General features: G+C 35.6%; 53 protein-coding genes (2 of these 53 only partly in view). 10 read left to right on the top strand and 43 right to left on the bottom strand.

Translation table 11 applies throughout. The features are described 5' to 3' along the window. From EXIGUO8A_RS16890 to EXIGUO8A_RS16845, 10 genes are all read right to left on the bottom strand, one after another. Window positions 1–795 carry the 5' portion of a 2OG-Fe(II) oxygenase family protein gene (locus tag EXIGUO8A_RS16890; RefSeq protein WP_159304067.1) on the bottom strand. Its footprint begins 165 nt before the window's first position, so the window shows 795 of its 960 coding nt (coding positions 1–795); its start codon is at window positions 793–795; its stop codon lies off the left edge, out of view. 209 nt (window positions 796–1004) lie between these two features. Further along, window positions 1005–1988, bottom strand: coding sequence for a zinc-dependent alcohol dehydrogenase family protein (locus EXIGUO8A_RS16885; RefSeq protein WP_159304066.1), 984 nt, complete (start codon window positions 1986–1988; stop codon window positions 1005–1007). A gap of 213 nt (window positions 1989–2201) precedes the next feature. Further along, window positions 2202–3047: an enoyl-CoA hydratase/isomerase family protein gene (locus EXIGUO8A_RS16880; protein ID WP_159304065.1), complete on the bottom strand. Its 846-nt coding sequence runs from the start codon at window positions 3045–3047 to the stop codon at window positions 2202–2204. A 211-nt stretch (window positions 3048–3258) separates the two neighbouring features. Beyond that, window positions 3259–4125 carry an AraC family transcriptional regulator gene (locus EXIGUO8A_RS16875; protein ID WP_159304064.1) on the bottom strand — a complete coding sequence of 289 codons (867 nt, stop codon included), beginning with the start codon at window positions 4123–4125 and terminating at the stop codon, window positions 3259–3261. Window positions 4126–4136: 11 nt separating this feature from the next. After that, window positions 4137–5783, bottom strand: coding sequence for an FAD-dependent oxidoreductase (locus EXIGUO8A_RS16870; protein ID WP_159304063.1), 1647 nt, complete (start codon window positions 5781–5783; stop codon window positions 4137–4139). A 131-nt stretch (window positions 5784–5914) separates the two neighbouring features. Next, the gene (locus EXIGUO8A_RS16865) at window positions 5915–6748 is read right to left on the bottom strand and encodes a DUF4437 domain-containing protein (protein ID WP_159304062.1); all 834 of its coding nucleotides are present in this window, start codon (window positions 6746–6748) and stop codon (window positions 5915–5917) included. Window positions 6749–6795: 47 nt separating this feature from the next. After that, window positions 6796–7803, bottom strand: a complete 1008-nt coding sequence (locus tag EXIGUO8A_RS16860; protein ID WP_159304061.1) for a zinc-binding alcohol dehydrogenase family protein — start codon at window positions 7801–7803, stop codon at window positions 6796–6798. An 8-nt stretch (window positions 7804–7811) separates the two neighbouring features. Further along, a complete protein-coding gene (locus tag EXIGUO8A_RS16855) occupies window positions 7812–8486 on the bottom strand; it encodes an NAD(P)H-dependent oxidoreductase (RefSeq protein ID WP_159304060.1) in 675 nt (224 codons plus the stop codon). Between the two features lie 209 nt (window positions 8487–8695). Further along, on the bottom strand, window positions 8696–8995 hold the full coding sequence (locus EXIGUO8A_RS16850) for a putative quinol monooxygenase (protein WP_036154492.1): 300 nt from the start codon (window positions 8993–8995) through the stop codon (window positions 8696–8698). Window positions 8996–9056: 61 nt separating this feature from the next. Then, window positions 9057–9686, bottom strand: coding sequence for an alpha-ketoglutarate-dependent dioxygenase AlkB family protein (locus tag EXIGUO8A_RS16845; protein WP_159304059.1), 630 nt, complete (start codon window positions 9684–9686; stop codon window positions 9057–9059). A gap of 163 nt (window positions 9687–9849) precedes the next feature. On the opposite strand from EXIGUO8A_RS16845, the gene EXIGUO8A_RS16840 reads away from it, so the two are divergent. Further along, the gene (locus EXIGUO8A_RS16840) at window positions 9850–10746 is read left to right on the top strand and encodes an AraC family transcriptional regulator (protein ID WP_159304058.1); all 897 of its coding nucleotides are present in this window, start codon (window positions 9850–9852) and stop codon (window positions 10744–10746) included. On the opposite strand, the gene EXIGUO8A_RS16835 is transcribed toward EXIGUO8A_RS16840, so the two are convergent. Next, complete coding sequence (locus EXIGUO8A_RS16835) at window positions 10743–11498, bottom strand: aspartate/glutamate racemase family protein (RefSeq protein ID WP_236564509.1); 756 nt, start codon at window positions 11496–11498, stop codon at window positions 10743–10745. The genes EXIGUO8A_RS16840 and EXIGUO8A_RS16835 overlap by 4 nt on opposite strands. A gap of 239 nt (window positions 11499–11737) precedes the next feature. Between EXIGUO8A_RS16835 and EXIGUO8A_RS16830 the strand changes: the two genes are divergently transcribed. The 4 genes from EXIGUO8A_RS16830 (at window position 11738) to EXIGUO8A_RS16815 (ending at window position 15846) form a co-directional block, all read left to right on the top strand. After that, entirely contained in the window at window positions 11738–12478 is a 741-nt protein-coding gene (locus EXIGUO8A_RS16830; protein ID WP_116769083.1) for an SDR family oxidoreductase, read from the top strand. Window positions 12479–12500: 22 nt separating this feature from the next. After that, entirely contained in the window at window positions 12501–13895 is a 1395-nt protein-coding gene (locus EXIGUO8A_RS16825; protein ID WP_159304057.1) for an NAD-dependent succinate-semialdehyde dehydrogenase, read from the top strand. Window positions 13896–14128: 233 nt separating this feature from the next. After that, a complete protein-coding gene (locus tag EXIGUO8A_RS16820; protein ID WP_159304056.1) occupies window positions 14129–15127 on the top strand; it encodes an NADP-dependent oxidoreductase in 999 nt (332 codons plus the stop codon). 41 nt (window positions 15128–15168) lie between these two features. Beyond that, window positions 15169–15846: a type 1 glutamine amidotransferase domain-containing protein gene (locus tag EXIGUO8A_RS16815; RefSeq protein WP_159304055.1), complete on the top strand. Its 678-nt coding sequence runs from the start codon at window positions 15169–15171 to the stop codon at window positions 15844–15846. 72 nt (window positions 15847–15918) lie between these two features. On the opposite strand, the gene EXIGUO8A_RS16810 is transcribed toward EXIGUO8A_RS16815, so the two are convergent. The 8 genes from EXIGUO8A_RS16810 to EXIGUO8A_RS16775 form a co-directional block, all read right to left on the bottom strand. Continuing rightward, window positions 15919–16461 (bottom strand): dihydrofolate reductase family protein, encoded by a 543-nt coding sequence (locus EXIGUO8A_RS16810; protein ID WP_159304054.1) that lies wholly within the window; start codon window positions 16459–16461, stop codon window positions 15919–15921. 95 nt (window positions 16462–16556) lie between these two features. Next, window positions 16557–17231 carry an SCO family protein gene (locus EXIGUO8A_RS16805; RefSeq protein ID WP_159304053.1) on the bottom strand — a complete coding sequence of 225 codons (675 nt, stop codon included), beginning with the start codon at window positions 17229–17231 and terminating at the stop codon, window positions 16557–16559. Next, window positions 17228–17848 carry a toxin-antitoxin system YwqK family antitoxin gene (locus EXIGUO8A_RS16800; RefSeq protein WP_159304052.1) on the bottom strand — a complete coding sequence of 207 codons (621 nt, stop codon included), beginning with the start codon at window positions 17846–17848 and terminating at the stop codon, window positions 17228–17230. Before EXIGUO8A_RS16800 ends, EXIGUO8A_RS16805 begins: the two co-directional genes overlap by 4 nt. 2 nt (window positions 17849–17850) lie before the next feature. Further along, the gene (locus EXIGUO8A_RS16795; RefSeq protein ID WP_159304051.1) at window positions 17851–18639 is read right to left on the bottom strand and encodes a YHYH protein; all 789 of its coding nucleotides are present in this window, start codon (window positions 18637–18639) and stop codon (window positions 17851–17853) included. Between the two features lie 239 nt (window positions 18640–18878). Next, a complete protein-coding gene (locus EXIGUO8A_RS16790) occupies window positions 18879–19499 on the bottom strand; it encodes a hypothetical protein (protein ID WP_159304050.1) in 621 nt (206 codons plus the stop codon). Between the two features lie 8 nt (window positions 19500–19507). Further along, the gene (locus tag EXIGUO8A_RS16785; RefSeq protein ID WP_159304049.1) at window positions 19508–20548 is read right to left on the bottom strand and encodes a YHYH protein; all 1041 of its coding nucleotides are present in this window, start codon (window positions 20546–20548) and stop codon (window positions 19508–19510) included. A gap of 36 nt (window positions 20549–20584) precedes the next feature. Then, entirely contained in the window at window positions 20585–21337 is a 753-nt protein-coding gene (locus tag EXIGUO8A_RS16780) for a hypothetical protein (RefSeq protein WP_159304048.1), read from the bottom strand. Window positions 21338–21541: 204 nt separating this feature from the next. Next, window positions 21542–21823, bottom strand: a complete 282-nt coding sequence (locus tag EXIGUO8A_RS16775; RefSeq protein WP_159304047.1) for a CREC-EF hand family protein — start codon at window positions 21821–21823, stop codon at window positions 21542–21544. Window positions 21824–22013: 190 nt separating this feature from the next. Here EXIGUO8A_RS16775 and EXIGUO8A_RS16770 point away from each other — a divergent pair, with 190 nt between their 5' ends. From EXIGUO8A_RS16770 to EXIGUO8A_RS16760, 3 genes are all read left to right on the top strand, one after another. Beyond that, the gene (locus tag EXIGUO8A_RS16770; RefSeq protein WP_159304046.1) at window positions 22014–23084 is read left to right on the top strand and encodes a sensor histidine kinase; all 1071 of its coding nucleotides are present in this window, start codon (window positions 22014–22016) and stop codon (window positions 23082–23084) included. Then, the gene (locus tag EXIGUO8A_RS16765) at window positions 23077–23751 is read left to right on the top strand and encodes a LytR/AlgR family response regulator transcription factor (protein ID WP_116769070.1); all 675 of its coding nucleotides are present in this window, start codon (window positions 23077–23079) and stop codon (window positions 23749–23751) included. Before EXIGUO8A_RS16770 ends, EXIGUO8A_RS16765 begins: the two co-directional genes overlap by 8 nt. A gap of 164 nt (window positions 23752–23915) precedes the next feature. Further along, complete coding sequence (locus EXIGUO8A_RS16760) at window positions 23916–24473, top strand: DUF4494 domain-containing protein (protein ID WP_159304045.1); 558 nt, start codon at window positions 23916–23918, stop codon at window positions 24471–24473. Between the two features lie 71 nt (window positions 24474–24544). On the opposite strand, the gene EXIGUO8A_RS16755 is transcribed toward EXIGUO8A_RS16760, so the two are convergent. The 21 genes from EXIGUO8A_RS16755 to EXIGUO8A_RS16655 all read right to left on the bottom strand — a co-directional run bounded on the left by EXIGUO8A_RS16755 (window position 24545) and on the right by EXIGUO8A_RS16655 (window position 54111). Continuing rightward, window positions 24545–25183, bottom strand: a complete 639-nt coding sequence (locus tag EXIGUO8A_RS16755) for a fasciclin domain-containing protein (protein WP_159304044.1) — start codon at window positions 25181–25183, stop codon at window positions 24545–24547. Window positions 25184–25408: 225 nt separating this feature from the next. Next, window positions 25409–27538, bottom strand: coding sequence for a catalase (locus EXIGUO8A_RS16750; protein WP_159304043.1), 2130 nt, complete (start codon window positions 27536–27538; stop codon window positions 25409–25411). Window positions 27539–27728: 190 nt separating this feature from the next. Further along, window positions 27729–28232, bottom strand: coding sequence for a GreA/GreB family elongation factor (locus EXIGUO8A_RS16745; protein WP_159304042.1), 504 nt, complete (start codon window positions 28230–28232; stop codon window positions 27729–27731). A gap of 116 nt (window positions 28233–28348) precedes the next feature. After that, window positions 28349–29092, bottom strand: a complete 744-nt coding sequence (locus EXIGUO8A_RS16740) for a LytR/AlgR family response regulator transcription factor (protein WP_159304041.1) — start codon at window positions 29090–29092, stop codon at window positions 28349–28351. Window position 29093: 1 nt separating this feature from the next. Continuing rightward, a complete protein-coding gene (locus tag EXIGUO8A_RS16735) occupies window positions 29094–30128 on the bottom strand; it encodes a sensor histidine kinase (protein WP_159304040.1) in 1035 nt (344 codons plus the stop codon). Between the two features lie 6 nt (window positions 30129–30134). Next, on the bottom strand, window positions 30135–31355 hold the full coding sequence (locus tag EXIGUO8A_RS16730; RefSeq protein ID WP_159304039.1) for an ABC transporter permease: 1221 nt from the start codon (window positions 31353–31355) through the stop codon (window positions 30135–30137). Between the two features lie 2 nt (window positions 31356–31357). Beyond that, entirely contained in the window at window positions 31358–32101 is a 744-nt protein-coding gene (locus tag EXIGUO8A_RS16725; protein WP_159304038.1) for an ABC transporter ATP-binding protein, read from the bottom strand. 5 nt (window positions 32102–32106) lie between these two features. After that, window positions 32107–33324, bottom strand: a complete 1218-nt coding sequence (locus EXIGUO8A_RS16720; RefSeq protein WP_159304037.1) for an efflux RND transporter periplasmic adaptor subunit — start codon at window positions 33322–33324, stop codon at window positions 32107–32109. A 5-nt stretch (window positions 33325–33329) separates the two neighbouring features. Then, window positions 33330–34661, bottom strand: a complete 1332-nt coding sequence (locus EXIGUO8A_RS16715) for a TolC family protein (protein ID WP_159304036.1) — start codon at window positions 34659–34661, stop codon at window positions 33330–33332. 158 nt (window positions 34662–34819) lie between these two features. Beyond that, a complete protein-coding gene (locus EXIGUO8A_RS16710; RefSeq protein ID WP_159304035.1) occupies window positions 34820–37816 on the bottom strand; it encodes a WD40/YVTN/BNR-like repeat-containing protein in 2997 nt (998 codons plus the stop codon). Between the two features lie 171 nt (window positions 37817–37987). Further along, complete coding sequence (locus EXIGUO8A_RS16705) at window positions 37988–38839, bottom strand: MORN repeat-containing protein (RefSeq protein WP_159304034.1); 852 nt, start codon at window positions 38837–38839, stop codon at window positions 37988–37990. A gap of 23 nt (window positions 38840–38862) precedes the next feature. Next, window positions 38863–39696 (bottom strand): DUF2490 domain-containing protein, encoded by an 834-nt coding sequence (locus EXIGUO8A_RS16700; RefSeq protein WP_236564508.1) that lies wholly within the window; start codon window positions 39694–39696, stop codon window positions 38863–38865. A 3-nt stretch (window positions 39697–39699) separates the two neighbouring features. Continuing rightward, window positions 39700–41586: a hypothetical protein gene (locus tag EXIGUO8A_RS16695; protein WP_159304033.1), complete on the bottom strand. Its 1887-nt coding sequence runs from the start codon at window positions 41584–41586 to the stop codon at window positions 39700–39702. Window positions 41587–41776: 190 nt separating this feature from the next. After that, complete coding sequence (locus EXIGUO8A_RS16690; protein WP_159304032.1) at window positions 41777–43327, bottom strand: SDR family NAD(P)-dependent oxidoreductase; 1551 nt, start codon at window positions 43325–43327, stop codon at window positions 41777–41779. A gap of 37 nt (window positions 43328–43364) precedes the next feature. Further along, the gene (locus EXIGUO8A_RS16685) at window positions 43365–44666 is read right to left on the bottom strand and encodes a DEAD/DEAH box helicase (protein ID WP_159304031.1); all 1302 of its coding nucleotides are present in this window, start codon (window positions 44664–44666) and stop codon (window positions 43365–43367) included. A 33-nt stretch (window positions 44667–44699) separates the two neighbouring features. Next, window positions 44700–45146: a KTSC domain-containing protein gene (locus EXIGUO8A_RS16680; RefSeq protein ID WP_116769051.1), complete on the bottom strand. Its 447-nt coding sequence runs from the start codon at window positions 45144–45146 to the stop codon at window positions 44700–44702. Window positions 45147–45240: 94 nt separating this feature from the next. Beyond that, entirely contained in the window at window positions 45241–50130 is a 4890-nt protein-coding gene (locus tag EXIGUO8A_RS16675) for a DNA repair ATPase (RefSeq protein ID WP_159304030.1), read from the bottom strand. Window positions 50131–50198: 68 nt separating this feature from the next. Next, window positions 50199–52265: a flotillin family protein gene (locus EXIGUO8A_RS16670; protein WP_116769049.1), complete on the bottom strand. Its 2067-nt coding sequence runs from the start codon at window positions 52263–52265 to the stop codon at window positions 50199–50201. A 14-nt stretch (window positions 52266–52279) separates the two neighbouring features. Beyond that, complete coding sequence (locus EXIGUO8A_RS16665; protein ID WP_116769048.1) at window positions 52280–52984, bottom strand: OB-fold-containig protein; 705 nt, start codon at window positions 52982–52984, stop codon at window positions 52280–52282. Window positions 52985–52988: 4 nt separating this feature from the next. Then, window positions 52989–53702, bottom strand: a complete 714-nt coding sequence (locus EXIGUO8A_RS16660; protein ID WP_116770110.1) for a PspA/IM30 family protein — start codon at window positions 53700–53702, stop codon at window positions 52989–52991. 13 nt (window positions 53703–53715) lie between these two features. Next, entirely contained in the window at window positions 53716–54111 is a 396-nt protein-coding gene (locus EXIGUO8A_RS16655; RefSeq protein ID WP_116769047.1) for a type III secretion system chaperone family protein, read from the bottom strand. 244 nt (window positions 54112–54355) lie between these two features. On the opposite strand from EXIGUO8A_RS16655, the gene EXIGUO8A_RS16650 reads away from it, so the two are divergent. Beyond that, window positions 54356–55111, top strand: coding sequence for a helix-turn-helix domain-containing protein (locus tag EXIGUO8A_RS16650; protein ID WP_159304029.1), 756 nt, complete (start codon window positions 54356–54358; stop codon window positions 55109–55111). A gap of 57 nt (window positions 55112–55168) precedes the next feature. Here EXIGUO8A_RS16650 and EXIGUO8A_RS16645 read toward each other — a convergent pair whose 3' ends face one another. Further along, window positions 55169–55360 carry a cold-shock protein gene (locus EXIGUO8A_RS16645; protein ID WP_027067037.1) on the bottom strand — a complete coding sequence of 64 codons (192 nt, stop codon included), beginning with the start codon at window positions 55358–55360 and terminating at the stop codon, window positions 55169–55171. A 295-nt stretch (window positions 55361–55655) separates the two neighbouring features. Between EXIGUO8A_RS16645 and EXIGUO8A_RS16640 the strand changes: the two genes are divergently transcribed. Next, window positions 55656–56498 carry a hypothetical protein gene (locus EXIGUO8A_RS16640; RefSeq protein WP_159304028.1) on the top strand — a complete coding sequence of 281 codons (843 nt, stop codon included), beginning with the start codon at window positions 55656–55658 and terminating at the stop codon, window positions 56496–56498. Here EXIGUO8A_RS16640 and EXIGUO8A_RS16635 read toward each other — a convergent pair. Then, complete coding sequence (locus EXIGUO8A_RS16635; RefSeq protein ID WP_159304027.1) at window positions 56485–57342, bottom strand: aminotransferase class IV; 858 nt, start codon at window positions 57340–57342, stop codon at window positions 56485–56487. The genes EXIGUO8A_RS16640 and EXIGUO8A_RS16635 overlap by 14 nt on opposite strands. Window positions 57343–57472: 130 nt before the next feature. Further along, a protein-coding gene (locus tag EXIGUO8A_RS16630; protein WP_159304026.1) for a PQQ-dependent sugar dehydrogenase crosses the window boundary here: on the bottom strand, window positions 57473–57671 show its final stretch. Its footprint extends 989 nt past the window's final position; the window shows 199 of its 1188 coding nt (coding positions 990–1188); the start codon falls outside the window, past its right edge — the gene reads right to left on this strand; its stop codon occupies window positions 57473–57475.

Raw genomic sequence — 57671 nt, 5'->3', positions numbered from 1 at the left:
ATTACTACGTTGTCCACTGGTAATTGGGTGTGTAGCATGCGGCACATTACCACGGTGTAGTATTGCCTTACCTGGTTCAAAAGTTGTTTGTACCGTTTTTCCGGAAGATTTATCATAGAAATCAACTTCTGATCCAGTAAATTCTTCATCAGGTAAGTTAATATTAATATTTAAGGTAGCTGCCGAGGCATCGGTATGTGCATGCAAATCTTTATCCTTATCTGGATTGTACTGAATAGAGAAACCAAAGGTTTGGTTATCGTAGCCATAAGTGCCAAGTAGCAAACGCGCAATTGGACGCATGTAACGATCCATCATTTCATTATAAAATGCCTGAAAATTAGGAGCTGCAAGATGACCTTCAGATCGTGGATCTAACATCATACCATAACGATTCAACTGAATACCGTAAGGTGCGCGTTTCGGAATCTTTGAGTTGACCACATCTTCTAAATAACTGCGGAATTCTGCTAAACGTTCAAGATCAAAAAATTGTGCAACATAAACACCAGGAATAATTTCTTCCCACAAATCGGCAACAGCAGATTCTTTTTCAGGATTTTCCCAAGCGTCTTTAATTGCTTTACGTAAACGTGGGTCAAGTAATGATTCATCAGGAACCAGCAAATCGTCTTTATTTTCAGTTTCCCATTCTGCCCAAGCGTCTTCTAACAATGTACGGTTGTCATTCCAAAATTGAGCAACAGATGGATCGCGTCTTAATGAAGCTTCTCGTGTAGGAACTTCCAGTGCAAGGGCTTGTTCAAGTGCATTTGTATTTGTTATTGTTTTCATGATTTTTATTTTTTAAAAGTTGTATAACTGCTTTTGTTCTTTTTATTTAATACAAAGTTAAGGACCAACACCGGTTGGCGTTTGGTAACAAAAATGGAAGTTTAGGTAAAAAACAAGGTTGACTTTCTAAAAATGAAAAATGCCTCTAAAAAAGAGGCATTCATCACTATTAGTCAGACATAAGGATACATTGCAAATCCCTATTATTTTTAGTTTTCTACTACTATTTTACCAATAGCTTTACCACTTTGTAAATGTGCGTAAGCATCACCAACTTGTTCTAAAGAAAAGCTGTTTTCATCTACAATTGGAGTTAAGTGTCCTTCGTTAGAAATTTCAGCTAAACGCTCTAAGATATTTCCATGTTCCTCTCTTTTAAAATTGTGCAACATTGGTATTAGCATAAATACTACGTGTAATGATGCACCTTTAAAGTGCAACGGAGTTAAATCTAACTCACATAAAGAAACTGTCGTAGAAATATGTCCGTTTAAAGCAACAGCCTCAATAGAATTGTTCAAGTTTGCACCACCAACGGTATCAAAAACAACATCAAAACCACCATCGGTATATTTTGCTGTGTAATCTGCTACCTTTTCAGTTTTAAAGTCAATAAAGGTTGCACCAAATTTTTCTACAATCGCTTTTTGGTTGTCGCCTGTTCCTGTTGCAAAAACTTCGGCTCCAAAATATTTAGCCAGTTGAACCGCTAAGTGACCAACACCACCGGAACCTCCGTGTACCAATACTTTTTGACCCGCTTTTGCACCTGCTCTTGTTAAACCTTCGTATGCCGTGATAGCTACTAGTGGTAATGCTGCAGTTTCGTGCATTGTCAACCCTTTTGGTTTGTGGGCCACAAGGTTGCTATCTGCCACAATATATTCTGCCAATGTACCTGGTAAATCGCCGAGACCGCCCGCACAACCATAGACTTCATCGCCCACATTAAAACCTTCAACACCATCGCCAACTGCTTCTACAATTCCTGAAAAATCCATTCCCAATAATGCTGGAGTTGCAGGTGACAAAGGCAAATCATTACCCATATTTTTAATCATAGTGTCTATAGTATTTACACTAGATGCCGCTATTTTTACTAAAACGTGATTTGCGGTAACTTCTGGTTTCGCTATTTCTGAAAATTCAAAATTTGCATTTTCTCCGTAACTGTTTAATAACATTGCTTTCATAATCTTTCTTCTTTTTATTGTTTTAATCTATTTATCTGTGAATATATCTCTAGCCTAAGGACAGAGTCTATATTTTTTCGCTATTCGCAACACGCTCTACGCAACACGCTCTACGCAACACGCTCTACGCAACACGCTCTACGCAACACGCTCTACGCAAAACTGCGATATGCGATAGGCGTAAAGCGTGTAGCGCAAGGCGCTACAGCGTCCTTAATTTACTTCTTGAATATCCATCACCATTTGCTCCCAATTCTTTTGGTTGTTATGGTCAAACTGGGCACCGTTCTCATCGGCATACCGGAAGCGTCTAACAGCTGGTGTTCTACTTGTAGCCTGAAACAATTGGTACGCTTCTTCTTTTAAAGCTTCTTTTATTGGCAAATCTATTGATGCATACACCGCACGTTTGCTAGCCGCAATAGAATCTGCAGGAAATTTTGAGATACGTTCTGCCAAAGCATCCACATAAGGTCCTATTTCATCAGCGTCTAAAGCTTTGTTTATGGTTCCAAATTTTTCAGCTTCATCAGCATCCCAATCTCTTGCTCCTAATATTATTTCTAATGCTTTCCCCAATCCTGTTTGCCTTGCCATACGGGAAGCACCGCCACCACAAGGCAAAATACCCATACCTACTTCCATCTGCATAAACTTGGCTTTTCCTCTCGCGGCAAAACGCATATCTAATGCCAATGCCATTTCATGTCCGCCTCCTCGTGCAAAACCTTCAATTTTCGCTATAGTTGCTTGTGGCACCTTGCTTAATCTTTCAAGTACAGCTTGTAAGTCCAATAACTGTACTTCGTTTCTTGGTACCGCTTCTGTAGACATATCTTTAAGTAAGTTGGTATCATAATGGCACACCCAATAATCTGGATTTGAAGATTCAAAAACGACTACTTTTACACTTCTATCGCGTTCTAATCGCAAGCAAAGGCTACTTAAATCTGCCAGCATTTCTTGCCCTTGTACGTTTACAGGTCCAAAGTTGATATCAACTGTTAAAATTCCTCCTGTTTGTGTTGCCGTAAATGTTTGAAAATTCTTGTAGTCCATAATATTTAGTTTTTGGTTTTTATTTGTCCTGTATTAGTTACAGTACAAAGGTATCTTGGACTTACACTTTCAAATGGGTAAAAAACAAAGGGCTTCTGGTAAAAAAAGAGGTAAATAGTATTTTTTTAGGTGGATAAAATATAGAATACAGTAAAACCATCGATTTTGGAGACCGATAACAGTGTTGATTAAAAAATATTCTATTGAAAAATTATGCAGAAATACTAGCCTTATACGAACCAATAGTCATCCCTTTATAACTTTGGAAAGTTTTGTTAAGGTGACTAGAATCTGTAAACCCTAATTCCATTGCAATTTCTGAAAACTGCAAATCGGTATATTTTAAACGGGTTTCTACCAGTTTTAATTTGTAGTTAAGAATGTACTTTTTTAAAGAAACATCGGTATGCTTTTTAAAGTACTCACTAATATAATTGTCCGCCATATGAAACTCTTCTGCCAAGTATTTGGTGGTAAGTAATTCTGAATTGTAAATATTTGCGTGAATAAAGTTGATGATTTGCTGAATTTTAGACGATTCAACAATTTTAGTACTCATATCGGCATTTAAAAACTGGATGTTACGCGCAATTAAATGAAGAATTACAGAAAGTGAATTTTGAATGATAAAGAGATCATGCGATTTCTTTTTATCGTTTTCAGCAGCCACCATTTTTATCAGTGATATCAGGTGTATTTTGTCCGATTCCGTTTCAAAACGCATTTCACGTAATTGATGACTTTCGCTATTTAAAATACCTTCAATTTTACGAAACCAATCGTTTATCGGAAGATTTGCATTCTGCGGAGCATCTCCCCTAAAAAAGCTCTTTAAAAACTTAATGGCTACAGTTGTAGTTGCCGATTCCGGATTTACGATGTAAATATCGTCCGGCACAAAAACGAAAATACTGTTAGCCGAATAGTTTACCGTTTTCCCATTAATTTTAATGGTGCCCGTACCTTTTTCAAAGTAAACAATTTCAAAAAACCGAATGGTTGTGTATTTACAAAATTCAAAAAACGTTTGCTCTTTGTATTCTTGAATTACAATATTTTCAATTATGGTACGTGGCATGGTCTTTAAAATTAAGATATAGTATTCACTTCGTTTTCCAGAGCCAAAAACTTATGGATATCACTCACCACAATAGACCCCTCGCCTACTGCCGAAGCTACACGTTTTACCGAACCTGAACGCACATCGCCCACAGCAAAAAGTCCGGGTAAACTGGTCTCGAATGTATAAGGCTTTCTATTGTTGAATACCGTTTCGCTTTTAAGGGCATTATCGCAAATAGTGAGACCCGTGTGTACAAAACCTTTTTCGTCGGTATCGATAATATTGTCGAGCCATTCGGTACAAGGTTTGGCACCAACAAAAGTGAACAGGTAATTGATGTTATTCTCCATTAACGTATCATTCTTTTTGATTTCAACCTTTTCTAAATACGTATCTCCAAGAACTTTAACCACGTTACTACTGGTCAATACTTCAATATTTTCGCAAGCGATGATGCGTTGCACCAAATAATCGCTCATTTTGGCACCAATATCCTCATTTCTGATAATTACATAAACTTTGTGCGCATAATTAGCTAAAAATAATGCTGCTTGACCCGCAGAATTACCACCGCCAACAATACCAATTTCACTATTCTTGCACATATTGGCATGCATAGATGTGGCGCTATAGTAAATGCCAGAGCCTTCAAATTTTTCAATTCCCTCTAAAGGGAGTCTTCTATATGCAGCGCCAGTTGCAGCAATTACCGTTTTGGCTTTTAAAGTAGAAGTGTTGTTAGAGTTGATTTCATAGTAACCTTCTTTACGTTCAATGCCTTCCACTCTATGCGGAACGGAAATAGTACAGCCAAACTTTTGAGCTTGAATGTAGCCGTTGTTGGCAAGGTCACGTCCAGAAATTCCGGTTGGAAATCCAAGGTAATTTTCAATCTTAGAACTCTTTCCGGCTTGTCCGCCAGGAGAATTACTGTCAATGGTCAATACACTCAATCCTTCTGAAGATGCGTATACGCTAGCAGCCAAACCTGCAGGTCCAGCGCCTACGACCAAAACATCATAGATTTCATCATCTAGTTCTAACCGAACTCCCGTACACATACCAATTTCATCAATCGAAGGGCGAATAGAAATTTTATTCTGACTATTGATCAATACCGGTAAATCCGATTCCTTTAAGTTGAAAGTATCTAACATCTGTACCAATCCGTCCTCCTTATCAGAATCTATAAAATTGTACCAGATATCATTCTTATCCATAAAATCTCGGATAGCATACGTTTCATTAGAATGTTCAGAACCTATTAGTTTTATGCCCTGAACGTTGTTTTTAAGAGCATCTTCCCGCAATAAAAAGGCATTCAGTAATACGTCACTAATATCGCTGAATTTAGCAATGGCGCTTTTTAGCTTTTCGGGACTAATACGTATTAGTTGTGTGTTTTCTAAAGTTTCGCCACATACACCAACCGTTCTATGAGAGAGAATACTACTTGATCCAGAAAATTGATGCCTTCTATGTATGGTAAGACTGTCATCTTTTTTATCCGGATCAATAATTCTTATTCCACCAGTGAGCACTACGAAAAAATCGTAGTGTTGATCACCAAAATCCAACACCACGGTGGGCTCTTTATAAAATTCGATTTCACCGTAAGATTTAAGCTTCTCTACTTGCAGATCGGTAAGTTCTGGATATTTAGGATCAATCATAATTCTTCTTCTATTAGTAGCTTAACTAAAATACGTAATTAAACCAACCAAAGACAATTAATATCGTTTAAGCCAGTTAAGTAATTTCTACTATTTACTTCACACATCCTATAGAAATGCAATTGGCTGTTTTACTTCACTTCAAAATCACCATTACTTCTAATATAAATTACCGTTTCTTTAGTTGTTGAAATGATAGAGGTTGCGTTTTCTTCTGCCCCAAAATATGAAGGAGCGTCTAATTGATTTTTAGTTCCCTTTTTAGAAAAATGATGTGATATTCCCCCAGAAATAACTACAGCTCTAAAATTCAGACTTAAATTTTTAATGCTTCCACTAAAACCTGCTGGTAACCTCAAAAGTGTTGCACGCAATTGATTTTCCTCGTGGCTTCCCCATAAAAAGGCAGTTTCAACATTACTCTTTGCAGAAACCCATTCAATATCCTTAGCGTTTAACCATACTAAATTGGTTTTGTCTACATTAATTGGTCTTTCGCCATTATCAAAAGCTTCCGATGTTGGTTGTACCAAATATGGACCTTCTTGAATATCTAAAAAAGCCATATTTTCATTATCGTCAGCAGCTGTAATATGTGCTTCTCCTGCTGGCTGCTGCCAATAAGATCCTGCCGGTAACCATTGTTTTTCCGCATTTTCATCATCATTATGTAATAATCCTTGAATCACAACACCACGGTAGGTAATGTTATGAATGTGTGGAGGCGAAGAAAATCCTTTTTTAAATTTTACTAAAAAACCTGCAGGTTCATTTTTTGTACGATCTCCCCAAAGTTTTCCGGCAGCCGGACTTTTATCGCCTCGTAACGGATTTAACCATCCCCATTCTACGTTGTCTGCTGTTACTACCTCATTTACAGATTTGGTGGGATCTGTTGTTGGTGTTTGTGCATTAATATATACTGTTGTTACTATTGCCAATGCAATTAATAGCTGTTTTTTCATTTTGATGTTGTTTCTTTATTTTCGTATTGTTATTTGATTTATTAAGGTTAGAACCCTTCTAAAACAATTTTACCTTTTGCTTTACCTGTTTCTAAAAAAGCGTGAGCTTTTCTAAGGTTTTCAGCATTTATAGTTCCAAAATTTTCACCTAACGTAGTTCTAATAGTTCCGTTGTCGATTAATTCAGAAGCTTTGTTCAATATATTATGCTGCTCAATCATATCTTCGGTCTGAAACATAGAGCGTGTAAACATTAACTCTATATGCGTAGAGACCGCTTTGCCTTTAAAAGGCATTACATTTAGTGATTTTGGGTCATCTATAAATCCGAATTTCCCTTGAGGTTTTATCAGTTTAGCAATTTCATCTACGTGGTGTTCCGTAGCATTTAAGCTTACTACATACTCCGGAGCCGGTAAATTGTATTTCTCGAACTCTTCGCTCAATTTATTTCTGTGGTTAATAACCGTATCTGCGACTAATTCTTTTAACCAAGACGTAGTTTCTTCACGAGAAGCCGTACCTATAATATTCAACTTGGTCAGTTTTTTAGCCAATTGCACCAAAATAGAACCTACACCACCAGCGGCACCGATGACCAAAATAGATTTGTTGGCATCTTCTTTAGATACGTCTAACCTATCAAACAACATTTCATAGGCTGTAAGCGTGGTTAATGGTAATGCAGCAGCTTCAGCATAAGATAAGCTTTGAGGTTTTTGACCAACAATACGCTCATCTACAATTTGGTATTCTGCATAACTACCTTGACGAGTAAAATCGCCTGCGTACCAAACTTCATCTCCTACATTAAACAAGGTTACATCTTCTCCAACAGCAGTTACAATTCCCGTTGCATCCCAGCCAATAACTTTCCAGTTGTCACCTTCTGCGGGCATTCCTGCACGTACCTTATAATCTGCCGGATTTACGGAAATAGCTTTTATTTCTACTAAAATATCTCTTCCTGTAGCTTTTGGAGTTTCCAATTCTACATCTTGTAAAGACTTTATATTGTCAATTGGAAGGTTCTCTTTGTATCCTATTGCTTTCATACTATTTCTTATTTCCAAGTTACAATGTCCTCTAATGGTCTTCTAGACTTAGGGAATTCAGGATCTGCTTTTCTGTATCCGAATGCAGCCATAAAAGAAATTCCATATTTATCTGTATCCACTCCGAATTTATCTCTTAATAAAGCTTCGGTATCTTCAATATGAAAACCTTCAATAGGACAAGAATCTATTCCTGTAAGTGCGGCAGCAGTCATCATATTACCTAGAGCAATGTAAGTCTGTTTTGATGACCAATCGAATAACTTTTTATCTGAATCTAAGGTAAAATCACGCTCCTGAAACTCTCTGTAAAATTTAGAATACATTTCAACAACATCTTCGGGCATTTGTTTTACCTCTTTCATCATATGTTCAATATATGGCGCATCATGCTTTACCATAGGAGCTTTCATTGCCAAACCTAGAATAAAGTGACTAGCAGTATCTAATTTTACGGGAGCGCCCCAAGCTACTGGTTTTAAAAGCTCGCGTAATTCTTTATCCTGTACAACGATAAAATGCCAAGGTTCAAAACCAAATGAACTTGGAGATAAATTTGCTGTTTTTAAGATGAAGTTGATTTGCTCATCGGTTAATGTTTTTGACGCATCAAATTCTTTGGTTGCATGTCTGTAATTAAATGCGTTTAAAATATCTTCTTGTGCAATGTTTGGTGTATTCATTATTATGTCTTTTTATAATTGATAGTTTTATTGACGACAAAGATAATTGGAGAACACACCCTAAATAGTGTACAAAAAAAGGAGAATAAGGTATAAATGAAGGTTTTTAAGTAGTGAAATCTTAAAATATTGCCAAAACGAGCTTATTACAGGTAAAATTACCGGTTTTTAATACATTAATTTAATGTTAAGCCTTTATAATTACAATTCTAATTGGTAAGCTCTGTCATTTTATAAGCAGAAACATTCTCAAGTTTATCTTTAGAAGCAAGTCTATAGGCCGCAATGTGGTCACTTTGTGAATGCTTGGTCAAATAATCTTGATTCACCCATTTTTCGTGGAATAAGAACAGATTCGGGTTATCGTTATCTTGATGTAAATCGTAAGCAATACAACCTTCTTCTCCTCTAGTGGGACTAATAAGTTTTAGCAATTCGGCTTTTATTTCTTCTCTAAATTCTTCTTTTACTAAAATGTGTACCACTAAGGTTAAATAAGATTTTTTCATAAGATGCTTTAAATTGGTTCTAAAGTTAGAACTATAAAAGTAAAGATTGATGTTGGATAAATTAACCGATCCATCTAAATGTTAGGTTAATTCTAGGGGAAATCTGTTTTGCGGTCTTCGGTACTTTATGCTTCCAATTTTCCTGGGTAGCGCCTTGCATCAATAAAAGACTGCCATTTGCTAATGGGATATCTACACGTTTTAAATCTGTTCTTGATACATGTTTTAATTGAAAGGGTCTGGTTGCACCAAAGGTAACTGAAGCAATAACTGTATTTTTTCGTTGTTCTCCTTTATAATCTTGATGCCAGTCCACACTATCTTTTCCGTCGCGATAATAATTGAGCAAACAGCGTGTAAATTTGATATCAACTTCTTTTTCTATACGTTCTTTGATGAAAAGTAAATCGTTATTCCACAAATGCATTTTACTCTTGGTATTCGTGTATTTAGTGTCTTTGTCAACATCTCCATACCAAGCTGTCAACCTAGGGTAATCTACTAATTTACCGTGAATGCTAATTTGTTCTTGCTGCCACGGCGTGTTACGAAGTAGACTTTCATACAGCTTGTTACTCTCTACAATACTGAAGAAATTTTCGAACAACGTAATATCCGCTCCTGGTAAATCAAAAGTAGTTTTACGAACTTCTTCCGTTGAAAATAAATTGGTTTGATTAAATAAATCCATTTGAAAATAAGACCTAGTAATTATCTATTCTTGCAAAGATACTGGCTTTGATAGTACTATGTAAGTAGTTGCAGTGGTTTAAATTGTATAAATAAAGGTTAATATTTGTAACGAGTATTTGTTTTAAACTATTTTCGTTCATATATCACTTAATTATCCTAAAATGCAAGTAATAGAAGCGTATAAACCTTTTGAAATACAAGAAATTGAACTGACGGATTGGAAACAACGACCCGTTAAGAATAATTTTTTTGAGCTGGTTTTAATAAAGGAAGGTGAAGGTACCCAGTGCATCAACTACAATGATTATGCCTATGGCAAGAATAGCATGTTTTTATTACCTCCGTTAAAATGCCATTCTTTTACCATTGAAAAACCGACACGTTTTGTCTTTTTAAAGTTTACCGATTCTTTCTTTAAAAATGCGAACAGAATCACTATTGATAGAAATGAGTGGTTTAAAGAGGCATCGTACATCTTATCCAATTACAATCAGTTACCGGGTGATATCATTAAGAACGAATTAGACCGTAATTATCTTGAAAACCTTATTGAGATGATACTTCAAGAGTCTAGAAATTATGGGGAAGAGTCTATAAATTTAGTAACTAGTTTAATGACTAGCATATTGGAAATTTTGATCCGTAATATTAAAAAGAGCAGTTATTTTGAATTGGCAAAAAGTAATTCAGATGATAGAATTACTAAAATGCTTACCTATATCAATACCAATATAGACAAAACGGAATTGCTAAAAGTTGAAAACTTAGCCGATGTTTTTCAAATGTCGCCTACCTATGTAAGCGAGTATTTTAAAAAGCAGGTGAACATGTCTTTACGCGAATACATTATAAAGGGAAAGCTTAAATTGGTAGAAATTCGTTTATTGAATTCCGACTTCCGTTTAAATGAAATAGCCGATGAATTGGGTTTTACAGATGTAAGTCACTTATCCAAAACCTTTAAACGCTATACCGGTACATCGATACGGGAATTTAAGAATAATGGTGAATATATGTTATTGAAAAGAGCATCGTGCACACCAACGCCAAGTGCTTAGGCGATTATTTCCATTTTTTTGGATTCTCTAATTAACGCGCTAGCTAAAACGGTTGTGGCATCAATAATTAAGCTATCCTCTATTTTTTCGTATTGTATAGCAAGCGGAATCTCGGTACAGCCTAAAATTACGGCTTGGGCGCCTTTTCTTGATAAGTACGTTGCCGCCATACCCAAATTTTCTTTTGCTTTTTGATTTACAGGATTTGAAAAAGCCTTTATACCATATGATGTATCATAAATGGATGGATGCACAAACAAATCTTGTATATCTTCAGATGGTTGTATAACTTCAATATTGTACCTGGACAATACTTCTGGGTACACTTTGGCAAGAATAGTACCTGTAGTACCTAAAACCCCTACCCTAGTAATTTCCGGATGCTTTTCAGAAATATATTTCCCCACTTCTTCAATAAGGTTGACCAAAACACACGATTCTGGTATGCTTTTCTCAATTAAGCTTAATATTGGTTTAGCGTGTGCCGTGTTACATGGAATGCCAATAATACTTGCTCCGCTAGCGATTAAAGAAGCAATGATTTCAGATATGGCTATACCTGGGTTAATTTCTGTTTCACCCAAAAGATATTTGGTACGGTCAATGATCTTATGAGGAACTGATAGCATAGATACCGGTAAATGATCTTGATCAGAACTCGCTTCGGTAAGGTCGTAGACTTTTTTGATTAAATCGATACCTGCGTAACTACCCACACCACCAACTATGCCTATCATTTTATTTGTCATCATAATCTAATCTTGAGCTAGAAAAAGAAATAAGGCACCAAATTAAGAGCATTTAAATCAGTAATGGTCTTAATAAATCTATAATTTCTAATATATCCTTTGATCAGTTATAATTACAACCGTTTTTTTGACTTGAATAGGTGAAAATGTAGCGCAATACTATATCCGTCAATAGTTAAATTCTTATGGTCAATACTAGCCGATTATAGCTTCTATATTGTGATAAATCAAATAAAAACACAATGAAAATAGAAGATAGCGTAATAATTATAACTGGTGCATCTAGCGGAATTGGTAGAGCAACAGCAATCAAGTTAGCCGATAACGGAGCCAAGGTAGTATTAATGGCCAGAAGCGAAGATGAACTGAACGATTTAAAATCCGAAATCACTAAAAAAGGTGGAGAAGCCATTGTAGTGACAGGTGACGTGACCAAGAAAGATGATTTTCAAAATGTTGTTTCAAAAACAAAACGAGAATTTGGAAAAATAACCGGTCTTATCAACAACGCCGGTCTAATGCCTTTGTCATTTGTAGAAAAGCTAAAGACCGATGAATGGGAAAAAATGGTAGATGTTAATATTAAAGGTGTACTTAATGGTGTTGCCGCTGTTTTACCAGAATTAAAGGAGAATAAGGGTGGTAATATCATCAATATTTCTTCTATGGCAGCCAATAGATATTTTCCTGGAGGAGCGGTGTACTGCGCTACAAAATCTGCCGTAAAAATGTTTTCGGAAGGATTACGTCAAGAATTGGCACCTAAATACGGAATCAACATTACCTCTATTGAACCAGGTGCGGTAGCTACAAATTTAACCAGCACAATTACTGATGAGGATATCAAAGAAAAAATGGAAGAAATGCAAAAAATGGAAACATTGGAAGCGGAAGATATTGCAAACTCCATCTATTACGTGTTAACACAGCCAGAAAGAGTGAACATCAACGATGTTTATTTGGTGCCAAGTGAGCAACAATAATTTTAATCTAATAATATAACATATGTCTACGACAACAAAACAAGATACATTTAAAACAATAAACCCAACATCGGGAAAAGAAATTTCTTCACATACCTACATGACAGATGAGCAGGTTGAAGAAAGCATTCAACAGTCGCATGAAGCATTTTTAAAGTGGAAAACTAAGAGTGTTGAAGAACGCGGGGAAATTATTAAATCTATTGGTAAAGAACTTCAGAATTATAAGAAAGAACTTGCTGAGTTAATGACCGATGAAATGGGAAAATTGCTAAAACAAAGTAATCAAGAAGTTGATTTATGTACGGCAATTTGTAATTATTCGGCAGAAAATGCGCCAGAGTTTTTAAAGAGCGAAAAGCGTGAACTTTCCAATGGAGGAAAAGGTATTGTAGCCTATTCGCCTATGGGAATCATCTATGGTATACAACCATGGAACTACCCTAGTTACCAAGTATTACGCTATACGATAGTGAACTTGATGGCAGGTAATAGTATTTTGCTAAAGCATGCATCGAACGTAACAGGAACAGCCAAGTTGCTGAAGAACATTTTTGAGACAGCAGGTCTACCCGCAAATCTTTTTAATGTAATGGTGATAGAACATGAACAATCTAATGCTATTATAGAGCATAAACTAGTACGTGGTGTTACCCTAACAGGTAGCCCGGTGGCTGGAGAAAAAATTGGAGAGAAAGCCGGTGCACAATTAAAGAAAACAGTGTTGGAATTAGGTAGTAATGATGCCTATTTGGTATTAGATGATGCAGATATAGATTTAGCCGTAGAAAAAAGTGTTATGGGGCGTATCTATAACAACGGAGAAACTTGTATTGCCGCAAAGAGATTTATCGCTACGGAAAAAGTATACGATGAGTTCAAGGAAAAGTTTGTGAAGGCGATGGATGCTCTAAAAGTTGGTGATCCTAAAAATGAAGATACCGAATTGGGACCAATGGCACGTGAAGATCTTAGAGATAAAATTCATGAGCAAGTACAGGAAAGTGTGGAAAAAGGAGCCGATGTATTGTGTGGAGGAAAAATTCCTGAAGGGGAAGGTTACTTCTACCCTGCTACTGTACTAAGTAATGTAAAACCAGGTCAACCCGCTTATGATGATGAATTATTTGGACCTGTTGCTTCTTTGATAAAAGCGAAAGACAACGAAGATGCTATGCGTATTGCCAATGATAGTAGATTTGGTCTAGGTGGCGGAATATTTTCCAAAAATGTTGAAAAGGCTACAGAACTAGCAGAAAAACATTTTGACACGGGAATGGTATTTATAAACTCCTTCGGATTGGCAGAGCCAAGTATGCCTTTTGGCGGAGTAAAAGATTCCGGTTATGGACGCGAACATGGAGGATTCGGTATGAAAGAATTTGTCAATGTGAAGTCCATCATGATTATGGATTAACTATTTGAACATTAAAAAGCACCTCAACAGGTGCTTTTTTTTAGACCGTAATTATGGTCCATTCTATAAACCTATGTTAAAAAATGAATGTTCATTCTTTTTTTTGAATACCTTTGAACTGTAGTTATGGTCAAACATAAATACAAAAGAATTTTCAATAGATCAATACCTTATTTAATAAGGGTTGACCAAAATTCTAACTAGAAATTATTATAAAAATTAAAACATAACTTATGAGCAAGTCAATTAATTTAAAACAACGTCCGGTAGGTACTCCTACCCTGTCCGATTTTGAATTTAAAGAGTTGGACAATGATTTAACCGTCTCTGAAGGTGAAGTCTTGTTAGAGGCAAAATATATATCGGTAGACCCTTATTTACGTGGTAGAATGAGCGATGCTAAATCTTACGTACCACCATTTAAAGTTGGTGAGCCAATCAGTTCGGGTATCGTAGCAGAGGTGTTGGAGTCTAAACATGAAGATTATAAGAAAGGGGAATTCGTATCCGGATTATTGGAATGGAAAGAGCAACAAATTTCGAACGGAGAAGGCTTACAGAAAGTGGATAAAAGTAAGGCTCCTTTAAGTGCTTTTTTAGGTATTGTGGGTATGACCGGCTTAACAGCTTATTTAGGTCTTCATGAAATTGGAAAACCTAAAAAAGGTGAAACTCTAGTAGTATCTGGTGCAGCAGGTGCCGTAGGTAGTGTTGTAGGTCAGATTGGGAAAATTCTCGGATTGAACGTTATCGGTATAGCCGGAACAGATGAAAAAATTGATATGCTAAAATCGGAATTCGGTTTTGATCACGGTATCAATTATAAAACTACTGACGATATGAAAGCGGCAATCGAAGAAGCAGCACCTAACGGTGTCGATATATATTTTGATAATGTAGGCGGACCAATATCTGATGCCGTATTGTTCAACATAAATCAGTTTGCACGAATAATTATATGTGGAGCAATTTCAGTGTATAACAAAACCGAAATACCAATGGCGGTTGCCGTTCAACCATTTTTGGTAAAGAACAGTGCATTGATGCAAGGGTTTATTGTACGTAATTATGCCGACAAGTTTCCACAGGCAATGAAACAATTATCTACATGGTTAGGAGAAGAAAAACTAACCTATAAAGAAACGATTGTTGAAGGTTTTGAAAACACTCCCCAAGCATTTTTGGATATGATGGATGGTAAGAAAAAAGGCAAAATGATAGTTAAAGTCTAATTTGTAGATTAATTATAAATCAACATTTAAATAAAATAAAGATGAAAATATTGTTTGTATTAACCTCTCATGATCAGTTGGGAGACACAGGAAAAAAAACAGGATTTTGGGTTGAGGAGTTTGCTGCTCCCTATTACGCATTATTAGACAAAGGAGCTACAATTACAGTAGCAACACCAAAAGGTGGTCAAGCACCGATTGACCCAAGTAGTGATACGGAAGATGCACAAACAAAAGATACCAAACGCTTTAAAGAAGATAAAGCGGCACAAGATGTAATTGCGAACACAAAAGTACTTTCAGATTTAGATGCGAGTGATTTTGATGCGGTTTTCTACCCTGGTGGTCACGGTCCTTTATGGGATTTGGCTAATGATGTTACTTCTGTAAAGCTAATAGAAGCATTTAACGAGCAAGAGAAGCCTATCGCATTTGTTTGTCATGCACCAGCAGCGCTTAAAAGAGTTTCTGGTACAGATGGTAATCCTTTGGTAAAAGGCAAAAAAGTTACCGGTTTTACCAATTCAGAGGAAGAAGCCGTTCAGTTAACGAATGTAGTTCCTTTCTTGGTAGAAGACATGTTACAGGAAAATGGAGGTATCTATTCTAAAAAAGAAGATTGGGCAGCATATGCGGTTCAAGATGGTAATTTAATTACAGGTCAAAACCCTGCATCATCTGAATTGGTTGCAGAGAAGTTATTGGCAGCACTGAAATAAGAAGTTTAGTTTGGTTGTTAGGTAATAGTCCAGAAAATCACTTGGTTTTCTGGACTATTTTGTTTTAAAATATTACGAATTATAATTTATAGAATACGTATTAAATACCAGTCCACCATCATAAGATTCGGTGTCCGTGAGTACTAATTGATAACCAGATGTAGATTCCCCAAATAATCGTACACCAGCTCCTAAGATCAAGGGGTTGATTTTAACCTTAATAACGTCTATAAGTTGATTATCGAAAAGCCATCCGGCAAAAACGCCACCTCCACATAAGTAAATATCTGTGGTTGAGTTTTGTTTCAGTTCTTTAATCTTATCTAAGTCGTAATCAGAAATAATATGTACTTGATCACTTTTACTATCGAACTGTAAAGATTTAGAGAAAATATAATGCTGCATGTGCGCATACGCTGGCTGCCCAGGTTTTAATCCGTAGACATATCCAAATTCATAGGTGTCTTTACCCATGATCGTAGTTTCAAATCCCTTTAAATCAGACATATATTTTGTGACCCCACTACCCTCACCTACAAATCCGCTGATATCACCATCGAGTCCGCAGATATATCCGTCAATGGAAATAGCTACGTAATAAACTATCTTGTTCATTATCATTGTTTTGTAGCTGTAAGTTACACTTTTAGAATGATAGCAAGAATATTTTTGTATTTAAGAAATAGCAGAATTTAAAACTATCTCCAGTATTAGATTTCGTTAAGTAAAGCCTCAGTATCCGTTATCAATTGTGCTATAGAAGCTCGGTTGAGTCCGTTATAAATACCTCGTATATGCTTGTTTTTATCAATCAACAGAAAGTTTTCTGTGTGTAGAAAATCATTGATATCCTTAGGGATGCCTAAATCATTTTCCACAAAATATTCATTTCTGCCCAAGTTGTAAATTTCAGTTTTATCACCGGTCACCAAGTGCCATTTAGAATCAATAACTCCGTTTTTTTCAGCATATGTCTTCAATACAGAAACGGAATCGATTGACGGGGTTACGGAGTGCGATAAAATAGCAACCTCAGGGTTGTCTAAGAATGCCTCTTGTACCTTGGTCATATTATTTGTCATTTTTAAACAAATTCCGGGGCAAGTAGTAAAAAAGAAGTCCGTTATATATACTTTATCTTCAAATGATTTTTGGGTTAGGGTATCCCCTAACTGATCAACCAGCTTAAAATCTGGAATTTTATGAAACTGTTTTTCCTCCTCAGAATTTGGGGTTAACCAATGTGGAGTAAAAGATTCATCATTATAATAGGGCAAGAACTCTACCCTACTTGTCTCTTTTACCTGTATGTTCTCTTTTTTTACTGTCTGTTTGCAAGCAGAAAAAAGAATTAAGGTAGCTATATAAAATGAGGTGATTTTCATAATGTTTCGTTTTCTGATCTAACCACAACTTCATCTTCTAATTGGTAACAAGAATTTGCTCTTCGTAATCCAAATATACGTCCGTTTTTAGCTTCATAATTGACATATAATGTACCGTTTTGTAGCCAAGCTTTTTGTAGCCCCTCTTCCTTACCGTTGACCAATTGTCTTTCTTTCGCCAATTGTCCGTTTGCATACCATTTTTTCTCTACACCATGCATCTTGCCATTAACATAATTGGCTTCTTGTGCTAATTGTCCGTTTTCCCACCAAGTTTTATAAGAACCTTCAAGGCGATTGTTTTTATAATGGTATTCAACGCGAAGTACTTCATTAGCTGACCATCTTTTGGCAACTCCTTCTCTCTTTCCATTTACAAAACCCACCTTTTCCGCCAAAGAACCATTTTCATGTAAGGTTAAAGCATAACCATCATAAGGTGAGTTTTTGTAATACCAAGTACCTTCTAATTGATTGAGTGTCAATTCTTCCTTAAATTTTGTTTCCTGTTTTATGGTCACAGGTTCTGTTGTTTTGGCTTCAGTTTTGGGTGTAGTATTACAGCCCAGTTGTAAAACCAGAACAATCAAAATAATATGGAAGTTGAAGATTCTCATTTTTAATATCCTTGAAACGGACCTGCAAATGCTAAATAAGATCCAGTGGTTGAATACACTTCGTTAATAATGTGATAGTGATATTCTTCTTCACCATCTGAATATTGAGTTGTAGAAGTATGACCGCCGGAAGCATCTAAATCCGTAGGATAATCTCCGGTAGCACTACATTTTCTTCCGTAGAGAAATACTCCGTCCAATAATATACCTACTAGGTTATCGTCATCATTGGTAAAAGCCTTTGGCTCTAGGTGATAATGATACACACCCGGACCAATATGTGCGCCTGTCCAATCTAAACTTGCCGCAGCTTCATCCAATGCGCCACCACCTTCTTGGTCGTTAAATAAAGAAGATCCGCTAACCGCAATACCAATGGTTCCTAATTCTGTTTGTACCGTACTACCTGTCAAATTTGGGGTAGCATCAACACGAATGGTTGTAGCATTGTTATTACTGGACATAATACTTGGTGTAAGGGCTACATCTGGCTCTTCTTTATAAAGAGAGTTTCCTTCTCCCCAATAAACCGTCTCATGATTAGGAAGACCAGTGGTTTCAATAACTACTTCAGAACCATCTAAGTACACGGTAACCGCGTCTGTATTAAAAGCACTGTATGCTGCATGAAGTTCTGTTGCAATTTCTTCATCATCCTCTTCATCAGTACTTACAATATCTTCAAGAACATCATCATCTACACTATCACTACTACAAGCTAAAAGTGTTATAAATGATAAGGCTAAAACTAGCGAAGATTTTGGGATACTATTAAATCTGTTTTTTTTCATAATTGTTAATTTAATGGGGATTTTATAAGTGTCTTTAAATGAATTTTTAGTTGGATAAATCTGTATTTTTTTATGTTCGTTTAAGTTTACGGCACAAGTATAATCATATGTTTATATGGAATTTTTACTAATCAGTGAACTACCGATTGTATTAAGCGAATGACCGATGTTTTAAAGTTGATGAATTTTTGATAGGTTGTAAAAATCAAAAAATCTAACCGCTAATTGTAATAGTTAGGTTATTCAATAGGAACTTTTGAAAGAATGGTCTTTTGAACGATAAAGCTAAATACCAAAAGACTAATTACAATTATTATGGCAAAAGTAGAATTGAAGCTTGCATTCTGTTCGTTGGCCTCAATAAACTTATTTCCGCTTGCTATAAGTTCTAGTGTATGACCATTGTCGTTATTTAAAACAAACTGGTCTTTTTGAAAACCGTCTTTAAATATAAACAGCACACTTTGGCTCTTTGAAATATCATTGAACGCTGTGTTTTTTATATGAATGGACTGTAAATCTGAATCGATACCAAATACCTCAAAAACGACTTTGGTTTCATGCCCTAGTTTTACAACCCCATTACCCAAAGTAATTTCAGAACCATCATTAAAGTTTATCTCAAGATTATTTTTTATGTGAGATATAACCATTTGTTGAAACTCCTCGGGGGAATTATAAGGAGTTTCGGTAAAATGGGTTCTAACCTCTTGTTGAAAAGCAGTTAATGAAGAACTGATCTGTAGTATCCATGTGTCATCTCCTTTTTCTACCAGCATTGTGGTAGATGCATCAGGATTGTGGGCATGCCCAAATAATGTGAACAGTACGGTACAGATAGTTAGGATATACTTTTTCATAGCATCTATTAATTAACGTAGGCACCTTTAAGCCCATCTATAAAATTATTATTGCCAGCTGCATCTACGTGGTAGTGATAACCTCTGGTGTCATCTTCATGGCCTCTTAATTCATCTAGATCCGTAGCTTCAACACCTTCACTGTCCTCCAATTCATAAATTCCAAATCCGTCTAAGGCATAACCAATTAAAGCTGCATGACCATCTTCTTGAACAATCTTGGTACTAAAACCTGTAGCAGCATGATAATGATATCCTTGGTGTACGTTGATATGACCACCGGCATCGTCAAAAGGTGCCAAGGTATAGGCGCCAAGAATATTATCTACAGGTGCCGGAGCAGAAAATTCGATACCGTTTAAGGCAACACCACGTGTAGATGGTGCAGTGGTTGTTTGCGGACCTTGTGCAGCGGTATTAAAAAGTACTGGAGTATTTTGAGCCACTGGAGTGACGGGTATGGTCCAAGTCTGATTTAAATTTGTAATATAAGATGGTAAGCACTCTACACAAAAATTTTCGTATTCTGCACCCACGTTTGGGTTGGCTGCATTAAAACAATCATCTTCGGTATCGGTAATATAAATGTCTCCGTTTTCATCATACATCATCCAATTATCATCGTTATAGAATTCAGCTAAATTCTCTACAAAGGCACCATCAACATCATAAACTTCTCCACTTTCTAACCAAATTCCGCCTGCTTCGGCACTATCACCAATGTTTTCTGGGCACCATGGTCCCATTTCATGATCACCGGGCAAGCTCGTTGTTACTATTTCATAGCAATCGGTTTCTGTACCATCTGATAGTGTACATGGTACCGTGGTTATGGTAACCGACCCATCTTCGGTATAGAAATATGAAGCATCTACGCTTACCACACTTGTGTCTTCATCTGTAGAGTCATTATCGGTAACCGTATCTTCACCATCTTCTGTCACCAAATCATCTGAAGAGGCATCATCGCTACTACAGCCAACAAAACTAATAATGGCAAAGGTGAAAATAAAGAAAGCCAAAACGTGATATATATTTTTCTGTATCATAGTTGAATGCTTTAAATTGATGTTGTTTTAAAGTGTTTAAGATCTGTTCAGTTCTTGATTCAATTTTGTGGCAATTATTTTTGTTTTATTCCTTAAGTTCTTAGCAATCGAAAGCTGATCTTTAGTCTGCAGCAACCTGTCTATTACACTATTTTGATATTCCCTACTAACCAGTAGTTCAGAATAGTTCGATGAATTACCATAATTTTTTATGCGCTGATAATTATAACTGTCTTCCGGTAAAATTTCTATTAAAGAAATATGCTTTTCTATAACCGGTTTTAATCGCTCGGTAATAATATTTTCAATCTTACCCTGCTGTATGTTAAAATTATCAAGTTCGTTCGGGTAAGCAGCAATCAGCTTTTTAAGGGAATCACTTTCAATAAATTCAAACTTATTGGTGGCGTTTATCGAGTTTATCGCTTCATCTCTAACGATGGTTTTATGATAGTTTAAATTAACGATCATTGATTTGGCATCGGATGTTAGGTCCGTGGGTTCCACACCTAGGTAGTTGATAGTATTTTGTAAGGTTTGAATATTTTTAGTGTAATCTGCAATAGCACTATCTAATACTCCCAAATTGGTGTTTAGCTCTTGACTTAAGCTTTTATAGATTTTTACTTCTACGATCCTATTTTTTCTAGATTCATTTAGATCATTGATTTTCCATGCAATTAAAAGACCAATTACAATCAGTAGAATTTCACCTAAAGCATATATTAAATAGGTTTTAAACTTTTCTAGTTTTAATAGTTGACTTCTAACCTTTCTGAATAAGACCATTTATAATATGCTTACCTAATTAATAAGAACGAACTAGAGAAAAGCCCGTTTGTGAATGAATTGAAAACATAATCGATAATTTGACGCAAGCCCGCAGAATAATTAATTCTCAATTATTTAGTAATCAAAGCATCATGGCGAACCATGATGCTTTGGGCTAATTTTCAACAAAAATTATTGAAAGGGTAAATGTTTTTGTGATACCTAGTTTCTAGGTCTTCCTTTTGGTTTTGGAGCCTCGTCGAATTCTTCTTCAGAAATAAATCCATCTTCATTGCTATCTATTTCAGAAAAGTTATCCTTTAAAGGACCTTTTACTTCTTCTTCAGAAAGCTGGCCATCTTCATCTGCATCCATTTCTTCTAAAAGTTTAGCATATGTAGGTGGTTCTTTTCTTTCTCCTCTCGATTGTGCGTTAACGGCTACAGTTACAAATGCAACCAACATAGCAAATAACAATCCGGTTTTTAATGTAATACGTTTCATATTTTTCTATTTTAACAACTAATATTTGATAGCAAAGATGTAAGAATCTTTAATGCTGAATGACCATTTTAAGTGTTTACGGTTTACTTTTAAGTGAAATTAGTCTTACGTTCTGTAAACACTTTGATTATATCTATTTAGACCCTTGCTTTTGAGGTTCATTTGAAAAATTATTCCTTTTATTTGCGGCATGAACAGACATAAGAATTTTATTTTTCACGCAGCGTTATGGCTACTTATATGGGTTACCGCGTGGATATTTACAGGTAGCGAAATTCAATTTTTAGATGAAAATTCGTTGGTATTTGTATTTCAAATAGCGGTCATTGCCAGTTTAATTTATTTTACGATACCACAACTTTTACTGAAAAAAAAATATGTACTGTTTACCGTGGTTTCTGTAGCCATTGTTATAGTTGCTACATTAATTCTTACAAATATTATTGGTGATCCCTTATTGGGCGTTAATTCTGATTTTGGTGCAGGTCCGGATTTGGGACGCAGACCAGGACCACGATTTGAAAATGGTCCGCGAATGGAGGCTAATCGTAGACCACCATCTCGATTCTTTATTAACCTTCTTTTAATTGTAATTGCCTATGTAATAGCAACATTGGTAGAAATTTTTCTATTTGCGCAACGTAAAGAGGAAGAAATGATCATCAATAAAAATGAAGCATTACAAACAGAATTGAAGTTGTTGAAATCGCAGATCAATCCTCATTTTTTATTTAATGCATTGAATAATATTTATGCGTTATCGGCAATAGATGCTGTTAGAACTCAAAAAAGTATCAGTTACTTGTCCGACATGCTGCGATATGTTCTTTATGAATGCGAACAAGAAATTGTACCCTTATATAAAGAGATAGATTATATTGAAAACTATATTAAGTTGTTTTCGCTTAAAAGCAGTAAAAAGTATCCTATAACAACTACTTTTTCCATAGAAGACCAGAACGTTCCTATCGTACCCATGTTGTTAATTCCTTTTTTGGAAAACGCCCTAAAACATAGTAATATTGAAAAAATTGAAGGCACATTCATTAATTTGAAGATTAGTTCATTTGCCGATGGTATTAATTTTGAATTGGAAAATTCTAAACCCGAACATAGTATAGTTAAGGATGATGTAGGTGGTATTGGTATAGAGAATGTAAAGAAACGTTTAGCTATCTTGTATCCTGATCGTCATGAATTGGTTATTAACGAAACTTCATTGGCATTTAAGGTAAATTTAAAACTCCAGTTGCATGAATAGTATAGACTGTATAGTAGTAGATGATGAAGAGTTGGCAAGGTCATTGTTAATTACATACATTGATAAATTAGAGTTTTTGAATTTGGTAGGAGAAGCCGAAAACCCGTTAGAGGCTTTGAATATTATGAAGGAAAAACCAGTAGACCTTTTGTTTTTAGACATTCAAATGCCAGAGATAAAAGGAACTGATTTTGCAAAGATGTTGGGTGAAAAAACCAAAATCATCTTTACTACGGCCTATTCTCATTATGCTTTGGAAGGATATGAATTAAATGCGGTGGATTATCTTTTAAAACCTATCACATTTGAACGTTTTGTTACTGCCGTCAATAAAGTGCAAACCAAAAGTTCCATTGAAAAATTGGATACGATCACAATTAAATCTGGCTATGATCTGCATAAAGTAAAGTACGATGATATTCTTTATGTAGTTAGTGACAGTGAGTATGTTACCTTTCATTTAAAATCAAAGAAAATTATTAGTAATCAACGCTTAAAAACGTTGGAGCAAGAGCTACCAAGTTCTCTTTTTATGAGAGTACACAGGTCGTTTATCATTAATAGAAACTACGTTACCGGATTAAAGGGACGAGACCTGCAGCTATCCGATGTAAATATACCGGTAAGTGACTCTTATTACGATCATGTAAAACAAGAACTGTTTTAAACCTGAAAACAATTTTCTATTTATTTCTATACTACTTTTAGTAAGTATCTAGCTGTTAGATGCCTATGCCGTAATTTTCAAAATTGTGAATATCTATTGCTTTTTTTAGGGTAACAAACTATAGCTAAGAAGTATATTTAGCACCCCAAAAAAAATATTAAGTTATGAGTGCAACATGGTACGAGTGTAAAATAAAATATAGAAAATTAGATGATGCTTCTGGTATGTTAAAGGTAAAGACAGAACCATTTTTGGTAGATGCAATATCTTATACCGAAGCAGAAAGTAGAATAACCGAAGAGATGTCGGTTTATTTGAGCGATACCGAAGAAATTAAAATTACGAATATTAAGGTGGCCAACTACGCCGAAATACACCCTTTTGAGAATTCTGATAGATGGTTTAAATCAAAAGTGTCATTGATAGCCTTTGACGAAGAAAGTGGTAAGGAGCGTAAAACGAACATGTATCTTTTGGTACAGGCAAACGATGTAAAAGAAGCTTATGACAATACCATGAGTGTTATGAAAGATACTATGGGCGAGTATTCTGTGCCTTCTATTTCTGAATCACCTATTATGGATGTGTTTCCATATTTTTCTGGAGAGGAAGACGATATGGAACGCGTAGAAAAATTCAATACTTTAAAAGATTCCGTACCTGTTGATAACACAATGGATGAAGAGTTGGAGCTTAGTGATGTAATGAGCAGCGAAGAATAGACAGCCTTAAATATTAAAATAAAAAAGAGGACCAATTAGGTCCTCTTTTTATTTCATGGCAACTTAAACGATTACTTCATTATAAGCACATCATTAATAACGTGTACTACTCCGTTAGAAGCTTTTACATTGCCTAAAACAACTTCTGTTTTGTTTCCTTTTTCGTCCTTTAGCTCAATTATATCATTTTTAAGACTAGCGGTTATCTCATGACCACCCACAGTTGTAAAATTGTATTTTCCATTAGAACCTTTAATTGCGGCTACCAGTTTATCACTAGTTATTACCCCAGTTACTACATGATATTGCAATACTTGGGTCAACAATTCTTTATTTTCAGGTTTCCCTAGCTCAGCAATAGACATTTTTTTAGGTAATTTTTCAAATGCATTATTTGATGGCGCAAATACTGTATAGCTACCAGGTTCTGATAACATTTTATCTAAATCTGCTGCCTTTACTGCAGATACCAATGTACTTAACTCTTCATTTTCACTCGCTACAGCGGCAATACTGGTAGCCATCATTTCCTTTTGCTTGGCTTCCTCTTGTGCTTTAGCTTCTTGCGCTTTCATTTCTGCTTCTTCCATTGCCACTTTTTCTTCCATGGCTTTTTTATCCGCATCTACTTTGGCTTGATCTTTACAAGCACTTAACGCAAATATTGCAATGGCAACACATACTAGATTTTTAATATTTCTTGTTTTCATAATTTATAGTTTTAATTTGATTATTAATAGTACTCACTTATATTTAACCAAGTGATGCTGAGCTTTACCTAGATTATTTCTGTTGTTGCTCTACCTTTCTAAAGACTTATGTTAGATTAAATTACTTACGCAATTTTCAGCATAGGGTTCAGAACTCTTTAAAAGAAAAGAATCCATTGAAGTATTAAATCTTCAATGGATTCATACACATGAGCAACATATTAATTATACTGGTACTTTATCAGAAAGTTCTCTTCTTTCCCAGTTACGATGTTTTGCAATGCTTTTGATAAAATTAGATGCGGAATCGTTGATATGAACGGCAGTGTCATCTTTAAAATTAGATACGAAAGAATGGTCTAAAACCTGTTCGCCTTCATCGTCGACCGCTATAGCTTTACAATACTTAAAGGTCTCATTGACGAATTTTATATATTTTCCATTATTAATCAATGTCTTTACAGATTCTTCACCACCCGGAATGTAAATAGCATCGAAAAGAACACTTTCTGTAGTGGTAATGGAAGCATCGACCTTATGGTCTACACCTTGATCGCATTTGACAGTGCCACCATGTGGTACAACTATGTTCATTACTGCACCTTCTTTTTCCAGTTTTTCTTTTATCGGTTTATAGTTTTTCATACTAAACCCATCTGCAACTAGCACAGCTACTTTTCTTGTAGCAATACTATCGAATTTTGTATTTGCCATGCTTAATGCTTCTGACTTTTCTAAATAGATTTTCTTTTTTCCGGGTTGATGCTTTTCAACTTCGGCATCAGCACCAATAGCTTGGTTTATGGGTCTTTCTATATCCTTCGGTATTTCCATACCTAACCCCTTGGCAACGGTATCGGCAAGCTCATCATCAATTTGAGAAATTAGATATAGCATACGTTGTTTAATATGATCATGGTTGCATTTACCTAATTCAAAGGTATAAGCAGCAGCAACATGTTCTTTTTCCCAATCTGCCAAACTTCTATAAAACAATGCTGGTTGAGAAAAATGATCACTAAAACTTGCGCTACGGGTTCTTATTTTTTTGGCATCTATTCGCTCTTCGTAAGAATGAAATGCGCCTTCTGCCATTTTAGATAAATGAGGACAACCACCACTTAAACTATTAGGGAAATATGCTGTTTGCCCTTTTGGAATTTCCATTTGCATGTGAGCATCACGTTGATTGTTATGTGTATCTACAACCGGACGATTGATTGGAATCTGATGAAAATTAGGACTACCTAAACGCGATAATTGAGTATCTCTGTACGAGAATAAACGTCCTTGTAATAATGGATCGTTAGTAAAATCGATACCTGGCACTATATGACCCGGTAAAAACGCTACTTGTTCCGTTTCGGCAAAGAAGTTCTCAGGGTTCTTGTTCAACGTCATTTTACCAATAATTTTAACCGGTACCATTTCTTCGGGAATCAATTTGGTAGGGTCTAATAAATCGAAATCAAATTTATGTTCATCGGCTTCTGGTACAATTTGTACACCTAGCTCCCACTCTGGGTATTGTCCCACTTCAATGGCATCCCATAGATCTCTACGATGAAAATCAATATCGGCTCCGTTTATTTTTACTGCTTCTTCCCATGTAACGGAATGTACACCTAAGGTTGGTTTCCAATGGAATTTCACAAAATGGGCTTCCCCTTTATCGTTAATTAATCTAAAAGTGTGTATACCAAAACCTTCCATCATGCGAAAACTTCTAGGAATAGCCCTATCGCTCATAACCCAAATATGATTGTGCAATGTTTCTGTAGCTAATGAAACAAAATCATAAAAAGTATCATGTGCAGACGCAGCTTGTGGAATTTCCTTATTTGGTTCCGGCTTTACGGAGTGTATTAAATCTGGAAATTTCATAGCATCTTGTATGAAGAAAATAGGCATGTTATTACCAACAAGGTCCCAAGTACCTTCTTGAGTATAAAACTTAACAGCAAATCCTCTTACATCTCTTGCTAAATCTGGAGATCCCTTAGATCCGGCAACGGTTGAAAAGCGAACGAATACAGGAGTTTTACGTGTAGTATCGGTAAAAATTCCTGCTTTACTATATTCTTCTAAACTTTCGTACAATTCAAAATACCCGTGGGCTGCACTACCTCTTGCATGTACAATACGCTCTGGTATACGTTCATGGTCAAAACTTGTAATCTTCTCACGAAGTAGAAAATCTTCTAATAAGGTTGACCCACGTTCACCAGATTTTAGGCTGTTATTTGTATCGTTAACCTTTAAGCCTTGGTTAGTGGTTAGGGCTTTATCGGTCAAATCTTTTTTATAGTTCTCTAAGTCTTTTTGTTTTGCGGTATCGGTTGTTTTCTTTTCCATTCTATAGACATTTTGATATTGATTGCCATAAAATTACTAGGAATAAAAAGGTATAATTAGCTGTGAAAAATCAAAAAAAGACTCTAAAGAAAATAAAAGGTAAATTATTGTGATATTTAAAACAATTATAGTTGACTGATTTTCAGTGTGTGGAGGGTGTAATGAAAGAACAGGGAAGTCTCTCTTAAGGCTAAGAATATCGAATACCTACAATTTTAAATGTACGGTCTGTTTTTCCAATTTTAAGCACGGCAACCTCATTTACTTTTTTGCCAATTAGCACTCTTGCTATTGGTGAGAGAAAAGAAATTTTATCATCTGCAATATTAGCCTCATCTACACCTACAATTTGAAACTCTTTAGGTGTTTTGGCATCCCCAATTAATAAAGAGACTATAGCGCCAAAACGAACTTCGTTTAACGGTTGGTCGTTTAGGTTTACAACTTTTGCCGAAGAAATACGCTCATTCAATAGCTGTAATTTGGCATTGATTAAATTGATGGCAATGCGTTGTTCTTTTTCATTATCTTGTTGGGACAATTCCTTATCCTTTATCAGTCTGTCCTTCTCACTTAATAATTTATGTAAACCTGTTTCGGTTACATAATTGGTTGCGCCTAATGGCAAGTCTGCCCTTGGGGGTACCATTGGTATTTCTTCCTGATCCTCTTCTTTTACAAATCCTCTGCTCATAAATATCAATTTCGAACAAAATTATTAGTTATCGACAAGTAGGCTTAATGAGAAGAAATATAAAATTGCCTCAATTAATACTATAGTAGTAACCTTTAAAGGCATCAATCTAACCCTTAAGAATTTAAAGAGTTGTCATTAATGTATTCTAGAAATCGGGGCTTGTACTGTTCAGAGACCGTAATACGTTGTTTGTTGATGATAATCTGACTACGTTCAACCACTTCAACATATTTTAGGGCAACTATAAAAGATCTATGTACGCGCATAAACTGCGAAGAAGGTAAATCTTCCTCTAGACTTTTAAGACTCATTAATGTTAGAATTGGCTTGGGGTTGTCTTTCAACCAAATTTTAATATAATCTTTTAAACCCTCAAAATAGAGTACATCTGCCAATTTAATGCGTAATTGTTTGTATTCGGATTTAACGAAAAGAAACTCCTTTTCTTGAGGTATTTCTTGACTTTGAGCGGTTTTATTTCCTCTCACTAATGAAAACCACTCTAAAGCTTTGTTAGAAGCCGTTAAGAATTCAGCATAATCAAAAGGTTTAAGTAGATAATCTAATGCCTCTACTTTAAAGCCTTCTAGGGCATATTGGTCAAAGGCGGTGGTGAAGATGACCTTAGAATTTTTCGGTAGCATTTTAGAAAACTCAATTCCTGTTAAATCTGGCATCTGAATATCAAGAAAAAGAAGGTCAACCTGTTCTGTATTTAAAAACTGCATAGCTTCGATTGCGCTATTACATTTTTTAATCAACTTTAAATATGGGGTCTTTTCTACATAACTCTCTACTAGATTAACAGCCATAGGCTCATCGTCGACAATCATACAAGTAATCTGAACTGCTTCCATACTAGGTTATAATTTTCAGGTAAACCGAATAAATACCATCTTTGGTTTCTTGTGTGAACTGGTGTTTATTGGGGTATAGTAATTGTAATCTCTTTTCTAAGTTAGGTAGCCCAATACCAGAACCGCTTTTATCTGTATGCTCTTTAGGAAAGTTATAATTTTCTATTTGAAATATTACACTATTATCTTGGGTAATCATATCAATGGAAATTACACTTTCTTTATTGGCAGAAACACCATGTTTAAAAGCATTTTCTATTAATGAAATAAACAGCAAAGGGGCAATTTTAATTTGCGGTTCACTTAGTGGAAAACTAGATTCTACCGTGGTTTTATCCGTTAGGCGCAACTTCATCAATTCGATATACTTTCTCATGAATTCTATTTCTTTTGAAAGCGGTATAAATTCTGTACTTGTTTCATATAACAAATAGCGCATTAATTTGCTCAGACTATGAATTGTAGACTTTGCTTTTTCTGGAGAGATATCAACCAATGAATAGATGTTGTTCAAGGAGTTGAAAAAGAAATGTGGTTGAAGTTGATATCTAAGATGTTGCAGTTCTGTCTGTAGCTTAAAGTTATCGGCTTCTTTCTTTTCAGCTTCTGTTTTTACCCATCTTTTAGTTGTTTTAATGGCTATAGAAAACAGTAATGGAGCTGCATAAGATAGCATTTGCACATATATAAACAGCTGAAATGGCGGTCCTTCCCTACCATCATCTTGTGGTCTGTTTTTAATGAGGTCAGCAAAGTAACTAGCTTCAATAAATTCTTTAAGCAGAATAGAAAAACCTATTAAACCAAGATTGATAATAATAAAGGCGAATGTCTTTTTTGGGAATAGAAACTTATCGATTAAAACGAAAAAATTCAAATAAAATATCACTGCATAGAATAGCATAGGAATCAAGAAATGGGCTACCAATCTATTGGTATCCAATTCTTGCCCGTATGATAGAACGAAAGGCATGCTGAACAGCACCAACCAAATGAGAAGGTGCTGTGCTAGTAGTATTTTTTTGTTTTTATACATAGTTACTTATTCATAGCGCAATGCTGTAATAGGATTTAACGCCGCAGCTTTTTTTGCAGGGTACCATCCAAAGAAAATACCGGTAATCGCACAAACGGCAAATGATATAAATATGGAATACATGGCTACACTTGTAGGCCAATGTAAGAACTTTTCTATGAAAACCGTAGCGCTTAAACCTAAGATTACACCTAAGAGTCCGCCCGTAATACTGATCAATATAGCTTCAATCAAGAATTGTAATAGAATATCAGAGCCTTTTCCTCCAACTGCCATACGTAGTCCAATTTCCTTTGTACGTTCTTTTACAGACACATACATAATGTTCATAATACCGATACCACCGATCAATAACGATATGCTTGCTACTGCAACCAATAGTATGGTGAGCATTTCACTGGTTGAACTAAAAGTTGAAATTAATTCTTCCATAGAACGCACAGAAAAATCATCCTCTTCATTATCCAACAGCTTGTGTTCTGAGCGTAATATATCGGTAACCTCAATAACGGCATTAGGTGCATCATCTTCACTAACAGCAGAAGCCATAATCTGATTTAAATAATCAATGGCCAAAATTCTTTTTTGTACTGTCGTATAAGGTGCTATTACAATATCATCTTGATCTTGACCAAAGGTATTTTCGCCTTTCTCTTCTAAAACGCCAATTACCTTAAACGGAATATTATCAAAACGTATCATTTGACCTACGGGATCTTGACCATCTGGAAAAACATTTTCGACCACAGTTTGACCAAGCACTACGACTTTAGAAGCTGACTTTACCTCTGCATCGGTAAACATGCTACCACTTTGTAGCCCAACTACTTTAATCTCTAAATACTCAGGATTGACACCGTAAATGGTACTGGGCCAGTTGTTGGCTCCGCTAATTACTTGTCCGCCACCATTCACCACTGGTGTAATGTAGCTCAATAGCGTAGATTTTTCTTTGATAATCTCATAGTTGTCCAGCGTTAAGGTCTGAACATCACCACCGCTACCTCTCGCCGGACCCCTATCATCGGTACCTGGTCTTATGGTAATCATATTAGACCCCATGCTAGAAATGGTACTTCTTATACTCTCTTTTGAACCTTCCCCTATTGCTAACATGGCAATTACCGATGCTACACCTATTATGATACCCAACATGGTCAACAGGGTTCTCATTTTATTGAGAACTATGGCTTTATATGCTATTTTAAGTAGATTTAATATTCTCATAATCAATGGTCTTCTTGAGGCAGTTTTGCCAATTCTTTTGCTGCAGACTGTATATTTTCATTCTTATAGTCTTGAATAATATTTCCATCTTTTAAAACAATGGTTCTGTTACTAAAGGTGGCAATATCAGGCTCATGCGTAACAAATGTGATGGTAATACCTTGACTATTTAGATCCTGGAACAAAGACATTATTTCATACGATGTTCTTGTATCTAAATTACCAGTGGCCTCATCTGCTAAAATCATAACAGGATTATTTACCAATGATCGGGCAATGGCAACACGTTGTTGTTGACCCCCAGATAGCTGAGATGGCGTGTGATGTAGCCTATCGCCTAAACCAACCATCTCCAATGCTTTTACGGCACGTTCTCTACGCTCATCATTACCTACGGTATTATTATAAAGTAACGGTAGTTCAATATTTTCTATAGCAGATGTTCTTGCCAATAAATTGTATGATTGAAAGATGAATCCTATTTTCTCATTTCGGATGGTTGCCAATTGATTACGGCTCAAATCTTTCATACCAACACCATCTATCTCGTACGAGCCGGATGTTGGTTGATCTAAACATCCTAAAATATTCAACATTGTACTTTTACCAGAGCCACTAGATCCCATAATAGTTACAAACTCACCCTCGTGTATGGTAAATGAAATTCCACGTAGGGCATGAACTGTTTCAGTACCCATGGTAAATTCACGTGTAAGGTCTTGTATCTTTATTATTTCTTTACTCATGATTTTTATTTTTTACCTCCCGGTGGTTTTGGCATGAACGGACTCTCTTCAGAACCGCCCGCTGGTGGTCCAGATATTCCGGTTTCAGACTTTAAACTGTAGACCAACTTGTCTCCTTCGTTTATACCACTGAGAATTTGAACATTTACTCCGTCACTCGCACCTAAAGTCACTTCTTTTGGGGAAATAGCTCCGTTAGATTCCATCACCCAAACTTTAGTAGATTCTTCATCATTGTTCATAGGTCCGCCTTCTGGACGTTCAACGGTTAAGTTTTCTTGCTCATTATAAGCCATCATTTCTGGAGGTGTAGGTTTAAAATTGATAACTTTTGCCTCTACCGATAACACATCCTTTAACTCTAATGTGTAAATAGATATCGTTGCTGTTAGTCCGGGTTTCAATCTCAAATCAGGATTATCCGCTTTTATAACCACAGTATACGTAACTACATTTGAGGTCACTGTAGGATCCAACCTAACCTGAGTGACTTCTCCTTCAAATTCTTGACCTTGATATGCATCAACCGTAAAACTTACTCGCTGACCTTCTTCTACAACACCTATATCTGCCTCATCAACATCGGCTTCTACCTGCATCTCCTTTAAATCTTGAGCTATGGTAAATAGCGTTGGTGTGCTATAGCTTGCGGCTACCGTTTGTCCCTCTTCAATATCTCTAGATAGTACTACACCATCAATTGGAGAATAGATATTGGCGTAACCTAAGTTGGTTCTCGCTTGCTGTAGATCAGATAAACGCTGCGTTACGGTACCCTTTGCGGTTTCGTAATTGTAAAGAGCATCGTCATAATCAGATTTACTTATAACCTGGTTTTCATATAATGTTTTTTGCCTTTCATAAATCGTCTGAAGATAATTTCGGTTGCTTACCGCATTATCATACGAGGCTTGTGCTTGTACTGTTGCAGCTTTTAGATTGGTCTTATCTAACTCTGCAATAAGCTGCCCTTCTTTAACAACGCTATTATAATCCACATAAATTTTTTCAACTACCCCAGATACCTGTGTACCAACATCTACTTGGTTTATTGGCTCTATGGTTCCTGTAGCAGTGACCATGGTAGTGACGTCTCCTTTTTTGGCAACTATAGTTTTAGCTTCAATGGTGGTATTTTCATCCCCTGTCATAAAGCTATAGGCTATAAAGGCTACGATTACTAATGCAATACTGCCTAATATGATTTTGTTTTTATTTTTCATTTTAGTTAAAGTTTAATTTCGTTTCCTTGATAGAATTGTAATAATTGGTGGTACAGAATATTTAGATATTTAGACTGTAGGTAATTTTGTTGGGCATTGGTATATGTGTTCTGACTTATAACCAGATCAGTTGTACTTAAATCGCCCAACTCGTATTTTTTCTGTGCTAGATTATATGATTGCTCGGCAGCTTCTTTAGAAACTTCAGCGGCAATCAATTGTTCTTGTGATGAAAGCGCATTTTGGTAAGCGGTTTCAACCTTTTTAATGACTTCTTTTTCTACAGTTTGTTTTTGTATTTCAGCTTTTTCTATATTAAAAGATGCTATTTGTACTGCAGACTTTGTTTGGTTTCGATTAAAAATTGGAATGCTTAAACTTAAACCCAATCTTTGGTTGAAATTGACATCTAATTGATCGGTAAAAGTATTGTCACTTATACTAGTGTACCCAGTACCAAGGCTACCGGTCAATGATAATGTTGGCAGATAACCACCTTTGGCAATGTCCAGTTCTTTTTCATTGATCAGAATATTAGTGTTACTGGCTTCTACTTCTGGTAAATAAGCCAAGGCATTGGTATAAATAGCTTCTCTATTTAATTCTAGGTGAATTAAATCTTGATTTTTATCTACCGTTTCAATTTGCAAATCTTCCAATGGAGAAAGCTCAAGCAATTGCTTAAGATTGATAATATTTAGTTCGTAATCATTTTTGGCAGCAATAACATTGAATTTGTTGGTAGCAGCCTGACTTTGCGCTTCGGTATAATCACTTAAAGCTATGGTACCGGCATCTAATCTTGATTTTGCCCTAAGCACTTCTTTTTCAGAAGCGTCTAAATTATTCTCTGCAATGCTAATACCTTCCTTACTGTATAAGGTCTGTAAATAAGATTCTAGAATACTGATTACAATATTGTTCTTTGCTTCTTGAGCCAATAAGCTATTTTGCTCAATAAGTAATTTGTTCTGTTTTACTTGGTTGTTTAATTGATTTCCTTGAAAAAGTGTTACAGAACTATTAATACCCAAATTGGTACTATGGATTTGATCCGAAACATAGTCGCTAGTAATAGGGTCAATTGTGGTACCACTAGAAAAGTTTTGGGAAGCACTACCAAATAGATTCGGTAGCTTGGCAGATTTTGAAGCATTATAATCAACCTCCGATATGTTCGTATTGATATCCGCATCCTTTATGGTAATATTATTTTCTATGGCATACGAAATACAATCTTCTAAAGACCATATTTTGGACGAAGAATTTGTTTCAACATCTTGGGCAATACCAAAGTGAGAAATTAGAATGCTTGCTATGATTATAAATTGTTTCATTTAAAGCGTGTTTTTAATTAACACACCAAAAGTGAAACTTTATACTACTTTATTAAAAAGGAATAGAAGTTTGCCCTTTTTATTTATACGGAAAGTGGAATTTTATCGACGAGATTTTTGGCAATTACTGAACTAATCAGCAATTGCCATTTTCTCTTTTAGTTTAGTTGAGCCTCTTGCTTAACCATATTTAATTGTTGCTGTAAATCTTTTAAACGTTCAACTTCTTCATTACCTGGTACTTTATCTGAACCACCTACGATATAGGATAAATACGCAATTTGCGGAACCAGCATTTGCTGAGGATAGGCACCTTCATCATTTTTAATAGTCTTTAAAATAGTTTCTAAAGACTGTTTTCTTTCGCCCTTGCTTTTTTTGATTTCCGTTTCTAGGTCCGACTGAAATTTGCGGGCATCGGTCAATAAATTCAACACTTTATTTTCAAAGGCGATATGATTCGCTATAATCGTTTCATCTATACCTTCTTTAGCTAAGCGTGGATCTACTTTAATTATAAAAGGTTGTTCAAAAGTTTCTTTTCCTACCGTTAGTTTTGCGGTATATGATCCAGGAGGCACCATAGGTCCGTTTTTGTAACTTCTAGATGGTTTATCGCTCCAAGCACCTTTTTGTTTCATGTCCCATTGAAATCTATTGATGCCTTTTTTAGTTTCAAGTTTTGTGTCATAATAAGTGAAAGACATACTGAGCCCCATATTTTCTACTTCCTCTTTGGTGGATTTTGCCATTGTTGAGTCACTAGTAATAGTTGCTATAGATTTTTTGTTCTCATCTAATATTTCTAACTGTACATCATTCTTGCCTTCTTTTGGGAGGTAATAATCAATTAGTACTCCGGTTGAAGGATAATCGGGAAAACCTTTTGATCTTCTAGGTGTTCTATATCTAATTGTAGTATCTGGTTGAAACAATACAGGAGTATCATTTAGCGATGTTATAGCATTATCTCTTAACGTTGTAATGTTGTCAAGCACCCAAAAACCGCGTCCCATCGTACTTAAAATCAAATCGCCTCTATATAGTATTACATCTGTTATTGGTGTTACGGGTAAATTCTGTTGAAAAGGTTTCCAATTTTCACCATCGTTTAATGATACAAACATACCGTATTCCGTACCTGCATATAATAAACCTTCTCTTACCGGGTCTTCGCGTAATACTTTGCTGGTGTAGTCAGACGGAATTCCACTAGTCAATAATTCCCATGATTTACCATAATTCTCTGTTTTGTAAAAATATGGAGTGGTGTCTCCTAACAAATGTCTGTCTACAGATATATAAGCCTTTGCAGGGTTAAATTGTGAAGGTTCAATAGATTCTACCCTACCACCTTTTGGTAAATTTTTTGGAGTAACGGTCGTCCAAGTTTGCCCACCATCTTGCGTTAACGAAACAACGCCGTCGTTGGACCCTGTCCAGATTAAATCTTTTTGAATTTTGGATTCCCGTATGGAATATAAGGTGCTGTAGTACTCTTCACCGGTAATATCCCTGGTAATCGGACTACCGGAATTTACTTGTTTATCCGCTTCAAAAGCAGTTAAGTCGGGAGAAATAGTTTCCCAAATAACTCCGTCGTTCCTAGTTTTATGTACGAACTGTGAACCCATATATACAACATCTGGATCATGTGGAGAGACATGAATAGGTGCAACACGTTGAAAACGATATTTTAGGTCTTTTGGGTTGTGCCCGTAGATATTGGATGCTCCAATTGAGTATTCTCTACCTGTACCGGTAATTTTACTATAAACACTAAAACGTCCCTTACAATTATTATAGACAATATTGTGGTTACCGGGTTTTGGAATGGTGGGTCCGGTCTCACAACCTCCCACATCGATCATGATCTGTGAACTACCTTGTACCGATGTTGCACTTGGAGCAGAACTGGGTATAGCAATTGTAGTATTATCTTGTTGGGCTCCATAGATCCAATATGGATATTGATCATCAACGGCAACTTGGTAAATTTCTGCGGTTGGTTGATTGAATTGCGATGACCATGTTTTACCACCATTATGAGAAACGTTGGCACCACCATCATTACATTGTATTAGCAAATCTGGATTATTAGGGTTTAACCATATATCATGATTATCGCCATGGGGTACCGACATCATTGTCCATGTTTTACCACCATCTTTAGATTTCAATAGTGGGTTGGCATTTGAATACACAATATCTGGGTTTGTTGGGTCGAGTTCAATATTGGTATAGTAAAAAGGTCTGTTTACTAGCCCTTTGTTGCTTGAAGTCTGTACAAAGGATTTACCTTGGTCAACAGACTTATAAACACCACCTTCATCACCAGGAGCTTCAATTACAGCATAAAGAATACTAGAATCTACAGGAGAAACCGCTAAATCTATTTTGCCGATCAAGCCTTTGGGTAAACCTTCTTCTAGTTTGATCCAGTCTTTACCTCCGTTCACAGACTTATAAATGCCACCTTCCTTATTTTCTCCGCCAGAGATTATGGTCCACGGTGTACGCTGGGCTTTCCATGCGGCTGCATAAACCACATTAGGGTTTCCGGGTAAGAATTCTAAATCTGCAAAGCCGGTAGTATTTGATATATGTAGCATTTTTGTCCACGTGGTACCACCATCAACTGTTTTATAAATGCCACGTTCTTCATTAGCCTTAAATGCATTACCAATAGCGGCAACCCAGACAATATTACTATTTGTAGGGTCAATTTCTACCGCCCCGATCTGTCCGGCATTTTTTAAGCCGATATGGCTCCATGTTTTACCGCCATCAATGGATTTGTACATTCCTTTTCCACTAATGATATTACTTCGTAAACCATCAGAACCTGTGCCAACATAAACTATGTTAGGGTCATTTACGGCAACTTCAATAGCTCCAATTGAGGGAGTATCGAAAAAACCATCGGATACATTGTTCCAAGTAGTACCGTAATCATCGGTTTTCCATACTCCTGCACCAGAGGCGCCAAGATAAAAAGTTCCTGGTAAAACGGGAGTTCCGGTAACCGTAGTTACACGACCACCTCTCTGCGGACCAACGGTTCTATATTGTAGTGCAGAAAAATCTTGAGATAAAAGTGTTGTTGAAATTAGAATAAACGATACTGAGGTAAGGTAACGAAATAGCGTTTTCATTTTAGTTTAGAGATAGGTTGGTTAAAACCTAAAGTTACTTAAACCAAAACGTAAATCATATGGGTGTTTGCATTTTTGCTAATTTCTCAATTTGGCAAACTGAAATCAGTAATAACACACCTGTATTGTTAAAGAATTGAAAACCAATATGTGCTTTGGTTTTTATACGATTTATTGTTTCTTCTCTTTTTTGTCGGTTTCTATAAGTTTATCATTTTCCCAAATACCACTTATTACAGAACCTTCTTTCTTATGAAAAATACCTTTCCCATTGCGTTTATCGTTTTTCCACTGTCCCTTGTATTTTTCTCCATTGGGCCAAAAATAAGTTCCTTCGCCACTGCGCATATCGTTTTTATAGCTGCCAATATAATATTCGCCGTCTGGCCAGTAAAAAGTACCATGACCTTCGCGGGCATTATCTTTCCATTGCCCTTCATACCTACTGCCGGTTTCTAATAGTGCAATACCAGAACCATTGGCCATGTTATTTTTTACCTGACCAACGTAATGTAAGGCAGTTCCTTTTTTAGTGGTAAAACTTAAGTATTCGCCAAAAGTTTTATTGTTCAACTGCCTACGCATATTATTCAATTGAACACGGGCTTTTTCCAATGCAAAATTTAAGGAGTCAATACTTCTTAATTCGTTTTGAGAAATTGGGCTTGTAGCAACGGAATCTTTTAAAAGATCTATGTTGTTTTCTTCTAAATTCGTTTTGGTGTCATTTTGCATTAGTTTTTGCGCAAGAGCAATTCTTAAGGGTATTACAGAATTTAGTTCTTCATGATTTTCAAGCGTAGAATTGTATGATGCTATTGCTTTGTTATAGTCGCCTTCAATTAATACAGAATCGATTGCCATTAATTCTTTATTGCCGGTTACCAATACATCTAACTCTTCTTTTACCTTACTGCTCTCCCCTATTTCATTTTGTAATGAATTTGATTTTACCCCAAAATAAATGACCAAAACAGAAAGTATGGCAAGCAAACCGTAAAGTGTAATATCTTTTTTCTTCATATTCTTTTATTTTCGGTACCTGGCTAGTCCGTTAAATGAATTTCTGGAAGTTTGTTTTTAACCTTTCTAAAATCTGGAGAGAAATATACATGAAAGCGCATTGCCCAGCTTTGCTTGAAATTACCTCCATTTGCTAAGTCTTGACCTTGAGAGTACATGGCACCTGCCGCTACTGTTAGCCTTGGTGTTAAAATATACCCTAAAGTGGTTGTAAGTCGTAAGTCTTCCATAGGGCTGGCAACCACTGCTTTACCACTTTGCATGATCAGCTCTGCCTCTGGGGCAACGTACAGTGTTTTAGGCTTTAATTTATGATTGTTCAATGGTATTTTCATACGGAACATGTAACGCCATCTATTTCTAAAAATATACTCGCTATCCTCGGCAAAACCTTGTGTCCATCTATGCTCTATTCGAATACGATGATAGATCATCATACTCTCCAAAGCTTGTGCAAATTGATATTGGTGCCAAATTCGCCATTCCGGCACTAGATTACGATCTGTAGAAGACTCATCGGTATTGAAATTTAAACGGAGCACACCACCCAATCGTACATTAAAATATTTTGAGTGTATATAGCCAATGGCATGCCTGTTGTACACTTGCGCAACCTGCCCCACAAAAGGTGTAGCATCGGTTTCTTCTAGCCTAAGATGAGTTTGTGCATCCCAAAACAAGCGTTTGGCTATTCGTATATTACCATAAGTGTTGATCCAAGTTTTTGTGGTAAGATCTTTATATTTAGAATATTCAGGTAAAACCTCAGGCTCCTCTTCTTGTGAAACACCTTTAAATGTAGTTAAAAAGCATAGCAAGAATAAAAATCGCAACATATATGTACCAAACGTTTTCATAGGCTATTGCTTTGTGTTTTGTACATTCAACAATTCTAAAATGGTCAAGGGGTCTTTTTCCTTTTTTAGTTTTCGTTCCAGTTTTTTGGTATCCTTTTCTTTAAGCATTAGCACAGAGTGGTACGTTTCTGTTATGTTTTCATTTAGAGCACTGATGTTTTCACAGGTGAGCGACTCTTCTGTTTGTATTAAGAAATAGGGCTCAAGTATTTTAGTGTAAGCAGTTGTTATTCGCTTTTTTATATCCTCATCCATTAAAGTTGCCATAAACGGATTCCATATACGATCGGTATAGGTTTCTTGAATAGTGCTTTTAAACTGGGGCATTTTAGATACCGTAACAGACAGTTCATTTAAGTTTTTAAGGCATGCCACGGTGTTTCGAGCCGATATTAACTTGTCTTGAGCAGATTTTACTTTAGAATAACTATTCAAAGTGGCGTTCGCAAATGTTTTAATTTGCTTTAACGAGTTGGAATAAGTCAAAGGAATACTAGCTCTAACGGAGTCAATGAACATAACCAAAGAATCGTTTTGAACAATAATTTCTTCTTCAAGATTCGCTAGTTCGTTCTGTCTTTTTTCTTGTGCTAAGGTTTCTTTGACTTCGTTTGCAATGGCTAATACACCATCATACCCCATTTTGGCCACTGTTTCAATTTGTTGAATTACTGTTGCATTTTTAGAAGATGTTATAGTGGTTGAAATAGTATATGGTTTGGAACTTGCTACACTATCGATAACGATTTCAATATCCATTTTAGGGTTTGGTAAGCCGCTGGCAAATACATTATCTAGTAACTGTTTACGAGAAGTGTATTCTAATATTGACAATGAATCATACCTTGCAATTTCTTCAATAGGTGCTAGAAAATCATTCTTTATTTGAAGTACTGTATTGTATTGATATGCAGTGTTTTTATCTGATAATTTTAGAATATTTAATTGAGAATTATGAAGGATGGATTCACTTAACTCCTTTGCTTTTTTATAATAGGATACAACACTATCTACTTGTACCGTTTCCAACGAATCTAACGGATAGTATGGTACTTTAACCTTAAACTCTGGAAGAAAGTCAGATTTACCCAATTCAGATAGAATAGCATCAATTTCTTGGTACCGTTGTGCGTTTTGTTTTAATAGTTTTGGCAGGTTGTTTTGGTGAAGGGTTTCAACATCTTCTTTAGAAAATTGAATATCTAAAGCGGCAATATAGGCAGCATCTAGATTTATGGTTTTAGTTTCACCAATAAAACCTTTGAAAGCGGTAATGGTTTTGTGATCATTATCATCATCTACCAGAATATGCTGCAGAAGTCCGTCATTAAAATACCAACTTTCAGATTGGTCGATTCCGTTAGAAGGAAAAAGTGACCACTCATCATGTGCTACACCATCCCTTAAAAATCTACCTACCAAGGTATAATTATCATTATTGATGCTGAAGTTTTGTTGTGGTACTCCGTTATCAAATGAAATAACACTTTTGAACAATGTTTTAGAAATTTCTGAATCTTCAATCTGCTCTTCTAAAATGGTCCACTCACCATGAGGGTTTCCCATTTTAATTTTTCCAACAGATGATTTTTGAGTGCCACTTACCAACACGCGATATTGATAATCTATTACTTCAGACTGACTTTTAGAATTGAATTCCCCAAACTGGAATTTCCAAGGTCCGTCAGGTATTCCATCAACAAAACCACCTTTAAATTGAAAAGAATAATCTTGTTTTTGTAGCAGTTCTTGAAGGTTGGAGCGAAGTACTAAAAAGTCTCCGTCCAAAACAGTATCGTTTTCTACAACTTTATAAGTATACGTCGCCTTACCGTTATACTTGCCAATTTGTAAAGATCCGTTATAGGTTTCCACCTCTTGGGCGTACAACGAATTTGAAATACTGAAACAACAGCATACAATAAAAAATAGTAATGGGTTGATAGTTAGCCTAATCATGCCGCAAAAAAACGAAAATAGATTTAGACTAGTAAATTAGAACGCTACGATTTTTAACTTTTTATTAAAAGTTTTTAATCTATTCAGAATCAAGCAATAAAAGCTGTAAATCTTTGTGGTATTACCAATCAATTGGGAAGTAATCCTTTAAGAATTTACCACACCAATGCTTACCTGTATTTATACCGTCAAATAACGGATCCATAACTCTTGCTGCACCATCGACAATATCCAAAGGGGGCTGAAAATCATGTACTTCTTGCTTTTTCTTAGCCAATTCTGCAGGATCTTCATCGGTTACCCAACCGGTATCCACAGCGTTCATAAAAATACCATCTTTTGCAAGTTCACCTGCTGCGGTATGTGTAAGCATATTTAGTGCAGCTTTTGCCATATTGGTATGCGGATGACGAGATTCTTTAAAGAATCGGTGGAATTTACCTTCCATCGCCGTTACGTTAATAATATGCTTTTGACCCGTGTTTTCTTTTTTCATCATTTCGGCCAAACGATTACAAAGTACAAATGGTGCTACGGAATTTACCAATTGAACTTCGATCATTTCAGTGGTCTCAATTTCGCCTAATTTTAAACGCCAACTATTAGTTTTACGTAAATCAACCTGTTGTAAATCGGCATCGAGTTCACCAGTAGGAAATACCTCTTGTGCAACCAAAGCATTGTCGAAACTATAGGGTATCTGAGATAATTTTGCAGAAGCGCGTAAACCTATACCAGGTTCGGGTCCGTGCCATGTTACAGGCATATTTTGATTGGGTGATGCTTTAGAGCTAAATGTTTTTAACTCTTCTAAACAACTTTCATGATCACTCAGCACCATTTGTGCAAACTTGGGCAACGAAGAAAATTCGCGTTCCTCATTCTCCATTAAGTGATGGTAGAATCCCGCTGGTCTACGCACTGTTTGCGCAGCGTTATTGATCAGAATATCCAACTTGTCATATTGCTGTTCTACAAAATTGCAGAAGATCTCCACACTGGGTATATGGCGGAGGTCTAACCCGTGAATTTTTAGTCGGTGTCCCCACTCCATAAAATCTTCCTCCTTTGAAAAACGAAGGGCAGAATCAACAGGGAAGCGTGTGGTTGCAATAACCGTTGCACCACCACGAAGCAACATTAAAGTGATATGATAGCCAATTTTTAAACGTGAACCGGTTATAACGGCTACTTGACCTTTTACATTGGCATTTTGAAATCTTTTGGCATAATTGAAATCTCCACAATCGGTACACATTGTATCATAAAAGTGGTGCAGTTTGGTAAACTCTGCCTTACAAACATAACAATTACGAGGTGTTGTAAGTTCTGGCAAATCTTTGCTTGCCAATTCTGCGACTGGTAATAGTTTAGGCGCAACAAATACATGAGCTTCACGTGCACTACGAATACCGGTCTCTTTACGGGCATGTTTGTCACGAACAGCTTGCTTTCGCTTTTCGTTACGTTTTGCATCTTTTACCCGTTTGGCAAACTCTTGCTTGCTTGGGCGTGAAAGTTGACCTGCAGCTTTAATTAAAGCAATTCGTCTATCTTCTGGAATTTCAAAAATCTCGTTGGTATTATTTACCAAACGATTTAATGTTTCAATACAACTTTCAATCTCGTTTAAGTCGATTTCTGATTCTTTATACTGTTGTTCTTCCTTCATGATACTTCCTTGATAAGGGCAAAAATACTAACAATGCCTAAAGTAAAGTTATACGTACTTTTTTCTTTTTTAATCTGGTATTGTTCAATTTGTTGATAAGTTCGTTTGACTTCTTTTTAGGAACAGCAACAAAGGCGCAATCTTGTTTTAATTCAATATCTCCCAATTGATCCCTGCCCAATTCTCCTTGTTTAAAGAAAAGTCCGGCAATATCGCCTTTAGATATCTTATCTTTTCTTCCGCCAGAGATAAATAATGTTTCCCAAAATGGATCACCCAATTCCTTGCTTTTTGAAATGTTAATGGGCGTTGACGATTCAATGAATTCAGGTAAGTTTTCTTTCTCCCATTTTAATACATAAGCCGTACCTAATTCATTAACACGGGCAGTTCTGCCGTTTCTATGGGTAAATTCTTCTATTCGATGTGGTAGCTCATAATGTACAATGAATTTTAATTCAGTAATATCAATACCTCTTGCCGCCAAATCGGTGGCAACTAAAATTCTACTGCTGCCATTTCTAAATTTAATAAGAGCCCGTTCACGGTCTCGCTGCTCCATACCCCCAGAAAAACACTCGTGTAAAATGCCATGTTGATCTAAATAAGAACTAACGTTTTCAATACTATCCTTATAGTTACAAAAAATAATACCAGGTTCTTCCCCGATATACTTGAGCAATTGTACCAAAGTAGCAAGCTTATCTTTTTCTTTAGCTAAAACAGTACTGATAGTTAGTTGTGAGGGAATTTCCTTTTTAAGAAAATTTATTTTCTTGGGGTTTTCCATACCCACAAACTTTGGAATCTTCACTCCCTCCGTTGCAGAAGTCAGTATGCGTTTTTTAAGACTTGGCAACTCATGCAGAATTTCTATCATTTGCTCTTCAAAACCAACTTCCAAAGATTTATCGAACTCATCTAGTACCAAAGTTTTAATATGGTCTTTGGTAAAGCGGTCTGCCATAAAGTGATCTAAAATTCTACCAGGTGTACCAATTAAAATGGCTGGTGTATGCTTTAGTTCAATTTTATCTTTCGACATTGCCCTACCACCATAAATAGCATTTACTTTAAAGCCCGTACCCATATCACGTAATACTTGCTCAATTTGTATTGCCAACTCACGTGAAGGAACCAAAATTAATACTTGAACTTCAGGATTGTTATGATCTAACAAATCTATAACCGGCAATAAAAACGCCAATGTTTTACCAGTACCCGTTGGTGATAACAATATGGTATTGTCAGATGTCGAAATTGCCTCCAATGCTAATTCTTGCATTGGGTTCAACGCATCAATATTCAATTTTGAAAGAATATCATTTTGATTTTTCATACGTTGATTCTAAGCGTTAAAATTAGTTGTTCGCTATGCTTCTTGAAGTTCTCGTTTAGATTTTCTATACAAGTAATTAGGAAAAATGCTCCTCTTGGCAAATCTGTTCAACTTATTGGCATTGATCATTTTTTGAAAGATAGGTTTTGTTACTCCGAAATACTCATACGTAGCGCCATCAACAAAAGTAATTTCTAAAACCAGACCGTTATGTTGAAAATCCAAGATACCCGATAAAATAGATTGATCATATTCTTCTTTATTGGCTTCTTTGGTTTCGGGTGCAATACTAACTAGAAAATGGTAACCGTCAATTATTCTACGACTTTGCACTTCTGCCTCTTCCTTTTTTTCATCGCCTTCTTGAAATTTGTCTGGATGCCATTCTTTAACCAAGTTTCTATACTTGGTTTTTAAGGCTTTAAGATCAATTTCTTTCTCTACCTCAAAAAGTTTTTTGTATTCGTTAATACGTTTCATAACACAGCTTTTTTGCGGCTGCGAAACTACGCCTTATTTTAATGCGATTACCTATAACTTTTTGAAATAACGAAAAATAGCATGCTTTTTAGAGCTAATTTTTGTTGAGTCCGTTTTGTAATACCGACTTAATGCCCGCTAAGTTTTCAGAAAACTCCATCATTTGAGATAGTACTTGCGCCATTTCGTTGGCATTGCCAAAACCTTTTAATTTATTGTTTTTTACAAACTGTTCTTTTATAGCAGCCCACCTAGTTGCTTCATCTGTAGTAAGTTGTCCAATTAATTCATTGTATTTCAATAAATTGGCTTCTGCCGAACCTGTAAGTGTCTGCGCTTCGTTTTCATAATGAGATCGTAATAAGGTGTTTAGCTCTTTGTCATTCATAATAGGTACAATTTGAGCAACCAATTTATTCATGTCCCTATAAGAACCTTGAAGTTTAAAAGCAGGTTCTGTTCTATATTCGTCTTGCATTGCTGCACTTTTAATATAAGTGGCATTAACCTTTAATAGTACATCTCTAACTTTTAGCACTTTTTCCAAAACCTTTTTGTATTCCTCTATTTCTTGACTAGAGTGATTCCCTTTTAATTGACCTTCATCGGTTTTAGATTCTATTTGGTTTACAATGGTATATACATCTTCGAATTCTTTACTTGCCAATTGCTGTAAGATAGGATTTGCTGTCAGTGAATTTTCAATTAAGCTTAACCTAAAAAGATGTTCCGTTTCCCCAATAATATCACCCAAGTTGTAAATATCGGCACGGTTGGCCAGCATATCTGGAATCTTAAATTTCTCTCCACTTTCCGTATACGGGTTCCCCGCCATAATTACACAGAATTTTTTACCTCTTAAATCATAGGTTTTAGGTTCATTCTCATAAACACCTTCTATTTTACGAGTACCATCAGATAAGGAAATAAATTTTTGAAGAAACTCGGGGTTACAATGTTGAATATCATCTAGATAAAGCATAACATTGTTACCCATCTCAAAAGCTAGGTTCAGCTTTTTTAATTCTTCTCTAGCCGCACTGTTATTGGCAGAAGCTGGATCTACATTGGTTACTTCATGACCAATTGCCGGACCATTAATCTTTACAAAAATTAAACCTAGCCTATTGGCAATATACTCCATCAACGTAGTTTTACCGTAACCTGGTGGAGAGATTAAAAGTAACATACCCATTCTGTCCGTACGTTTATTTGCACCAACAGTTCCTAATTGTTTTGCCAAATTATTTCCGAAAATGGGAAAGTACACTTGGTCTATTAATTTATTACGTACAAATGAGGTTAGTACCCTAGGCTTAAATTCTTCTAACTTTAAATCGTTTTTAAGTTTTTCTGTAATTTCAAGTTTTGTCTTTTTAAATTTTTGAAATGCAGGTACCTCATTGGTAGCAAACAATCTCATTCTTGATACAAAATCATGATAATTGAAAAAGTATGTTCCATTATCAATTGTAGTATGAGAACCTCTTAACTCCTTAATCGTTTCATTTGGAGAAACAGCCTTAATTTTAGAGGCAGATTCGTCTCTGAACAATAAAGCGCCAACAATTTCATGTTCATACCTTTTAAGGTCTACACCAGAGTGCTCTTGTTTCGTGGTTTTCAAGTAGGCGGCTACCCATTGTTTTGCTAAACGCACCTTGTCCTCTAAACTAGAGACTTCCTCAATACTCTTTCTAAATTTTAAATCTGCCTGACGAGATTTAAGATTCTTTAAAAAATCTTCTTTAAGTTGTATCGCCAAACTACTATATACAAACTCAGAATCTGACCTGAGTTCTTCAAAAAGATAAGCAGCAATGTCAGCGCTTAATAACGGGTCGTAAATACTGGTTTTTTCTGCGAATTCAGCTACTAAATCCTGTAATTTTTGAACTACCGAAGCATATTCGTTTGATGAAGGAAAATAATGCAAAACTTCGCCTGCCGTCTTAAGGCTCTTATCCAATTCATTTTTTACATCAGCACTTAGATTATTCCAGAAAAATTGGGCATAACCCCTAATTTCTGGTCTATAGGTCAACAAACCTAACTCATGGTGCTTATGTACTAATAGTTTAAGTATTCTTGATGCATCAACATCATGAACACCCTTTATGTAACCTTCTGAAAAATCATTTCTACTCTGTTCTTGAACAATTTTCAAAAGTTCCTCATCATTAAGAGATAGAAGTTGTTCCTCATTAAAATTGGAAAACAATTTGTAGGCTAAATATGCTCCTCGGTAGATTTCATCTGTTTCAGATACATACTCTTGATTCCATAAATGCCTGTTATTTACAAACTCCTCATTGTTTAGTTTTTTGTAAAAATCTGTTCCCGTTAAGTGGTAGTTTAGCTCATTGTCATGAAAAACAATGGTAAGGTCTAGTTGTTGTTTGTTTACGCCAAATTTGTGTTTGCCCAACCTTATAACACTGTCACCATCTTCATAAAGGTCTAGTTTGTCCTTAAGTTTTCTAAGGGCATCTTCTCTGGCTGTCTTAAGTTGCGTTTCTATCTCTTCAGCTTTACCGCTATCATCTAAGTCTTGAAGTTGCGCAATGATGTCACGGAGCTTATTGATCATTAAATCTGATGCAAAGTAGCCATTGATTTCAACTGCAGACTTAAAACTCTGCGCTTTCTTTTGTACCCCTTTTAAAATTCTTTTAGAGGCATTGGTCAATGCGCTTGATTTTTTATTTCGCTTTTCAATCAACGAATTTTTTCGGGCATCAAAAGCGGAATAAACTTCCTCTCTCTTTTCAATAATGATTTCAATAAACTCCTCAAAATCAGTAAATTTTCCCTCAAGTTCTTCTAATTGAATAGATGTTTTGGTTTGATATTCATCGCACTTTTCTGGAGTGGATGCCATATCAATGTAATTGATGATACTCTGATCAATCAATTTTAACTGAGCGGCAAATTCTGCTTTTGCTTCAGCGATTCCCAAAGAATTTCTTTTGTTCTTTAAAGCAGCCTTTAGCTCGTTAATGGTAGAAAAAATTAAAGATATATCATCAATAATTTTGGTAGAATGCGCAGTATCTTCAATTTCTAGATTCGATACTATATCGATCAACATTTCCAGATCGGTACTGATATCGTTAATTTCTTCCTCCTTTTTCTTAGCTTCAATTACCTTTTCAACTCCATCTATAAATTTCTTTTTTTCATCTAACGCCTCATGATAGGGTTGTAAAGCATTTGGATTCAATAAAAACTGCACACAGCGCTCAGAAATCTTTTTTGTCTGTACCTCAATTTCCTCTTCTAAAGATTTTAGATATTCAAGATCAATGTACCTAACCTCCTTCAAGGATATGACCTCGCCTCTGGTTGAACGCAACCTTGTTAAAAGAGCAACGAATTCATCAATACTCTTAAATGATGTGCTCTTTATCTTATTAAAAAGTTCGCTAGAATTCTTTTGAATTTCTTTTGACTGGTTTTGGGCATTTTTACGAAGTTGAACAACCTTCTCAAATTCATCTATTGCGGCATTAGAAGCCTTGTTTATTTCTTGTAACGGAATGTTGAGCTGATGCGTTTCGGGTTCTGGCAACCAATAGTAAGCATCTAAAATATCTTTAGAAAACTTCGCTAGATCATTATAGAGATCGGCATAATTATCATTCTTGTTCAGTAAGGTAATTAGGCTGTTTACTTCTGCCATAGCCCTTACAATATCTTTGTTGCCAATTTTGTACAGCAAAGTTTCTTCATGCTGAGATGGCATATAATCACCCTTTAAATAAGGAGTTTGCCAAATTTGAACCACGTGGTGCTTTGTTTGCTCCTGCTCTGTTTTAAAATAGCAGAGTTCCCCATTTTCTAAGATGGTAAATCCGTTACAAATGATTGGTGTTTTTATAACCTGACTAATGATGTTGAAAGACATGAGATTATAGAGTCCTTCATTAGCTGCATAAAAAACATACAGAAAATCTTCACCATTAGGTGATACAATACGTTGCTGAAATTTTACATTCGGTATAGCATTGTCAAAAATGTGATACTCCCCTGTTTGTAAATAATAACCAGTAGGGAAAATGATACCCTGATCATCAGGAAGAAGTATACAGGCATCTTTTATCGATTCTATTTTTTGAACCTCCTTCATTTTATCGTTAAAGACAAAATAACGCGATGATTCTTGAAAAGGTTTTATTTCTAGAACCAATAAGTTTCCTAAATCTCCAAATCGGTATTGACCATCATCTAATGTCTGGTCTACATATTCAACAGGTTCGTCTAATATACCTTTGCCCTCTTCGGTATTATCTTCAATTTTTATGGTAAGATCACCTCCAATAGTTTCTACGAAAACTCGGTCTTTAATGGAAACGTGAGAATGCACACCATAACGATGCATGTCTCTACTTGCCTCTTGCCATTTAAATTCTTGCTGAACAGGAAACTTATATTCGTGTTCACTTCTATTATCAACATACTTTAAAGTATTGTTGACCAATAACCATTTAAAGGTTTTTATATCCGTTGGGCTATCACTTAGGAGAAAGACCATATGAAGATAATTGCCAATTATAGCGAAGTTGGAAAAAATAGTATTACGGTAATATTTATACAGATTGGTAAAATCTGTTGTAAAGGTTTCATCTTCTAAAAGACTAAGGTCTGTTGCCTTAAAACTATTGTTTTCAAAATGGTAGCAACTAAAAACATCTTTTATGTTAATTTCGGTTCTAAGACCAAAATGAACGTTATACCCAAACAGACAGGTATTACCAAAAGAAACAATGTCGCGTGCTATGCAATTGTTTTCTGTATTGATTCTATCATTGGCAATCAGCTTTGTTTCTAACGAGCCAAAAACGGTTTTTCTATCGTTATTAAGTTGTATCAACTTACTTTGCAACTGCTCCTTTTGCTTTTGCAATCGGTTTTTAATTACATCATAGGTGCCACCATCTAAGATATGCTCTTCTGTGTTTGCTGTTTGGGCTTCTTCTGCCATAAAAATAATTAGGCTTTTGAGTTACATTAATAATTTACTAGTGAACAATAGATAAAAAACTAAGGTGATTACCTCAGTTTTTTATCGCTCATACCTAAACCTTTTGCAAGGTTGAACAAGTTGCTAAAAAGTGTTTGTTCATCATTGTCATTAGATTTGGATTTTAGATCCATCAATAAATTAGCAATGGTTAAATTCTTAAGGTCGTCAGATGATATTCCGTATTTATCAGCAAACTCTTTCACTTTCTCAAGTAAGTTGCCCTTAACATCATCACTACCTAAAATAGCATCTTTTACATCTTGTATATTGGTACTATTGGCAACTAACCTGTCATAACCCTTACCTTTTGTAATTTGCCCAATAATTTGATCGAAGAACATAGTTTCACCACCAACAATATCAATTTTGGCAGCTTTCAATGCATCTCCAATAACTTGAGCTTGTGCATCGGCAATATCTTTCTGAATATTAATTTGTGCCAGATCAATTTGTAATTCTTTGTCTAAACGCAATTTAAACTCTTCATGTTCTTTACCAACACCATCTAATTTCTTCATTGCATTCGCTTTTTCTTCGATACCGGCAGCATCGGCTAAAGCCTTCTCTTTTATTACGTCTGCTTCGGCTAAACCATCTTTACGTTTTGCCTCTGCCTTCGCCTCTATACCAGACGCTTCAGCTTTTGCTTTTTTCTCAATAATAAGAGCCTGTACTACACCTTCACGCTCATAAGCGTCTGCTTTGGCATGCATTACTTGAGCTTCAGACATACCCACTGTAGCTTCTTCTTTTGCTTGAGCTTCTGCCAAAATTTTTCGTGCTTCAGCTTCTTTTTCACTAGCTTCCTTATGTGCCAATGCCTCAATGTTAATCTCTTCAGCTTTTTGTTTCGCCGCTTCTTTTTGAGCTTCGGCAGCTTTGATCGTTTTGATTAAATCTTCTTGAGCGTTTGCTTCCGCTATTGTAATTTTAACTTGTTTCTCACGATCAGCAGTCTTGAAAGCTTCAATATCTTTCATGTTTTCTTGCTCTTCCACTACTCCTTTTTCCAGGGTAACGCGATCACGAATAACATCTTGAATATTCTTCTTTTCCACTTCAACTACTTTCTCCTTTTCTATTTGAGCCAGAGTCACTACTCTTTCTCTTTCGGTAGCTTCAAGTAATCTATCTTTCTCAACTCTTTCCGTTTCAACAGCATCAGTACGTTGTTTGTTCTTTAAGGCAACAATTATTTGACGCTCCATATTCTCTTCAGCGACCTTTACCTTTTCTTGCGTTGCTATACGTGCGGTTTCAGATTTTAAACGCTCTTCTTCAGCTACTTTTAAAGTTTCTGCCTCTTCCCTAGACTTTATGTTGGAAATCTCTCTTTTTTGTTGCTCTTCTTTTTCTGCAAGTTGCTTATCAAGTTCTAAGATAGCTTCGCGAGCTTCAACATCTTGCTTACGGATAACCTTCTCCTCATCACGCTTAATAAGGTTGGCTTTAATGTTCTGTGCGGCAGTTAAATCGGTTATCTTCTTAATACCTTCCGCATCAAGAATATTATCCGCCTTTAAATGGGCAACGGCAGTTTGTTCCAAGTAATCGATAGCGCAATCTTCTAAGGTGTAGCCATTTAGGTCAATCCCGATAATATCAACAATTTCATCTCTAAACTCTCTACGCGCTTCATACAATTGAATAAAATCGAATTTTTTACCAACTGTCTTTAAGGCTTCAGAGAATTTGGCTTCAAAAAGTTCTTCTAAAGTTTCTTGTCTAGAAGCTCTTTGCACACCAATGGTCTGCGCTACCTTTTTAATAAGGTCTACCTCATTGTTTACCCTAACAAAGAAAGCAACTTTAATATCTGCACGCATATTATCTTTACAGATAAGACCTTCGGTAGCAAGTCTTTCAATTTGAATTTTCTTTACCGAAATGTCCATTACTTCAACGCGATGAAAGACAGGAACCACATAAAGACCTTTATCGGTGGCTACTTTTGTACCTCCAAATCCGGTTCTTACCAAGGCTTGACCTTGATGAACCTTTTTGTAGAACATGGCAATAATTGCAAAATAAACGATGATAAGGAAAAGAAGAACTCCTAGACCTATACCAATAATTGAAAAGATGGATTCCATAAATGATTTAAGATTTATTGATTATAAGATTGAACTAAAAAGTGTGTGTGATCCGCAGATCGTTTAATGATCAAGACCGAACTTCCATAGGTAAGTGGTTTACGGTCAAGTGATTTTACGTAGATAGAATGGCTGTTGCCATCTGCTTTTACCTCTGCATTGCCCAGTTTATCTTCACTTATACTGGATAACATAATTGCTTGCCTCCCTAAAAAATCTACAGGGGCGTCTCCATCCTTATTTAGTTGTTTAAAAAATCCTTTAAATGGTGTGGTAAGAATTTTATTGATAAACAAAGCCGGAAATAGTAGCGCAATCATAATTACAAAACCAATATAATTTTCATAGGTACCGGTAAGTGTAGTGAGTATGGTGGTAGAAAACCACCAAACAAAAATCCAAAAGGTAAACGTGAACATAAACGGTAAGCCTACAAAATTGAAATAAATGAGAAATATTTGCCATCTTTTTAACGGCTTACGTTTCTTGCCTATAACATCGTCTTTATTGACTTCTGCATTTGAGATATCTTCAAAATCTAGATTGCCGCCTTCAATACCGGCATCAAAATCGATGTCAGCATCTACTTCTATATCTACATCTAGGTCATAATCAAGACCACCGATCATGGTAATGATCCAGTAGACAATTAGAAGTATCAGCAAAACGGTCAGAGTAATGTTTACCTCAGAAAATAATATGTCGGTCAGTTGATTCAAATTTTTATTTTTTGGTTTTTGTGAACCCTAGTTGTTCTTTTAATTTTTGAAGTTCGTCATCTGCGGCAGCTTCAGTAGTATCTGCAGCTTTGTCAAGTTCTTCATCTATAGATTTACTTGCATTGGCAATATCACCGTAAGCTTCGGCCAAAGCCTCTTCTTGAGCAATTTTTTCTTTCATTCGCTCAAGCATAGAAACCGTACCACTACTATCTAATTCAGCCATTTGCTTATTTAAGTTTTTGGTGGCATTACTTACTTTAACTCGGGCTTTTAACGTTTTAAGTTCGTTTTCCCAATTGTTTATATTCGCCTTTAAAGCTTCAACATTACCTTGCATTTGGCTTACGTTTGACTCAAACTTTTCGGTTTCTGCTTTAGTAGCTTCCAATTGTTTCTCGTTTGTTTCTTTTTGCATTAGAGCTTCTTTTGCAAGTCTGTCCGCTTCGGCTGCGTCCAATTCTTTACTATTGGCCTTCTTTAGAATGATAATAGCTTTATCTTGATATTCCTTGGCTTTGTTCTTATAAACGTCTTGATCGTTCTTAGAACGTATAGCAAGTGCTTTTACTTGTGCAAGGGCCTCTAAACTTTTTTCCAAGTCCAGTTTCATATCCCTAATGCCCTGTTCCGTCATCTTAATGGGATCTTCCATTTTGTCAATAGCCGAATTGGTTTCAGCCTCTCCTATTTTAAATAGTCTTTTAAATATATTCATGATTTTATTGTTTTTAATATTTAGAAAATTCAATGATTTTGTCTGAGTATTCACTCATTAATAAGCTTAAAGAATTTAGACTAGCTTCAAATTCGTTCAAGTCCATATTCTCGATTTGTAATGTATCTCTGAATATAACGCGGTTTGCTGTTTCATCTAAAACAAAGGCCCCATGAATGATATCTCTATTTTTTTGGAGTAAGTTTTTGAAGATTTTTTCGGATTGATTATGAACAGAAAATATAAATTGTTCCATAATCAAAATTGGTGGCGATACCCCTAATATCAGATTTTTTATTCCAGAGTCTTCTTTCTCAACAACCATAATTCCGTCTGCCCTGTTCTCTTTTACAATATTAAAATTCAGTTCAAGCAGGTAATCTCTGGTTATATTAAAGTGGTTTTTCATTTGTGTTGGTTTTTGTAAGTGGATTCTTAAATTCAATAATACAAAATAATATTGGTGCGTTTTCCTAAATTGACAATAGGAGCGCTAAAATGTAAATAACTACGACGAACATAATATTGAGTTTTTAAAATTGGTTAAACAAAAATTAATAGCTCAAAATAATAGCAATTCAAATATTTATTGCTAATTTTGTTAGACAAATATAAATAAATATTTATCATTTGCAAATATAATTAGCAAAAAAATGTCATATTTCGGTAAAAATATTAGGAAAATAAGAAGTTTAAAAAGTCTTAGTCAGCAAGCATTTGCAGAGCTATTCGACTTAAAACGAGGTACTTTAGGAGCTTATGAAGAAGGGAGAAGTGAGCCAAAACTAGAAACATTGATAAAAATTGCTAATTATTTTAGCATTCCTATAGATGACTTGCTAACAACCGAATTAACGGTAAATAATTTATTAAAGTTCAAAGGTAATTTAACTGTTGAGCAAGACCTTGGTGAGCAAGAATTCTTCATAAAAGTTCCTTGTATAACAGCTTTGAATCAGGGAGATTATATGAAGTATTATAATAAAGATTCTTACATACAAGATTTGCCGTTTTTGTCTTTACCCATTAATCCTGATAAAAAATTTAGGGCGTATACTGTTCAGAATTTAGAAATGAGTAGAAATGAATTGGGAATGTTTCCAAAAGATATTGCTGTTGGAGAATGGGTGCCATCTACCGTGTATTCAAAACTTAATAATGGCACTTTGGTTTTTATTGTTACAGAAAGCAACATCATATTAAGAAGATTGTTTATTACGAATGACAACTTTGTGTTACGGGCAGATCATAAAAATGTGGAAGATGTAGAACTGAAATTGAAAGATATTAAAGAAATGTGGCGCGTAAGATATGTATTCTATCACAGGTTGCCCGAGACCAATTTTAATATAGAAGAAAAACTATTTCAATTGGAGAAAGATTTCGATAGACTTAAAAATGAGCGATAATAAAAAAAGCCCTTCATCACTGAAGGGCTTTTTCTTAAACTTGAATGTATATATGTCTTAGATAACTTTTACGTTCACTGCGTTTAAACCTTTGTTACCTTCTTTAAGTTCGAATTCAACTTCATCGCCTTCGCGAATTTCATCGATTAAACCAGAAATGTGTACAAAGTGATCTTTCTCAACTCCTTCTTCAGTAATAAAACCGAAACCTTTTGTGTCGTTGAAAAATTTTACTGTTCCTTTACTCATTGTAATGTAATTTAATTTATAATACTTATTAGTAAGCAAAGATGACGCCAATAGTTGACAATGAGCGGTTATTAATCGGTTATATTCTTTTTTTGGGAATACTTTAAGAGTTTTCTGCTCAAAATGAAGCATTTACCTGCTGTAAAACTGAATAGTTAGTCTAGGTTTCTTGAAAATAGCCATGCCCTATCTATAATTATGATATGATTTATGAAAGAATCATTTATCATACCATTATAAATATTTTGATACATTAGTAAAAACAACAAATAATCAACTCAATTCATTCAACGACATGAAAATTATATTTCACTTAAAAAAGGCTTGCTTAGGTATTACCTGTATGATATTTTTTGTTTTTAGTGTAACAGCGCAAAAACCAAAATTTGACATCTCTAAAGACTTATTGTTGGTTCAGTTAGATTGTAAAACCGATATCGATGATCTTCATACAGCGGCTGGTTTGGCAACGCTTTTAAAACACCCAGATTATAAGAACCTTAATTATTATGCTATTGCCGGCACCTATGGTATTCAAAAAGGATTATATGTTCCGCCAAACGAATTAATGAAATTGGCGTTCAACGAAAATTGGGCAGATGCCGATGCAAACTGGGAAGCATCTGTAGAAAAAATCGCAAAATTGGTATCAAAGACCATTAAAAACGGTGGAGATGTATGGGTTGCCGAAGCGGGTCAGTCCGATTTTACTGCAGATTGGGTAAAGCAATTATCGCATCAAAATGCATCTATCAAAATAAAGGAGAACATACATGTAGTTCAGCATAGTGATTGGAACGAATCTGTTACCGAACCAACGAAGTTAAAGTACACCCAAACAGTAACTGATTATCATAAAATACCCGATGGCAATGCAGTAGGCAATGGTACTCCAGGTTTCAAATCTAAGGGTAAAGTGGATTGGGAAGCTAAAATTCATAACGACCACTTAACAGAAGTATGGAATACGGCTATACGATTGGGAAATAAGTACAATGGTAAAGACGGAAGGTATTTAAATAAAAGTGTGGCAAACGACGGATTGGATTTTTCTGACCTTAGTGAAGTTTGCTATATACTTAACTTAATGGGTATTAAAAACACAGATGAATTCTTCACCTATTTTAAAGTGGAGTAACAGTATATTTTAATTTTAAAAAGGCTTCTTGCAATTTTTTTGTAACGGAGCCTTTTTTGTTTTCCGTATATAATATGTGGTCATCAATTTGTTGTATTGAAGCTATTTGCACAGTGGTACCTGTTAAAAATGCTTCGTCAACATTCAGTAAATCGGTAGTTTTTATGGGTGTTTCTTTTACTTCGATATTCAAAGATTTGCAAAGTTCTAAGACCGCTATTCTAGTGATACCATTTAGAATGAACTCATCGGCTGGATGTGTAAATACTGTTCCGTTTTTTACGAAAAATAGATTACAGTGAGAACCTTCGGTGAAAACGCCATTTCTGTGCATAATGGTTTCATAGCAATCATGTTGTTTTGCTTCATCGTTCAGCATTACATTACCTAATAACGACGTCATTTTGATATCGCAACGAGACCATCTGAAATCGTTTCTTGTGATTACCTGGGCATTAACTTCATTATTGTCGGGCAATGTTTTAGGGAATGCGAACATCATAACGGTTGGTATTGCCGTTTCTGGGTACGCATGTTTTCTAGGGGCCACTCCCCTCGTAATTTGTATATAGAGCATGTAATCTTGACCCTTAAGATTAGATGCGGATATAAGTGCATCAATTGCTTTTGGTAAAGAGCTTGTATCAAACTCGATATTTATTTTTTTTAGTCCATCTTTTAATCTGTCAAGGTGTGCATCATAATAAAATAATCGTCCGTTTATGTTTGCGATAACCTCGTAGATTCCGTCACCAAAAATAAAACCCCTATCAAAAACTGAAATTTTAGCATCATGGGCATCTTTTATTTCTCCGTTTAAATAAACTTTTTCTGGATATGCCATTTCTTATAGCTAGGGTTTAAGGTGATTTATTTTTATTGGATAAATATAATACTTGACGAATAAAATAAAGTGGATACGAAATTAAAAAGCAGCTAAAAGTAGCTGCTTTTTATATAATAAGATATAGTATTTAGTTCTTGGCAAGTGCAGTTTCGGCATACGTAACGCGATAAATGGCATCACCATAGTCATCTGAAATCAACATAGAACCATCTTCTAGCATCAGCATGTCAACCGGTCTGCCCGAAGCTTTTTGAGCTACTTCATCTAACCAGCCATCAATGAAAGGCTCACTATTTACGACAGCACCATCTTCAATATCTACCATC

Origin of the sequence: Maribacter litoralis (assembly GCF_902506355.1) — a bacterium.
GTDB classification, from domain to species: Bacteria; Bacteroidota; Bacteroidia; order Flavobacteriales; family Flavobacteriaceae; genus Maribacter; species Maribacter litoralis.
The sequence above is the reverse complement of the archived record's forward strand: the minus strand, read 5'-3'. Positions and strand labels throughout refer to the sequence as shown.

Bases quoted from the DNA above. Each gene is read 5' to 3' on its own strand.
- EXIGUO8A_RS16675 (WP_159304030.1), bottom strand. From the start codon at position 50,130: ATGGCAGAAGAAGCCCAAACAGCAAACACAGAAGAGCATATCTTAGAT.
- EXIGUO8A_RS16655 (WP_116769047.1), bottom strand. From the start codon at position 54,111: ATGAAAAACCACTTTAATATAACCAGAGATTACCTGCTTGAACTGAAT.
- EXIGUO8A_RS16765 (WP_116769070.1), top strand. From the start codon at position 23,077: ATGAATAGTATAGACTGTATAGTAGTAGATGATGAAGAGTTGGCAAGG.
- EXIGUO8A_RS16775 (WP_159304047.1), bottom strand. From the start codon at position 21,823: ATGAAACGTATTACATTAAAAACCGGATTGTTATTTGCTATGTTGGTT.
- EXIGUO8A_RS16790 (WP_159304050.1), bottom strand. From the start codon at position 19,499: ATGAAAAAGTATATCCTAACTATCTGTACCGTACTGTTCACATTATTT.
- EXIGUO8A_RS16760 (WP_159304045.1), top strand. From the start codon at position 23,916: ATGAGTGCAACATGGTACGAGTGTAAAATAAAATATAGAAAATTAGAT.
- EXIGUO8A_RS16850 (WP_036154492.1), bottom strand. From the start codon at position 8,995: ATGAAAAAATCTTATTTAACCTTAGTGGTACACATTTTAGTAAAAGAA.
- EXIGUO8A_RS16645 (WP_027067037.1), bottom strand. From the start codon at position 55,360: ATGAGTAAAGGAACAGTAAAATTTTTCAACGACACAAAAGGTTTCGGT.
- EXIGUO8A_RS16715 (WP_159304036.1), bottom strand. From the start codon at position 34,661: ATGAAACAATTTATAATCATAGCAAGCATTCTAATTTCTCACTTTGGT.
- EXIGUO8A_RS16770 (WP_159304046.1), top strand. From the start codon at position 22,014: ATGAACAGACATAAGAATTTTATTTTTCACGCAGCGTTATGGCTACTT.
- EXIGUO8A_RS16825 (WP_159304057.1), top strand. From the start codon at position 12,501: ATGTCTACGACAACAAAACAAGATACATTTAAAACAATAAACCCAACA.
- EXIGUO8A_RS16750 (WP_159304043.1), bottom strand. From the start codon at position 27,538: ATGGAAAAGAAAACAACCGATACCGCAAAACAAAAAGACTTAGAGAAC.
- EXIGUO8A_RS16685 (WP_159304031.1), bottom strand. From the start codon at position 44,666: ATGAAAAATCAAAATGATATTCTTTCAAAATTGAATATTGATGCGTTG.
- EXIGUO8A_RS16780 (WP_159304048.1), bottom strand. From the start codon at position 21,337: ATGGTCTTATTCAGAAAGGTTAGAAGTCAACTATTAAAACTAGAAAAG.
- EXIGUO8A_RS16670 (WP_116769049.1), bottom strand. From the start codon at position 52,265: ATGGAATCCATCTTTTCAATTATTGGTATAGGTCTAGGAGTTCTTCTT.
- EXIGUO8A_RS16835 (WP_236564509.1), bottom strand. From the start codon at position 11,498: ATGATGACAAATAAAATGATAGGCATAGTTGGTGGTGTGGGTAGTTAC.
- EXIGUO8A_RS16680 (WP_116769051.1), bottom strand. From the start codon at position 45,146: ATGAAACGTATTAACGAATACAAAAAACTTTTTGAGGTAGAGAAAGAA.
- EXIGUO8A_RS16815 (WP_159304055.1), top strand. From the start codon at position 15,169: ATGAAAATATTGTTTGTATTAACCTCTCATGATCAGTTGGGAGACACA.
- EXIGUO8A_RS16740 (WP_159304041.1), bottom strand. From the start codon at position 29,092: ATGGAAGCAGTTCAGATTACTTGTATGATTGTCGACGATGAGCCTATG.
- EXIGUO8A_RS16785 (WP_159304049.1), bottom strand. From the start codon at position 20,548: ATGATACAGAAAAATATATATCACGTTTTGGCTTTCTTTATTTTCACC.
- EXIGUO8A_RS16845 (WP_159304059.1), bottom strand. From the start codon at position 9,686: ATGGATTTATTTAATCAAACCAATTTATTTTCAACGGAAGAAGTTCGT.
- EXIGUO8A_RS16875 (WP_159304064.1), bottom strand. From the start codon at position 4,125: ATGCCACGTACCATAATTGAAAATATTGTAATTCAAGAATACAAAGAG.
- EXIGUO8A_RS16755 (WP_159304044.1), bottom strand. From the start codon at position 25,183: ATGAAAACAAGAAATATTAAAAATCTAGTATGTGTTGCCATTGCAATA.
- EXIGUO8A_RS16690 (WP_159304032.1), bottom strand. From the start codon at position 43,327: ATGAAGGAAGAACAACAGTATAAAGAATCAGAAATCGACTTAAACGAG.
- EXIGUO8A_RS16725 (WP_159304038.1), bottom strand. From the start codon at position 32,101: ATGAGTAAAGAAATAATAAAGATACAAGACCTTACACGTGAATTTACC.
- EXIGUO8A_RS16635 (WP_159304027.1), bottom strand. From the start codon at position 57,342: ATGGCATATCCAGAAAAAGTTTATTTAAACGGAGAAATAAAAGATGCC.
- EXIGUO8A_RS16735 (WP_159304040.1), bottom strand. From the start codon at position 30,128: ATGTATAAAAACAAAAAAATACTACTAGCACAGCACCTTCTCATTTGG.
- EXIGUO8A_RS16810 (WP_159304054.1), bottom strand. From the start codon at position 16,461: ATGAACAAGATAGTTTATTACGTAGCTATTTCCATTGACGGATATATC.
- EXIGUO8A_RS16705 (WP_159304034.1), bottom strand. From the start codon at position 38,839: ATGAAGAAAAAAGATATTACACTTTACGGTTTGCTTGCCATACTTTCT.
- EXIGUO8A_RS16820 (WP_159304056.1), top strand. From the start codon at position 14,129: ATGAGCAAGTCAATTAATTTAAAACAACGTCCGGTAGGTACTCCTACC.
- EXIGUO8A_RS16795 (WP_159304051.1), bottom strand. From the start codon at position 18,639: ATGAAAAAAAACAGATTTAATAGTATCCCAAAATCTTCGCTAGTTTTA.
- EXIGUO8A_RS16730 (WP_159304039.1), bottom strand. From the start codon at position 31,355: ATGAGAATATTAAATCTACTTAAAATAGCATATAAAGCCATAGTTCTC.
- EXIGUO8A_RS16805 (WP_159304053.1), bottom strand. From the start codon at position 17,231: ATGAAAATCACCTCATTTTATATAGCTACCTTAATTCTTTTTTCTGCT.
- EXIGUO8A_RS16700 (WP_236564508.1), bottom strand. From the start codon at position 39,696: ATGAAAACGTTTGGTACATATATGTTGCGATTTTTATTCTTGCTATGC.
- EXIGUO8A_RS16840 (WP_159304058.1), top strand. From the start codon at position 9,850: ATGCAAGTAATAGAAGCGTATAAACCTTTTGAAATACAAGAAATTGAA.
- EXIGUO8A_RS16640 (WP_159304028.1), top strand. From the start codon at position 55,656: ATGAAAATTATATTTCACTTAAAAAAGGCTTGCTTAGGTATTACCTGT.
- EXIGUO8A_RS16880 (WP_159304065.1), bottom strand. From the start codon at position 3,047: ATGGACTACAAGAATTTTCAAACATTTACGGCAACACAAACAGGAGGA.
- EXIGUO8A_RS16885 (WP_159304066.1), bottom strand. From the start codon at position 1,988: ATGAAAGCAATGTTATTAAACAGTTACGGAGAAAATGCAAATTTTGAA.
- EXIGUO8A_RS16830 (WP_116769083.1), top strand. From the start codon at position 11,738: ATGAAAATAGAAGATAGCGTAATAATTATAACTGGTGCATCTAGCGGA.
- EXIGUO8A_RS16860 (WP_159304061.1), bottom strand. From the start codon at position 7,803: ATGAAAGCAATAGGATACAAAGAGAACCTTCCAATTGACAATATAAAG.
- EXIGUO8A_RS16720 (WP_159304037.1), bottom strand. From the start codon at position 33,324: ATGAAAAATAAAAACAAAATCATATTAGGCAGTATTGCATTAGTAATC.
- EXIGUO8A_RS16870 (WP_159304063.1), bottom strand. From the start codon at position 5,783: ATGATTGATCCTAAATATCCAGAACTTACCGATCTGCAAGTAGAGAAG.
- EXIGUO8A_RS16650 (WP_159304029.1), top strand. From the start codon at position 54,356: ATGTCATATTTCGGTAAAAATATTAGGAAAATAAGAAGTTTAAAAAGT.
- EXIGUO8A_RS16745 (WP_159304042.1), bottom strand. From the start codon at position 28,232: ATGAGCAGAGGATTTGTAAAAGAAGAGGATCAGGAAGAAATACCAATG.
- EXIGUO8A_RS16865 (WP_159304062.1), bottom strand. From the start codon at position 6,748: ATGAAAAAACAGCTATTAATTGCATTGGCAATAGTAACAACAGTATAT.
- EXIGUO8A_RS16855 (WP_159304060.1), bottom strand. From the start codon at position 8,486: ATGAATACACCAAACATTGCACAAGAAGATATTTTAAACGCATTTAAT.
- EXIGUO8A_RS16710 (WP_159304035.1), bottom strand. From the start codon at position 37,816: ATGAAAACGCTATTTCGTTACCTTACCTCAGTATCGTTTATTCTAATT.
- EXIGUO8A_RS16800 (WP_159304052.1), bottom strand. From the start codon at position 17,848: ATGAGAATCTTCAACTTCCATATTATTTTGATTGTTCTGGTTTTACAA.
- EXIGUO8A_RS16660 (WP_116770110.1), bottom strand. From the start codon at position 53,702: ATGAATATATTTAAAAGACTATTTAAAATAGGAGAGGCTGAAACCAAT.